Origin of the sequence: Comamonas sp. 4034 (genome assembly GCF_050434545.1) — a bacterium.
Lineage (GTDB): Bacteria > Pseudomonadota > Gammaproteobacteria > Burkholderiales > Burkholderiaceae_C > Comamonas > Comamonas odontotermitis.
Window position 1 is genome coordinate 1 of sequence record NZ_JBNDIT010000015.1, and the last position, 56690, is coordinate 56690.

Annotated in this window: 54 protein-coding genes (1 of these 54 running past the window's edge); 36 read left to right on the forward strand and 18 right to left on the reverse strand. The window is 61.4% G+C overall.

The window, feature by feature from the left end:
• Window positions 1–88: 88 nt before the first annotated feature.
• Window positions 89–1039 (reverse strand): LysR family transcriptional regulator, encoded by a 951-nt coding sequence (locus ABIE32_RS15705; protein WP_224149304.1) that lies wholly within the window; start codon window positions 1037–1039, stop codon window positions 89–91.
• A gap of 144 nt (window positions 1040–1183) precedes the next feature.
• Between ABIE32_RS15705 and ABIE32_RS15710 the strand changes: the two genes are divergently transcribed.
• From ABIE32_RS15710 to ABIE32_RS15785, 16 genes are all read left to right on the forward strand, one after another.
• Entirely contained in the window at window positions 1184–2371 is a 1188-nt protein-coding gene (locus tag ABIE32_RS15710; RefSeq protein ID WP_429017528.1) for a muconate/chloromuconate family cycloisomerase, read from the forward strand.
• Window positions 2372–2422: 51 nt separating this feature from the next.
• Complete coding sequence (gene catA / locus ABIE32_RS15715) at window positions 2423–3358, forward strand: catechol 1,2-dioxygenase (RefSeq protein WP_224149302.1); 936 nt, start codon at window positions 2423–2425, stop codon at window positions 3356–3358.
• Window positions 3359–3436: 78 nt separating this feature from the next.
• Window positions 3437–4798, forward strand: a complete 1362-nt coding sequence (locus ABIE32_RS15720) for a Rieske 2Fe-2S domain-containing protein (RefSeq protein ID WP_429017530.1) — start codon at window positions 3437–3439, stop codon at window positions 4796–4798.
• On the forward strand, window positions 4795–5295 hold the full coding sequence (benB, locus tag ABIE32_RS15725) for a benzoate 1,2-dioxygenase small subunit (RefSeq protein WP_429017531.1): 501 nt from the start codon (window positions 4795–4797) through the stop codon (window positions 5293–5295). The genes ABIE32_RS15720 and benB overlap by 4 nt, the downstream gene beginning before the upstream one ends.
• 18 nt (window positions 5296–5313) lie before the next feature.
• On the forward strand, window positions 5314–6333 hold the full coding sequence (gene benC, locus ABIE32_RS15730) for a benzoate 1,2-dioxygenase electron transfer component BenC (RefSeq protein WP_429017533.1): 1020 nt from the start codon (window positions 5314–5316) through the stop codon (window positions 6331–6333).
• A 14-nt stretch (window positions 6334–6347) separates the two neighbouring features.
• Entirely contained in the window at window positions 6348–7121 is a 774-nt protein-coding gene (gene benD, locus ABIE32_RS15735) for a benzoate diol dehydrogenase BenD (protein WP_429017671.1), read from the forward strand.
• A gap of 68 nt (window positions 7122–7189) precedes the next feature.
• The gene (locus tag ABIE32_RS15740) at window positions 7190–7606 is read left to right on the forward strand and encodes a RidA family protein (protein ID WP_429017535.1); all 417 of its coding nucleotides are present in this window, start codon (window positions 7190–7192) and stop codon (window positions 7604–7606) included.
• 40 nt (window positions 7607–7646) lie between these two features.
• Window positions 7647–8996, forward strand: a complete 1350-nt coding sequence (locus tag ABIE32_RS15745; protein ID WP_429017537.1) for an MFS transporter — start codon at window positions 7647–7649, stop codon at window positions 8994–8996.
• Window positions 8997–9026: 30 nt separating this feature from the next.
• A complete protein-coding gene (locus ABIE32_RS15750; protein WP_429017539.1) occupies window positions 9027–9728 on the forward strand; it encodes a 3-oxoacid CoA-transferase subunit A in 702 nt (233 codons plus the stop codon).
• A gap of 20 nt (window positions 9729–9748) precedes the next feature.
• Window positions 9749–10414 carry a 3-oxoacid CoA-transferase subunit B gene (locus tag ABIE32_RS15755; RefSeq protein ID WP_429017541.1) on the forward strand — a complete coding sequence of 222 codons (666 nt, stop codon included), beginning with the start codon at window positions 9749–9751 and terminating at the stop codon, window positions 10412–10414.
• Window positions 10414–10542 (forward strand): hypothetical protein, encoded by a 129-nt coding sequence (locus tag ABIE32_RS15760; RefSeq protein ID WP_429017543.1) that lies wholly within the window; start codon window positions 10414–10416, stop codon window positions 10540–10542. Before ABIE32_RS15755 ends, ABIE32_RS15760 begins: the two co-directional genes overlap by 1 nt.
• Window positions 10539–11342, forward strand: a complete 804-nt coding sequence (gene pcaD / locus ABIE32_RS15765; protein WP_429017544.1) for a 3-oxoadipate enol-lactonase — start codon at window positions 10539–10541, stop codon at window positions 11340–11342. The genes ABIE32_RS15760 and pcaD overlap by 4 nt, the downstream gene beginning before the upstream one ends.
• An 18-nt stretch (window positions 11343–11360) precedes the next feature.
• Complete coding sequence (gene catC, locus ABIE32_RS15770; RefSeq protein ID WP_224149292.1) at window positions 11361–11639, forward strand: muconolactone Delta-isomerase; 279 nt, start codon at window positions 11361–11363, stop codon at window positions 11637–11639.
• 20 nt (window positions 11640–11659) lie between these two features.
• Entirely contained in the window at window positions 11660–12640 is a 981-nt protein-coding gene (locus ABIE32_RS15775) for a Bug family tripartite tricarboxylate transporter substrate binding protein (protein WP_224149291.1), read from the forward strand.
• Window positions 12641–12655: 15 nt separating this feature from the next.
• The gene (locus tag ABIE32_RS15780; protein ID WP_429017547.1) at window positions 12656–14002 is read left to right on the forward strand and encodes an MFS transporter; all 1347 of its coding nucleotides are present in this window, start codon (window positions 12656–12658) and stop codon (window positions 14000–14002) included.
• A 43-nt stretch (window positions 14003–14045) separates the two neighbouring features.
• Complete coding sequence (locus tag ABIE32_RS15785) at window positions 14046–15212, forward strand: benzoate/H(+) symporter BenE family transporter (RefSeq protein WP_429017548.1); 1167 nt, start codon at window positions 14046–14048, stop codon at window positions 15210–15212.
• 141 nt (window positions 15213–15353) lie between these two features.
• Here ABIE32_RS15785 and ABIE32_RS15790 read toward each other — a convergent pair whose 3' ends face one another.
• The 3 genes from ABIE32_RS15790 to ABIE32_RS15800 all read right to left on the reverse strand — a co-directional run bounded on the left by ABIE32_RS15790 (window position 15354) and on the right by ABIE32_RS15800 (window position 17089).
• Window positions 15354–15782, reverse strand: coding sequence for a low affinity iron permease family protein (locus ABIE32_RS15790; RefSeq protein WP_429017550.1), 429 nt, complete (start codon window positions 15780–15782; stop codon window positions 15354–15356).
• A gap of 60 nt (window positions 15783–15842) precedes the next feature.
• Window positions 15843–16268: a plasmid stabilization protein gene (locus ABIE32_RS15795; RefSeq protein ID WP_429017551.1), complete on the reverse strand. Its 426-nt coding sequence runs from the start codon at window positions 16266–16268 to the stop codon at window positions 15843–15845.
• A 239-nt stretch (window positions 16269–16507) separates the two neighbouring features.
• Complete coding sequence (locus ABIE32_RS15800) at window positions 16508–17089, reverse strand: hypothetical protein (RefSeq protein WP_429017553.1); 582 nt, start codon at window positions 17087–17089, stop codon at window positions 16508–16510.
• A gap of 192 nt (window positions 17090–17281) precedes the next feature.
• Between ABIE32_RS15800 and ABIE32_RS15805 the strand changes: the two genes are divergently transcribed.
• A complete protein-coding gene (locus tag ABIE32_RS15805) occupies window positions 17282–18292 on the forward strand; it encodes an SDR family oxidoreductase (protein WP_429017555.1) in 1011 nt (336 codons plus the stop codon).
• 101 nt (window positions 18293–18393) lie between these two features.
• Here ABIE32_RS15805 and ABIE32_RS15810 read toward each other — a convergent pair whose 3' ends face one another.
• From ABIE32_RS15810 to ABIE32_RS15825, 4 genes are all read right to left on the reverse strand, one after another.
• On the reverse strand, window positions 18394–18603 hold the full coding sequence (locus ABIE32_RS15810; protein WP_224149284.1) for a CsbD family protein: 210 nt from the start codon (window positions 18601–18603) through the stop codon (window positions 18394–18396).
• Between the two features lie 458 nt (window positions 18604–19061).
• A complete protein-coding gene (locus ABIE32_RS15815) occupies window positions 19062–21434 on the reverse strand; it encodes a DNA polymerase II (protein ID WP_429017556.1) in 2373 nt (790 codons plus the stop codon).
• Between the two features lie 160 nt (window positions 21435–21594).
• Window positions 21595–21714 carry an IPTL-CTERM sorting domain-containing protein gene (locus ABIE32_RS15820; RefSeq protein WP_429017558.1) on the reverse strand — a complete coding sequence of 40 codons (120 nt, stop codon included), beginning with the start codon at window positions 21712–21714 and terminating at the stop codon, window positions 21595–21597.
• Window positions 21715–22410: 696 nt separating this feature from the next.
• Complete coding sequence (locus tag ABIE32_RS15825) at window positions 22411–23355, reverse strand: LysR family transcriptional regulator (RefSeq protein ID WP_429017560.1); 945 nt, start codon at window positions 23353–23355, stop codon at window positions 22411–22413.
• 124 nt (window positions 23356–23479) lie between these two features.
• On the opposite strand from ABIE32_RS15825, the gene ABIE32_RS15830 reads away from it, so the two are divergent.
• The 14 genes from ABIE32_RS15830 (at window position 23480) to ABIE32_RS15895 (ending at window position 40376) form a co-directional block, all read left to right on the forward strand.
• On the forward strand, window positions 23480–24454 hold the full coding sequence (locus ABIE32_RS15830; RefSeq protein ID WP_429017562.1) for a Bug family tripartite tricarboxylate transporter substrate binding protein: 975 nt from the start codon (window positions 23480–23482) through the stop codon (window positions 24452–24454).
• 25 nt (window positions 24455–24479) lie between these two features.
• Window positions 24480–25916: an N-acyl-D-amino-acid deacylase family protein gene (locus ABIE32_RS15835; RefSeq protein ID WP_429017564.1), complete on the forward strand. Its 1437-nt coding sequence runs from the start codon at window positions 24480–24482 to the stop codon at window positions 25914–25916.
• 15 nt (window positions 25917–25931) lie between these two features.
• Window positions 25932–26864, forward strand: coding sequence for an N-carbamoyl-D-amino-acid hydrolase (locus ABIE32_RS15840; RefSeq protein ID WP_429017566.1), 933 nt, complete (start codon window positions 25932–25934; stop codon window positions 26862–26864).
• A gap of 196 nt (window positions 26865–27060) precedes the next feature.
• Window positions 27061–28143, forward strand: coding sequence for an asparaginase (locus tag ABIE32_RS15845; RefSeq protein WP_429017568.1), 1083 nt, complete (start codon window positions 27061–27063; stop codon window positions 28141–28143).
• 138 nt (window positions 28144–28281) lie between these two features.
• Window positions 28282–29259, forward strand: a complete 978-nt coding sequence (locus ABIE32_RS15850) for a YncE family protein (protein ID WP_377779998.1) — start codon at window positions 28282–28284, stop codon at window positions 29257–29259.
• A 57-nt stretch (window positions 29260–29316) separates the two neighbouring features.
• Window positions 29317–30081, forward strand: a complete 765-nt coding sequence (locus tag ABIE32_RS15855) for a polysaccharide deacetylase family protein (RefSeq protein ID WP_377779997.1) — start codon at window positions 29317–29319, stop codon at window positions 30079–30081.
• Window positions 30082–30151: 70 nt separating this feature from the next.
• Window positions 30152–31210: a sterol desaturase family protein gene (locus tag ABIE32_RS15860; RefSeq protein WP_429017571.1), complete on the forward strand. Its 1059-nt coding sequence runs from the start codon at window positions 30152–30154 to the stop codon at window positions 31208–31210.
• Between the two features lie 114 nt (window positions 31211–31324).
• Window positions 31325–32218: an EI24 domain-containing protein gene (locus ABIE32_RS15865; protein ID WP_429017573.1), complete on the forward strand. Its 894-nt coding sequence runs from the start codon at window positions 31325–31327 to the stop codon at window positions 32216–32218.
• Window positions 32219–32545: 327 nt separating this feature from the next.
• Window positions 32546–33961 carry a type I glutamate--ammonia ligase gene (glnA, locus tag ABIE32_RS15870; protein WP_224149274.1) on the forward strand — a complete coding sequence of 472 codons (1416 nt, stop codon included), beginning with the start codon at window positions 32546–32548 and terminating at the stop codon, window positions 33959–33961.
• 379 nt (window positions 33962–34340) lie between these two features.
• A complete protein-coding gene (locus ABIE32_RS15875; RefSeq protein WP_224149273.1) occupies window positions 34341–34835 on the forward strand; it encodes a hypothetical protein in 495 nt (164 codons plus the stop codon).
• 27 nt (window positions 34836–34862) lie between these two features.
• Window positions 34863–35945, forward strand: a complete 1083-nt coding sequence (gene glnL, locus ABIE32_RS15880; RefSeq protein ID WP_224149272.1) for a nitrogen regulation protein NR(II) — start codon at window positions 34863–34865, stop codon at window positions 35943–35945.
• A gap of 67 nt (window positions 35946–36012) precedes the next feature.
• Complete coding sequence (gene ntrC, locus ABIE32_RS15885) at window positions 36013–37575, forward strand: nitrogen regulation protein NR(I) (RefSeq protein WP_429017575.1); 1563 nt, start codon at window positions 36013–36015, stop codon at window positions 37573–37575.
• Window positions 37576–37733: 158 nt separating this feature from the next.
• Entirely contained in the window at window positions 37734–38660 is a 927-nt protein-coding gene (locus tag ABIE32_RS15890; protein ID WP_429017577.1) for a hypothetical protein, read from the forward strand.
• Window positions 38661–39047: 387 nt separating this feature from the next.
• Window positions 39048–40376: a dicarboxylate/amino acid:cation symporter gene (locus tag ABIE32_RS15895; protein WP_429017578.1), complete on the forward strand. Its 1329-nt coding sequence runs from the start codon at window positions 39048–39050 to the stop codon at window positions 40374–40376.
• Between the two features lie 206 nt (window positions 40377–40582).
• On the opposite strand, the gene xth is transcribed toward ABIE32_RS15895, so the two are convergent.
• Window positions 40583–41359 carry an exodeoxyribonuclease III gene (gene xth / locus ABIE32_RS15900; protein WP_429017580.1) on the reverse strand — a complete coding sequence of 259 codons (777 nt, stop codon included), beginning with the start codon at window positions 41357–41359 and terminating at the stop codon, window positions 40583–40585.
• 613 nt (window positions 41360–41972) lie between these two features.
• Here xth and ABIE32_RS15905 point away from each other — a divergent pair.
• Window positions 41973–42686, forward strand: a complete 714-nt coding sequence (locus ABIE32_RS15905; RefSeq protein ID WP_429017582.1) for a nitroreductase — start codon at window positions 41973–41975, stop codon at window positions 42684–42686.
• Here the strand turns inward: ABIE32_RS15905 and ABIE32_RS15910 are convergent.
• From ABIE32_RS15910 to ABIE32_RS15935, 6 genes are all read right to left on the reverse strand, one after another.
• Window positions 42669–43085, reverse strand: coding sequence for a hypothetical protein (locus ABIE32_RS15910; RefSeq protein ID WP_429017584.1), 417 nt, complete (start codon window positions 43083–43085; stop codon window positions 42669–42671). The two genes, ABIE32_RS15905 and ABIE32_RS15910, sit on opposite strands and share 18 nt — an antisense overlap.
• A gap of 22 nt (window positions 43086–43107) precedes the next feature.
• Window positions 43108–44286, reverse strand: coding sequence for an acetyl-CoA C-acyltransferase (locus ABIE32_RS15915; RefSeq protein ID WP_429017585.1), 1179 nt, complete (start codon window positions 44284–44286; stop codon window positions 43108–43110).
• A gap of 89 nt (window positions 44287–44375) precedes the next feature.
• Entirely contained in the window at window positions 44376–45917 is a 1542-nt protein-coding gene (locus tag ABIE32_RS15920; protein ID WP_429017587.1) for an AMP-binding protein, read from the reverse strand.
• A gap of 8 nt (window positions 45918–45925) precedes the next feature.
• Window positions 45926–46537 (reverse strand): biotin transporter BioY, encoded by a 612-nt coding sequence (locus ABIE32_RS15925; RefSeq protein ID WP_429017588.1) that lies wholly within the window; start codon window positions 46535–46537, stop codon window positions 45926–45928.
• A gap of 35 nt (window positions 46538–46572) precedes the next feature.
• Complete coding sequence (locus ABIE32_RS15930; protein ID WP_184710039.1) at window positions 46573–47166, reverse strand: energy-coupling factor transporter transmembrane component T; 594 nt, start codon at window positions 47164–47166, stop codon at window positions 46573–46575.
• 5 nt (window positions 47167–47171) lie between these two features.
• A complete protein-coding gene (locus ABIE32_RS15935; protein WP_429017590.1) occupies window positions 47172–47954 on the reverse strand; it encodes an energy-coupling factor ABC transporter ATP-binding protein in 783 nt (260 codons plus the stop codon).
• A 538-nt stretch (window positions 47955–48492) separates the two neighbouring features.
• Between ABIE32_RS15935 and ABIE32_RS15940 the strand changes: the two genes are divergently transcribed.
• The 4 genes from ABIE32_RS15940 (at window position 48493) to ABIE32_RS15955 (ending at window position 54646) form a co-directional block, all read left to right on the forward strand.
• Entirely contained in the window at window positions 48493–48663 is a 171-nt protein-coding gene (locus ABIE32_RS15940) for a hypothetical protein (RefSeq protein WP_224149264.1), read from the forward strand.
• Between the two features lie 248 nt (window positions 48664–48911).
• Entirely contained in the window at window positions 48912–49541 is a 630-nt protein-coding gene (locus ABIE32_RS15945; RefSeq protein ID WP_224149263.1) for a hypothetical protein, read from the forward strand.
• A gap of 236 nt (window positions 49542–49777) precedes the next feature.
• Window positions 49778–50608, forward strand: a complete 831-nt coding sequence (locus ABIE32_RS15950; RefSeq protein ID WP_224149262.1) for a MetQ/NlpA family ABC transporter substrate-binding protein — start codon at window positions 49778–49780, stop codon at window positions 50606–50608.
• A gap of 192 nt (window positions 50609–50800) precedes the next feature.
• Complete coding sequence (locus ABIE32_RS15955) at window positions 50801–54646, forward strand: ExeM/NucH family extracellular endonuclease (protein ID WP_429017592.1); 3846 nt, start codon at window positions 50801–50803, stop codon at window positions 54644–54646.
• A gap of 53 nt (window positions 54647–54699) precedes the next feature.
• Here the strand turns inward: ABIE32_RS15955 and ABIE32_RS15960 are convergent, their stop codons facing one another.
• The 3 genes in view from ABIE32_RS15960 to ABIE32_RS15970 are tightly spaced (at most 52 nt apart) and all read right to left on the reverse strand, a layout consistent with a single transcriptional unit that may run on beyond the window.
• On the reverse strand, window positions 54700–55914 hold the full coding sequence (locus tag ABIE32_RS15960) for a protein kinase domain-containing protein (RefSeq protein WP_429017594.1): 1215 nt from the start codon (window positions 55912–55914) through the stop codon (window positions 54700–54702).
• Between the two features lie 52 nt (window positions 55915–55966).
• The gene (locus ABIE32_RS15965; RefSeq protein ID WP_429017596.1) at window positions 55967–56332 is read right to left on the reverse strand and encodes a copper-binding protein; all 366 of its coding nucleotides are present in this window, start codon (window positions 56330–56332) and stop codon (window positions 55967–55969) included.
• 29 nt (window positions 56333–56361) lie between these two features.
• Window positions 56362–56690: the 3' portion of a DUF411 domain-containing protein gene (locus tag ABIE32_RS15970; protein WP_429017597.1), read on the reverse strand. 178 nt of this gene lie beyond the right edge of the window; 329 of the gene's 507 nt are visible here — the last part of the coding sequence; the start codon falls outside the window, past its right edge — the gene reads right to left on this strand; its stop codon occupies window positions 56362–56364.

The following is a 56690-nucleotide window of genomic DNA, read 5'->3' on the forward strand; positions in this document are numbered from 1 at the left end:
TGCGAATCTGCCTGGGCGGCGCCAGTTGGGAAGAACTGAATGAATCTCTGGCAATTCTGGCAGCATTGCTCAAGTGACGGGCTTGATGCTATGCGCGCGGCCTTGCCTTTGCATCTGCAGCCGGGAATGCGTTGGTCTCGAAATCCAGCCAGGGCGGATTCTGGGCATACATCTCGGCAATCAACTGTTTGATCGCAGCGATATACCAGGAATCATCGTTGAACCGGTGGCTGAGGATGATGGGCGAGGTGGCTCGCTCGTCATCGATCAGACGGTAGACCAGGTCGGAGCGCAGCCGCGCCGCTGCCGGCATGATGCACACGCCCATCTCTGCGGCCACCAGGCCCAGCGCAGCCTGCAACTCGCGCACTTCGTGGACTTCGACGGGCTGGATGCCCTGGTCATGCAACAGGCCGAGCACGTGGTCGGCAAAGCTCGGGCGCGGGTCCTTGGGGTAGACGATCAGGCGCTGGTCTGCCAATGCCTGCAGGGTGATGCGGCCACCATCGGCTGCCAGCGGCGATCCCGGTGCGATTGCGAGGGCCAGCTTTTCCTCGCGCAGCACGGTGCGCGCCACCGAGCTGTCGTTGGTCCGGATGCGGCCGAAGCCCAGATCGATGCGGCCGGATTTGAGCTCCTGGATCTGCTGAATGGACCCCATGTCGACCAGGTGGACATCGGTGTCCGGGTAGCGCTTGCGGAACATGCGCACCAGCATGGGGAGTCCGCCATACAACGTGGACGCCACATACGCAATCGAGATCGATTGTCGCTGGCTGCGTCCCACCTGCCGGGCGGCGTTTTTCATCTGATCCACCCGGTGCAGCACCTGTAGTGCCTGCTCGTAGAACAGCCGTCCCGCTTCGGTCAGGCGCACCGGGCGGCTGTTGCGCTGGACGAGTTGCACACCCAGTTCATCCTCCAACTGCTGGATCTGGCGGCTGAGTGGCGGCTGCGCGATATGCATCTGTTCCGCCGCGCGGGTGAAATTACGGGTGGTCGCTACGGCCACGAAATAGCGAATCTGGCGCAAATCCATACGGGAAAACCATATTCAGATGGGATTGAGAGATTTTAAATGATTGTTTTTAAATGGGTAATTGATTAACTATACCTTTGAGGTATTGATTGAGATCAATTTGGTCTTGGATTGCAGCGGGGGTGCCGTCGTTAAATACGAGCCATGCAAAACACACACAGCCCTCAGCACCCAACGTTGCTTTCTGCAGGCACGGTTGTCGTGGATCAGATCGAGACCCTGCTGGTCGATCTGCCGACCATTCGCCCGCACAAACTGTCGGTGGCGACGATGAACGGCCAGACTTTGATGCTGGTGCGCGTGCGCTGTTCGGACGGCACCGTGGGTATTGGCGAAGGCACCACCATTGGAGGCTTGGCCTACGGCGCCGAGTCGCCAGAGGGCATGAAGCTGGCCATTGACACTTATTTCGCGCCGCAGATACGGGGCGCGGATGCCAACCGCGTGTCGGCGCTGATGGCCCGCCTGGGCAAGACCATCCGCGACAACCGTTTTGCCAAGTGCGCCGTCGAGACGGCCCTGTTTGACGCTTTGGGCCAACGCAAGGGATTGCCCGTCTCCGAGCTGCTGGGCGGTAGGCTGCGCGAGCGCCTGCCCGTGGCATGGACATTGGCTTCCGGCGATACGGGGCGCGACATCGAGGAAGCGCAGCGCATGCTGGAGACGCGCCGCCACCAGATCTTCAAGCTCAAGATCGGCCTCAAGCCAGTGCGTGACGATGTGGCGCACGTGGCAGCCGTCAAGAAGGCGCTGGGTGACAAAGCATCGGTGCGGGTGGATGTGAACATGGCATGGAGTGAGCTGGACGCACACCGCGGACTGGCAGGGCTGGTGGATGCTGGCTGCGAGCTGGCCGAGCAGCCGGTGGCCAGCGCTGAGGTGCTCGCGCGCCTCAAGGGCCGCTATCCGATTGCCATCATGGCCGATGAATCACTGACCGGCCCTGCTTCGGCCTTTACGTTGGCACGAGCGGCGGGCGCGGACGTCTTTGCCATCAAGACGGAGCAGTCCGGCGGATTGCAGGCCGCACAACAGGTAGCCGCCATTGCCGATGCAGCGGGTATCGGGCTCTATGGAGGAACCATGCTGGAAGGCGGGGTAGGCACCATTGCGTCGGCCCATGCGTTCTCCACATTCCGCGAGCTGCAATGGGGCACCGAGCTGTTTGGCTCGCTGCTGCTCACCGAAGACATCCTGACCACGCCTCTCGAATACAAGGATTTCCATCTGACAGTGCCGGCTGCGCCGGGGCTGGGCGTCACGCTGGACGAAGACCGGATACAGCATTTCCGTCGTGATCGCCCCCGCATATCCGTTGGCGCTGCGGCCTGACCTGATTTCTTCCCACCTTTTCCACGAAGCATCCATAAAAAGGAGACTGCGATGAGCGTTCAAATTTTCAACACCTCGCAAGTGCAGGACTTTCTGCGCCTGGCCAGCGGCCTGACCAATGACGGCGGCAACCCACGCGCCAAACAGGTCATCCACCGCATCCTGTCCGACCTGTTCAAGGCCATCGAAGACCTGGACATCACATCGGACGAATACTGGGCCGGGGTGGCTTACCTGAATCAGCTGGGCTCCCGTGGGGAGGCTGGCCTGCTGTCTCCCGGTCTGGGCCTGGACCGCTACTTCGACATGCGGATGGACGCAGAGGACGAGGCGCTGGGAGTGAAGAACGGTACGCCGCGAACCATCGAAGGCCCGCTGTATGTGGCGGGTGCGCCAGTGGCGCAGGGCTTTGCACGACTGGATGACGGCAGCGACACAGCCGGTCACACGCTCATCATGCACGGCACCATCTACGGCGCGGATGGCAAGCCGGTTCCCGGTGCGCAGGTCGAGGTATGGCACGCCAACACAAAGGGCTTTTACTCCCATTTCGATCCGACTGGCGAGCAAAAGCCATTCAACATGCGTCGCACCATCATTGCCGATGCGCAAGGCCGCTACAAGTTCCAGAGCATCGTGCCCGTGGGGTACGGCTGTCCGCCCGATGGGCCCACGCAGGCACTGCTCGATCAACTGGGCCGGCACGGCAACCGTCCCGCGCACATCCACTTGTTTGTCACGGCCAACGGCCACCGCAAGCTGACCACGCAGATCAACATCGATGGCGATCCGCTGGTGTTCGATGACTTTGCCTACGCGACCCGTGAAGGCCTGGTGCCCCCGCTGGTGGAGCGCAGCGATGCGGCGAGCATCCAGGCCAACGGTTTGAGTGGCCCGTTCGCGGAGATCGAATTCGACCTGACGCTCAGCGCCCTGGTCGACGGTGTCGACAACCAGATCGTCGACCGTCCGCGCCTGGCGGCCTGAACCTCCCCTGTTTCCCTGTTAGAGCCAGACCGTGGCCGAGCGCCACGGGGGATGGCTGCACCCCAACGAAACCCTACCATGAACACGACTGCTGCTGACAAATACGACGCTGTCGAGACGCTGCTGGAAACGGCGGTGCAAGACGACAAGGAGACCGGTGTCTTTCGCTGCCGCCGCGACATATTCACCAATCCCGAGCTGTTCGAACTGGAGATGAAGTACCTTTTCGAATCGAACTGGGTCTATCTGGCACACGAAAGCCAGATTCCAGACAACAACGACTACTACACCACCACGATCGGTCGCCAGCCCATCATTGTCACCCGCGACAAGCAGGGCGAACTGCATGCGGTGATCAATGCCTGCGCGCACAAGGGCGCCATGCTGTGTCGCCGCAAACATGGCAACAAGGGCAGCTTTACCTGCCCATTCCATGGCTGGACCTTCAACAACAGCGGCAAGCTGCTCAAGGTCAAGGACGAGAAAACAACCGAATACCCAGTCTCCTTCAACCAGAACGGTTCGCACGATCTGACCAAGGTAGCGCGGTTCCAGAGTTACCGTGGTTTTCTGTTCGGCAGCCTGAACCCCAACGTGCAGCCACTGGAGGACTACCTGGGCGAGACGAAAGTCATCATCGACCAGATTGTGGACCAGGCGCCCCATGGTCTGGAGGTGCTGCGTGGCAACTCCAGCTACATCTATGACGGCAACTGGAAGATGCAGATGGAGAACGGCTGCGATGGCTACCACGTCAGCTCGGTGCATTGGAACTATGCGGCCACCATGGGCCGCCGCCACGAGGAGGGCACCAAGGCCACTGATGCCAACAACTGGAGCAAATCGGTGGCCGGCGTCTATGGCTTCGAGAATGGCCATATCCTGCTGTGGACCAATACCTTGAATCCCGAGGTGCGTCCGATCTGGAACCAGCGCGAGCAACTCGCCCAGCGCGTCGGCCAGGAGCGCGCGGACATCATCGTCAGCCAGACCCGCAACCTGTGCCTCTACCCCAATGTATTCCTGATGGACCAGTTCGGCACGCAGATCCGTGTTGCCAGGCCGCTGAGCGTGAACCAGACCGAGATCAGCATCTTCTGTTTCGGCCCCAAGGGCGAAAGCGCCGAAGACCGCGCCATCCGCATCCGCCAGTACGAGGACTTCTTCAATGTCTCCGGCATGGGGACGGCGGATGATCTGGAGGAGTTCCGAGCCTGCCAGGCTGGGTATGCCGGCACGGCCGTGCGCTGGAACGACATGAGCCGTGGCGAGCCGCTGTGGATCGACGGACCCGACGAAAACGCAAGAAAAATGGGCATGAATCCCTTGCTCAGCGGAGAGCGTAGCGAAGACGAAGGCCTGTTCGTGTGTCAGCACAGCTACTGGGCCAGGACGATGCGCCAGGCTTTGAAGCAGGAACGGGAAGGAGTTCAGCCATGAACGCTGCTGCCTCCATGGAATACAACGCCATCTGCGCCTTTCTCTATCGCGAGGCGCGCCATCTGGATGACCGCGAATGGGAGCCCTGGCTGGCGCTGTACGCCCCCGATGCCGAGTACTGGATGCCCGCCTGGGACGATGACGACCGGCTCACCGATGATCCGCAAAGCCAGATCTCGCTGATCTACTACCCCAACCGCAACGGCCTGGAAGACCGGGTCTTCCGCATCAAGACAGAGCGCTCCAGCGCCTCCATGCCCGAGCCACGCACCAACCACATGATTACCAATGTGGAGGTATTGGCCGAGCACAGCGATACGGTGGATGTGCGCTACAACTTTCATACCTTGAGCCACCGCTACAAGCTGACCGATCACTTCTTCGGCACCGTGTTCGTCACGTTGCGCAAGGCGGATGGCGGCTTTCTGATTGGGCGCAAGAAGATTGTTCTGAAGAACGACTACATCCGTCAGGTCATCGATGTCTATCACATCTGACCACCAGGGAGATCGACAATGAACAGCTATCGCATTGCACTGAATTTTGAAGACGGGGTGACCCGTTTCGTGGATTGCAGTGCCAACGAAAAGGTGCTGGATGCGGCCTTCCGCCATCGCATCAACCTGCCCATGGACTGCTCCGACGGTGTCTGTGGCACCTGCAAATGCAAGGCCGAAAGCGGCGCTTACGACCTGGGAGACGACTACATTGAGGACGCGCTGACGGGGGACGAAGCCGCCGAGGGCCTGGTGCTGACCTGCCAGATGGTACCCAGGTCGGACTGCGTGATCTCCGTGCCCGTGCCATCCAGCGCTTGCAAGACGGGTACCGCTGCCTTCCAGGCGACTGTGGCACAGGTAGGGCCCTTTGGCGATGCAGCCTATGAACTGGTGCTGGATGTCGCCGATACGGCGCCAGTGTTCCTCCCGGGCCAGTATGTGAACATCGGTGTGCCGGGCAGTGGCCAGCACCGGTCCTATTCATTCAGTTCGATGCCCGGCGCGCAGCACATGAGCTTCATGATCAAACAGGTGCCAGACGGCCTGATGAGCACCTGGCTGGGCACAGCACAGTCTGGGCAGATGCTGGAGATGACCGGGCCGCTGGGCAGTTTTTATCTGCGCTCGGTGACACGCCCGCTGTTGTTCTTGGCTGGCGGCACAGGGCTGGCGCCGTTTCTGTCCATGCTGGAGGTGCTGGCCATGCACGGCACGAGTCAACCCGTGCATCTGGTCTATGGCGTGACCCGTGACCAAGACCTGGTGATGGTCGATCGGCTAGAGGCGTATGCTGCCCGCATCTCTGGCTTCACGTTCAGCACCTGCGTCGCCGATCCGCAGACCACGCATCCGCGCCAGGGCTATGTGACCCAGCACCTGGCACCCGAGGTGCTGCACAGCGGCAACGTCGATGTCTACCTGTGCGGCCCGCCGCCCATGGTGGAGGCGGTGCAAAAGCACTTCAAGGCAGAAGGCATTGCGCCCGCAAGCTTCCACTACGAGAAGTTCACACCCAACCAGACGGTGGCGTCATGAGTGCAAATACGAACATGAACCAGCGGTTTTCCGGCAAGGTGATGGTGGTCACTGGCGCTGCTCAGGGCATCGGACGCGGAGTAGCGCTACGCGCCGTGGCCGAAGGCGGCAAGGTGCTGTTTGTCGACCGCGCCGATTTCATCACCGATGTGGCGGCCGAGGCGGGCAGCCCACACGCTGTGGGCTTTGTCGCCGATCTCGAAACCTATGAAGGCGCCGACGCTGCGATGGCGTTTGCGGTGAAGACGTTTGGCGGAATCGACATTCTGATCAACGGCGTGGGCGGAGCCATCCGCATGCGGCCCTATGCGGATTTCGAGCCCACACAGATCGATGCGGAAATTCGCCGCTCGCTGATGCCCACGCTGTATGCCTGCCATGCCGTGCTGCCGCATCTGCTGGAGCGCGGCGGCGGCACCATCGTCAACGTTTCATCGAACGCCACGCGCGGCATTCGCCGCGTGCCGTACTCGGCGGCCAAGGGCGGTGTCAATGCCTTGACGCAGGCGCTGGCGATGGAGTATGCGCAGCAGCACGTCCGTGTCGTTGCAACCGCGCCGGGCGGAACCAAAGCGCCGCCCAGACGGGTACCTCGCAACGCGGAGGGCGACAGCGCGCAAGAGCAGGTATGGATGGGTGAAGCGGTTCAGCAGGTCACCGAATCGAGCTTTTTCAAGCGCTACGGCAGTCTGGACGACCAGGTCGGGCCGATTCTGTTCCTGGCATCGGATGAAGCTGCCTACATCACGGGCGCCGTGCTGCCGGTAGCAGGTGGTGACAACGGCTGACCGGCAGCTTCCGCACCTTCCATTCCCACCCTGAAAACCGGCGCTCGCTCGCCGGGCAAGGAGATTCCATGTGTGATCGCAAAGCCGTTATTCCGCCGGGAATGGAGGCGGTATATGAAAAGATCGGCTACGCCCCCGCCTTGAAAGTGGGCAATACCGTCTATGTGTCGGGCCAGATCGGGCGAGATTCGTCGATGCAACTGGTTGAGGCCCGTGAGGCCCAGATCGCGCAGGCGTTCGACAACCTGCGGCTCGTACTGGAGGCGGCGGGTGCGTCGCTTGCAGATGTGGTCGACCTGACGAGCTTTCATACGGACATGCGCGACCTGCCCTTGTTCATGCAGGTGCGCAACCGCTACTTCAAAACGCATCCGCTGCCGGCGTGGACGGCAGTTGGTGCGCACATGCTTGGCGGTGCGCCGGGCTACATCGTGGAAATCAAGGCCGTGGCGGTGCTGCCAGCTGGCCAGACCAAACCAGGCTGAAAGACTCAGTCCTGACACAGAAAAACAGCAGGAGACCGACATGAAGACAATTGAAGTCAACCAGATCATTGACAACGCCCGCTTCACCCGATTTCACTGGATGGTGACGCTCCTGTGCGCCTTGTTGCTGGTGTTTGACGGGTATGACCTGTTCATCTATGGCGCAGTGCTGCCGGTGTTGATGAAGGAATGGGGGCTGACCCCGGTGGAGGCTGGCGCGCTGGGTAGCTATGCGCTGTTCGGCATGATGTTTGGCGCTTTCGTATTCGGCCCACTGGCGGACCGCATTGGCCGCAAGAAGGGCGTGGCCATCAGCTTCGTGCTCTTCAGCGTCTCGACCTTTCTGAGTGGCTTTGCCTCGACACCCACCGAGTTTGGCATTTTTCGCTTCATCGCGGGCCTGGGCTGCGGCGGCCTGATGCCCAATGCCGTGGCGCTGGTAAATGAGTATGCGCCCAAGCGCGCTCGTAGCACCTTGGTGGCCATCATGTTCAGCGGCTACTCGCTGGGCGGCGTGCTGTGCGCCGGCCTGGGTATCTACATGCTGCCGCGCTTTGGCTGGCAGTCCATGTTCTGGGCCGCTGCCGTACCGTTGGTGCTGCTGCCCGTCATTCTGTGGAAGTTGCCGGAGTCGGTCGGCTTTCTGCTGCGCCAGGGTCAGCAGGTCAAGGCGCGCCAGATGCTGGGCCAGGTGGCGCCTCTCGTGCAACTGGGTGCCGATGTGCATCTGGTACAGGCCGATGCGAAGGGCGCGAGCGTGCCCATGCTTGATCTGTTCCAGCAGGGCCGTGCGATGGGTACCTTCATGATCTGGCTGTCCTTCTTCTGCTGCCTGCTGATGGTGTATGCGCTGGGCTCCTGGCTGCCCAAGCTGATGGCTGGTGCCGGCTACAGCCTGGGATCGAGCCTGTCATTTCTGCTGATGCTGAACTTCGGCGGGGTGGTCGGTGCGATTGCCGGTGGCTGGCTGGGCGATCGCTTCAGTCTGCCCAAGGTCGTGGTGGCCTTCTTCACACTGGGAACGGTGTCAATCGCACTGCTGGGCCTCAACAGCCCGATGCCCGTGCTGTACCTGCTGATCGCCATAGCGGGCGCCACCACCATCGGCACGCAGATCCTGCTGTACGCCAATACAGCGCAGTTCTATCCGCTGGCCATTCGCTCCACGGGGCTGGGATGGGCTTCGGGCATTGGCCGCACGGGCGCCATCGTTGGTCCGCTGCTGGGTGGCTGGCTGATGGCAGCGGCCCTGCCGCTGAAGCTGAATTTCCTGGTGTTTGCCGTGCCCGGCCTCGTGGCGGCGCTGGCCATCGGCTGCTTCATTCTCTGGTACAGCGGCAAGGCCGAACTGCCCAGCGTCTCAGGAGCTGTAGCCCGCCCCGTTGTCTGATCCGGCGGTACCGCGCAGAGAGGAGTTTGCATGATCGATAAAACAGTACGCACCGTAGCCGATGCCTTACACGGTGTGAAAGACGGCGCCACGGTACTTGTGGGGGGCTTTGGCACGGCAGGCATTCCCGTCGAACTGATCGAAGGCTTGATCGAGCAGGGCGCCAAGGACCTGACCCTGGTCAACAACAACGCGGGCAATGGCGACCAGGGTTTGGCGGCCTTGCTCAAGGCTGGACGGGTGCGCAAGATCATTTGCAGTTTTCCGCGCCAGGCCGATTCCTGGGTGTTCGATGCGCTTTACCGCAGCGGCCGCATCGAGCTGGAACTGGTGCCACAGGGCAACTTGGCCGAACGGTTGCGGGCGGCAGGAGCCGGTATTGGCGGCTTCTTCTGCCCCACAGGCTATGGAACCGAGCTGGCCAAGGGCAAGGAAACACGCCAGATCGAAGGCCGCTGGTATGTCTTTGAGCAGCCTATTCATGGCGACGTGGCGCTGGTCCAGGCCGAGCGTGGCGACCGTTGGGGCAACCTGACCTACCGCAAGGCTGCGCGCAACTTTGGCCCTGTCATGGCCACCGCCGCGCGCTCCACCATCGCCAGCGTCTTTGAATTGACGGAGCTGGGCGCGCTGGACCCCGAGGCCATTGTCACCCCCGGCATCCACGTGCAGCGAGTGGTGCAGGTACCGCGCGTGAAGACGGAAGCCGGTGGCTTCAAGGCAAGAGGCTGAAATCCAGCAAGGAGCATGGAATGACAACGAACTACCAGCGCCGAACCAAGGATGAAATGGCAAGGCGGATTGCGCAGGACATCCACGACGGCGCCTATGTGAACCTGGGCATCGGTATGCCCACCCTGGTAGCCAACCATCTGCCCGCCGGGGTGGAAGTGGTGCTGCACAGCGAAAACGGCATTCTGGGCATGGGGGCCGCGCCGCCCGAGGGGCAGGAGGACTATGACCTCATCAATGCCGGCAAGCAGCCAGTGACTCTGCTGCCCGGGGGGGCCTTCTTCCACCATGCTGACAGCTTTGCCATGATGCGTGGTGGCCATCTGGATATTTGCGTGCTGGGCGCATTCCAGGTGTCGGCCACCGGTGATCTGGCCAACTGGAGCACGGGCGAGCCCGGTGCCATTCCCGCTGTTGGCGGCGCCATGGATCTGGCTGTCGGAGCCCGGCAGACCTGGGTGATGATGGATCTGCTCACCAAGAAGGGCGAGAGCAAGCTGGTGAGGCAGTGCAGCTATCCGCTGACGGGCCTTGCCTGCGTCAAGCGCATCTATACCGATCTGGCGACATTGGCTTGCACGAGCGCAGGCCTGCAATGGATCGACGGGGTGCCCGGTCTCAGCCGCGAGGCATTGGAAGGCATTGTGGGCTTGCCGATCGCCGCCGCAGCAAAGGAGGGCTTCTGATGAGCACCGTATTCATTTGCGATGCCATCCGCACAACGTCGGGTTGGTATGACCTGCGCGCCATATGCATCGGTGTGGGCCCGAACATTGCCTTGATCGTTGAACCCGTTTGCGTGGAGAAACCATGAGCCAAGCAGCTTTCCAACTGACCACCCAGCGTGGCGACTTCCGGGTTGCCATCGATGGCGATCCTGCTGCGCCAGCGCTGATTCTGAGCAACTCCCTGGGTACCACCCTGGAGATGTGGGCGCCGCAGGTAGCGGCATTGTCCGGGCGTCACCGGCTGATCCGCTATGACACACGCGGCCATGGAGGCAGTCCGGTCACGCCAGGGCCATACAGTTTTGACGACCTGGGCCAGGACGCGCTGGCGGTTCTCGATGCGCTGCAGGTCGAGCAGGCTGCTTTTTGCGGCATCTCGATGGGCGGCCACACGGGGCTGTGGCTGGGCGTGCATGCGGGCCAGCGCTTTGATGCCATCGCTGTCTGCAATAGCGCCGCAAAGATAGGTAACGAACAGGCTTGGCGCGAACGCGCCGCCATGGTGCGCATCGGCGGTGCCGCGGGTATGCAAGAGCTCGCCAATTCCGCACCGGGTCGCTGGTTTACCGAAGGCTTCGTGAGTGCCAACCCTGAAGTTGTGCGACGCGCGCAGCACGGTATTGCACGCATCGACCCCGAAGGCTATGCCGCCTGCTGCGAGGCGTTGGCAACCTCGGATCTGCGTGCCAGCCTCGGGAAGATTCTCACACCCACGCTGTTGCTGGCAGGCGAAAACGACCCGGTTACCACCGTGGCTGACGCGCAAGCCATGCAAGCCGGAATTCCCGGCGCGCAATTCGCCACGGTGCTCGCATCCCATCTCTCGAATCTGGAGGCCCCCCAGGCCTTCAATCAAGCCGTGCTGGACTTTCTCGCCAGCACCTGATCACTCAAAGGAAAACCCATGCTGTATCTGGTTCACATGATCGTCGACATTCCTGCCACCCTGCCGTCCGAAGAGGCTGCGCGCATCAAGGCCGAGGAGAAGGCCTATTCGCAAGCGCTGCAGCACTCGGGCAAATGGCCGCATCTGTGGCGCGTGGTGGGCGAGTACGCCAACTACAGCGTGTTCGACGTAGCAAGCAACGACGAACTGCACGACACACTGAGCCAGCTGCCGCTGTTCCCGTTCATGAAAATCACGGTGACGCCGCTGGCCAAGCACCCTTCTTCCATCCGGTAGACCGAATGCGGAGGATCGCCATGAACCTGAACCGACGAATGCTTTCGCTGTTTGCTGCAGCTCTTGTTTTGCCCGGCGTGGCTATCGCCCAGACCGAAGCGAACTGGCCCAGCAGGCCCATCAAGTGGGTGGTGCCCTTTCCACCTGGTGGCGCGATGGATGCCATTGCCCGCACCCTGGGTGACCAGGCCGCGCGGGAGCTGGGCCAGCCATTCGTGATCGAGAACAGGCCCGGTGCCGGCGGCAACATCGGTGCAGACTATGTAGCCAAGCAGCCGGGCGATGGCTACACCATCATGATCACGTCCATAGGCATGGCGACCAACCCGGCGCTATACACCAAGCTGAGCTATGACCCGGTGAAGGATTTCGCCCCCATCAGCCTGCTGGCCGTGGTGCCCAATGTGCTGGTGGTAAATGCGGCCAAGAGCGCCGACAAGTCCGTCAAGGACGTGCTGGCCCATGCCCGGCGCGAGCCTGGCAAGCTCACCTATGCCTCTGCCGGCAACGGCACCTCGATCCACCTGGCAGGAGAAATGTTTGCAGCGCTGGCCGGTGTGCAATTGCTGCACGTCCCCTACAAGGGCAGCGGCCCGGCGGTCACTGACATGCTCGGTGGCCAGGTCGATCTGATGTTTGACAGCATCACTTCGGCGCGGCCGCATATCCAGTCAGGCAAGCTGCGCGCCCTGGGCGTGACCACGGCCAGGCGCTCATCCGCGCTGCCCGACGTGCCCACCATCGCCGAGGCGGGCGTGCCCGGTTATGAGGTGTCGCCCTGGTTTGCGGTGTTTGCGCCTGCGGGCACGCCCGCCACCGTGTTGGCCAGGCTCAATCAGGTGCTCAACAGTGCGATGAAGCAGCCGGACACCCTGAAGAAGCTCGCCGGAGTGGGTGCAGAGCCTATCGGCTCCACGCCGCAGGAGCTAGCCTCGCACCTGAATCAGGAGCTGGACCGCTGGAGCCGGCTTGTCAAGGAACGCAACATCCGTCTGGATTGAGCGGGAGACTGGACAATGAACTCCGCTGCCGAACACGCGATTCCGTCATTGATCGATAACGAACGGCTGGGCGCCTTCCAATGGCGGGTGCTTGCACTGTGCTTTGTCATTGCGCTGTTCGATGGTTTCGATACGCAGGCCATTGCCTTCACTGGGCCGGCCATTCTGGCTGCCTTCCATTTGCCTGCAGGTTCGCTGGCCCCCATCCTCACGGCCGGCATCATCGGCATGACCATCGGTGCCATGACGCTGGGTATGGTGGGGGACCGCATCGGGCGTCGCCCGACCATCATGCTGAGCCTGGTGATCTTTGGCTGCGCAACGCTTGCCACGGCCTGGTCCACCGACACCAGCCATATCCTGGTGCTGCGCTTCATCGCGGGGCTGGGCATGGGAGGCTGCACGCCCGTGCTGCTGGCGCTGGCGGCCGAGTATGGGCCGGCCCGCCACCGTGGTGCCATCATGACCGGCGTGTTGCTGGGCCTGCCTGCCGGTGCGATGCTGGGCGGGCTGCTTGCTGCGCGCATGCTGCCGCTGATTGGCTGGGAAGGCATCTTCATCGTTGGGGGAGCGGTGCCTCTGGCGATGCTGGTAGTCATCGCACTGATGCTGCCGGAGTCGCTGTATTTCCGCGCCGCGCAAGGGGATGCCGACGGGCAGCGCTATATCGCCAAAGTGCTGTCAAAGATTCTCAGCCGCCCGTTGCCTGCGGGCGTGCATTTCACGGTGCCCGAATCTGCAGTGGAGAGGGCCAGCGTGCGTGCGCTGTTCACCGACGGCAATGCCGGGAAAACCGTCGCGATCTGGGCCATCTACCTGCTCAACTGGGTGGCCTGGTTCATGCTGCTGTCGTGGCTGCCAACGGTGCTCAAGGCGGCGGGTCTGCCTGCGGCAGATGCGCCAATGGGGACGGTGATTGTCAATGCGGTGTTCATCATCTGCGCCATACCGCTGTCATTTCTGTTGCCACGCGTTGACACGCGTCGCTTGCTGATCCTGATGTTCGCCGTTGGCATTGCGGTGGCGTTGGGTCTGAGTGTCGCGGGGCAGAACTGGGCGCTGGTGTTTGTGCTTGCTGGGGCCGCAGGCTTTGGCATTGGGGGCCAGCAGATTGCGCTGAACTATCTGATCGTGGGCTCCTACCCCACGGCATTGCGTGCCACGGCAACGGGCTGGTCCATCGGTATGGGCCGTGCTGGCGCCATTGTGGGGTCTGCGATAGGCGGCGGTTTTCTGGCCTGGGGCGGTCCGTCAGGATTTTTTCTGGCGTTGGCGGTACCTTTGGTGTGGGCAGGCATAGCGGTTCTGAGCCTGAGGCTGCACTCTGCCACTGCCGAGTCAGCGCCGCTGGCTGCACATTGATGTTGGGAAGCCAAGCGCCGGACATGGGGGGAGGTGTGGATTTATGAACTTCAAGGACTGGTCCCTCAGCGCCTGGGTGGCGGGATTTCTGGCGGTACTGATTTCGTACTGTGGGCCACTGGTGATCTTCATTCAGGCCGCGCAGGCCGGTCATATGCCGCCGCAGGCGCTGAGCTCGTGGATCTGGGCCATCTCGATGGGGGCAGGTCTCAGTGGCCTGCTGCTGAGCTGGTGGCTGCGCATACCCGTCATCACGGCGTGGTCCGCGCTCGGTACAGCGTTGCTGCTGAGCCTGTTTCCGCATATCTCCATGCCAGAGGTCGTGGGAGCCTATCTGAGCGCGGCGGCGCTGGTTGTCGTGATCGGCCTGAGCGGGTACTTCGAGAAAATCGTCCACCTCATTCCCAAGGGCATTGCAGCGGGCATGATGGCCGGCATTCTTTTCCAATTCGGGGTGCAGGCTTTCCGTGCCAGCATGGATTTGCCCGCCGTGGTACTGGTCATGTTGGTTGCGTATCTGGCCGGGCGGCGATTCTGGCCGCGCTATACCGTGGTGCTGGTGGCGGTGCTCGGTCTTGTGGTCGCGGCCATCACGGGCAAGACCAATCTGCAGGCCCTGGAGCTGGTACTGGCCGAGCCGGTATTCGTCGCACCCGTGTTCAATCTCGGCACCTTTCTGAGCTTTACCGTGCCTTTGCTGCTGGTGAGCCTGACGGGACAGTACCTCCCGGGGATGGCCGTGCTGCGCCTGGCCGGCTACCACGTCCCGTCACGGGCAGCGGTCACAGGTACGGGGCTGGCATCGCTGCTGGTGGCGTGCTTTGGCGGCATCAGCATCGTGCTGGCATCAATCACTGCTGCGCTGTGCACGGGCAAGGATGCACACCCCGACTCGGACAAGCGCTATGTCGCTGGCATGGCCAATGGTGTTTTCTATCTCCTGGGCGCCACATTCGCAGGCACCATCGTGCTGGTGTTCAGCGCCTTTCCTCCTGCACTGATCGCCGCGCTGGCGGGCCTGGCGCTGATCGGTGCGATTGCCTCCAACATCGGCTTGCTGGCGCAGGAGTCCGTCATCGAGCCAGCGGTCGTCACCTTCCTGGCCACGGCATCGGGGATGACGCTGTTCGGATTGGGCGCAGCCTTCTGGGGCGTGGTGTTCGGCATGGCGTCGCATGGCCTGTTGCATCTGCGTCGCTCGGCTGCCTAGGAGCCTGGGAAAAGGAGTTGCTCGATGACCATTCATGGCGCGCCTGAACCAGGAGCAACAAAGTGGTCACAGGCATCGTGCATATCGGCATGCATCGGCCCGATGAGCCATGTCAGTGCGTATTTTTCCTTTGCAATGGCTTCAGGTTTGTCTGGCTTTCTTCGCCAGTTCGTCAAACTCTTTGCGCAATTCATCCAGTTCCGTTTCATCCAGTTCTTCGAGGGAAAGCATGCGATTGCGTGCGGGCTCGATTGCTCGAATGAGTTCATCCAGCTTGATCTGGATCGCTTCCGTGTCGCTGTTCTGCGTGGATTGGATCAGGAACACCATCAGGAATGTGATGATGGTGGTGCCGGTGTTGATGACCAACTGCCATGTATCGTTGAAATGAAAGATCGGCCCTGACAGGGCCCAGAGCACGATGACTGCACATGCAATGGCAAAACTGGCTGGTCGCCCGCTCAGTCTGGCGACTCTTCTGGCAAGCTGGCTGAATACGGAATGTCTTTGCATGGTCAAGCCTTTCGAAGCGCACTGCGCCGCATGCGTTCCTGGTGGCCCGACTCGCATGGGGAGGGCAGGGGCGCGGGGAGAATGACGGTCTGGAAAATCAGGCGACGGCCTCCGCATTCATTCGTGCTTTGCTGCCTCGGCGTTGCGTTTTCTCGTGGCAGCTGCTTTTTTTGCGGAAGCTGAGCGCTCATCCGCGGTGCGGCTCGCGGATGCCTTGCCTCCCAGACGTCCGCCTTTGCGCCACGCGGAGTGATCCACGGAATGTCCACGGCCCGAACCGGATTTCTTGCCGCCTCCCGTCTCCTTGTTCACAGTGGCCCAAGCCCGCCCTTCTGCCTCCTTTTTGCTGACACCACGGCTTTCGTAGCTCTCCTCGATATGCTCGGCTTGGCGCTTTTGCTTGTCGGTATAGGAAGATTTGTCACCTCTTGGCACGATAGACTCCTTGGGGAAATGGCGTGCAGGGATCGCAACGCAACTGCCTGAAAATGGGCTGCCCCGGTGTGCGCCGTAGGACCAAGGGCTCTGGTCACCTTCATCCATGAATGGTCGAAGGACGGCAGTCAGGCAACCGTGTTGTCGGTAAGAAAAGCCGCGCAGGCCTGCCTCTGCAGCTGCTGCTACGGATGAGGTCCTGCATTCCTTCACCCGGTTTGGCGGTCTTGCATCGGTGGGCGGTTCACTTCCACACATGCTGGCGCGGCGCATGATGAAAGCCCTGGATTGCCTGAATGCAGAACAGGTTGCGTGTCGCACAGCATGTGGCGATGCTCAGCGGTACGTTACTGAGCGAATCGGGTCTTGGCATCGTTCACGCAGGCATCTTTCGAGGCTGCGGGCAGCGTATCGCAACGCTCCTTGGCAGCTTTGTACTCCGCGTCACGGGTGGCCTGGGCTGCATCCTTGCGAGCCTCGGAGACATTGGCTGCTTTGTCTTGAGGAGTCATGTTCGACGGCGCTTCCTGCGCACGCTTGACCTTGGCATCCTCCCTGGCCTTCACGTGTGCGGCCTGCGCGTCCTTCTTGCACACATCCTTGGCATTGCCGCTTTGGTCATCACAGCGCTCCTTGGCGATTTCATAGGCTGCGTCCGCGCGGGCAAGACGTGCCTTGTAGTGCGTGGAGTCACTGGGCTTTTCCTTGGCGTCGAGGTCTGCCTTGGCGATGTTCTCGTTGCCCTTCGCTTCTTTCTCGCAGATGTCCTTGGCGTTACCGCTCAGGGTTTTGCATTGGGCCATTGCAGATTTGTAAGCCGCTTCAATGCTCTTTTTCTCTGCTTTCAATTCGTCGCTGGTCAATGCAAATCCAGAGGCAGCATACAGCGAAATGGCAAGCGCACTGGTGATTTTCAAATAACTATTCATTGCATATCTCCTGATGATGAATTTCCATGATAGGGCCATTAATATGTGCTGAATGCCATCCAAGGAGAATACGAACCGTAGGTGTGATCCTATGCCGTTTACATCATGTTGATATTTTGAGAAGAGAGGTGAATAAGCCCTACGTGTATACGCTGTTGTCAGCGATATGGTGATGTTTTTATAGACAAGGAAATGACCATGTCCAACCCCATCGATAAATTCAATGAAAAGGCTGAAGCTGCTGTAAAAAGACAATCTGAAATCCAGAAGCAACAGCGGCTCAATGACAATCTTGCAAAGGCCTCAGAAGAAAATATGGATGAAAAGGCTGCGCCAGGGCCCGGGCATGCCGAGCCTGAGCCTCCGATGCCGGAGCAAACGCTGAAAAAGCCTGGCTTGCAAAAGGATATGGTATTGCAGCCAGAAAGCCTTGCTCAAGATTATGTTGGCAGTGCCAAACTCGAAGGCAAGGTTGCCATCATCACTGGTGGAGATTCTGGGATTGGCCGTGCGGTAGCCATTCTGTTTGCCCGTGAAGGAGCAAATATAGCGATTGGGTATCTCAACGAACACCACGATGCGGCAGAGACCTGCCGTCTGGTGGAGGCGGAGGGGGCGCAGTGCCTTGCCGTCTCTGGCGACGTGCAAGATCCGGCATTGTGTGAAGATCTGGTGGCCAGGGCGCTGGAGGAGTTCGGGTCGGTCAACGTGCTGGTGAACAATGCTGCCTTTCAGGAGCATGCGGCGGATATCGAAGACATCACCGAAGAGCGTCTTGAGGAGACATTCAAGACCAACATCTTTGGCTATTTCCATATGGCCAAGGCGGTACTGCCGTATTTGAGTGAGGGGGATTGCATCATCAATACCGGCTCGGTCACGGGTTTGCGCGGCAGTCGCAACCTGATTGATTACTCCGCCACCAAGGGCGCCATCCATGCATTCACCAAGGCGCTTGCGAGCAATCTGGCGGCGCGAGGAATTCGCGTCAACGCGGTTGCGCCGGGCCCGGTCTGGACTCCGCTCAATCCTGCCGACAAGGCGGCGAAGGATGTTCGCAAGTTTGGCGAGGATACCGACATGCGCCGTCCCGCGCAGCCCGAGGAGATATCTCCGGCCTATGTATTCCTGGCAGCGCCAGTATGCTCCAGCTACATCACAGGTATTGTTTTGCCGATTACAGGAACCGTTGGGGAGGCATGAATTTTATGAAAAAGAAAGGACTCATTTTTGAGTCCTTTTTTATAATGCGTTATTTCAAATATGGAAATACTGTCTTTGAAATATCAGGTGCTGAAATATATTTACCAGTAATATTTATTGCTGGTTTCCCAGGCTTTTACCTGCTCTTCCGCCTTGTCTCTGGCAATACCCTCTCGCTCCTGAATCCTTCCTACCAGTTGTTCGCGCTGACCGTTGATGACATCCAAGTCATCGTCGGTCAGTTTTCCCCATTGTTCTTTGACTTTTCCCTTGAATTGTTTCCAATTGCCCTTAATGGTGTCTTCATTCATGGTGTTAACTCCTGCGGTTTATAAAAAATGGTGAAATATTCTGAGAATAAAATCTCAAATGATTCACTGCCGATGGAGTATTCATGTTAGAGCAAGATAAATCCCGTGCCTGTAGGTTTTCGTGAAGCATTGCCATGCGAGTTTCCCTACGCATCACGCATTGAGAGCCGCTCATGCAACTGAGCCAATCGTCGATTTTCGATTCAGCCGCGGTCTGCTCTTGGCCGACACCCGGGGTTGATTGCAGCTGCAATTGCAGGCGTCAGAAGTGCTGCTGGGGTCAGCATTGAATGCCGCGATGCGGGGGAGCAGCCCCCGAAGTGGGCATTGGCAATGAGCGGGGGGACTGGGGCGCAATGGCACCGCATCCAGCGGTTCTGGGGCATGGTGATTTGGCGTACTGACAGAAGGCCGACATTCGAATTTGCCTGCCGGTATCGCCGATCCCGTGGCGCGCCCTAGAACAATTCCTGCTGGGAAGATGTCAGCGTGTTGAAGTCTTCTCCGAGGGGAAGAAGAATCGAGTCGGCAATGGGCTGAAGCTGTTTCGTCAGATAGTGCTCGTAGTCAATGGCAGATTGGCGACTCTCCAGCGGCTCTGGACCATTTTTGGTGATGACGTAGCGAATCCAGCCTCCGCTCTGGTACTGCAAGGGGCGCTCCATGCGCGCGTTGTACGCATCCGCAATGCGGGCGGCCCGCACCTGGGGTGGCACGTTCGCCACGTAGGCATCCAGGCGGTGCCGCAGGCGCTTGCGGTAGATGAGTTGGTCATCCATCTTGCCCGCCAGCGTGGATTGCGCATACTCGATCACGAATGATCGGTAAGGTACGCCTTGAAAGACGCGCGAGAGCAGGCCTTCCTGAAACTGCCGTGCAAGAGGCGTCCAGTCGCTGCGCGCCATCTCCAGGCCTCGGTAGACCATTGCCTCGTTGCCAGCCGCGTCGACGCTCAGGCCTGCGTAGCGCTTTTTGCTGCCGATGTCCGAGCCACGGATGGTGGGCATGAAGAATTTCTTGTAATGCGTGTCGAACTCGATTTCAAGAAAACTCTCGAGGTCCTGCTCCTGCCGCAAGCTCTGCGCCCACCACGCATTGATGTCCTGGGCCAATTCGGCTGCGACCACATGCGCCTCTTCATTGGAGTGGGCGCGCCCTAGCCAGATGAAGATGGAATCCGTGTCTCCGTAGATGACTTCGTACCCGCGCTTTTCTACCAGGTCACGGGTAGCCTTGACCATCTCGTGGCCGCGCAGGGTGATCGAGGAGATCAGGTCCGGGTTGAAGAACCGGCACTCCGATGCACCCAGCACCCCGGCGAAAGAATTCATCACCAGCTTGATGGCCTGGGACAGGGGCTCGTTCCTGGCGCGCTTGGCTTCGTCACGGGCACGCCACAGCGTGGTCACGATTTCCGGCAGGCAGTGCTTCTCTCGCGAAAAGCGCGTGCCCTTGGGGCCTTTGATGAGCCGTTCGGGGTTGCTGGCATGCTGGCCCTCGGCCAATCCGACAGGGTCCACAAGAAAGGTTCGAATGATCGAAGGGTAGAGGCTCTTGTAGTCCAGAACCACGACGGAGTCGTAGAAGCCGGGCCTGGAATCCAGTACATAGCCACCGGGGGAAGATTTCCCCTGGATGTCGCCCACGCTGGGCGCCACATATCCCAGGCGGTGCATGCGGGGCAGGTAGTGGTGGCTGAACGCGGCGATGGAGCCGCCAAAGTGGTCGAGCTGCAGGCCCGTCGTGTGGGCGCGCTCCATGGCAAACTGCAGCAGCTTTGTCTTTTCGAAGATGCGCAGGACTAGCTCGCAGTCCCGGATGTTGTAGATGGCGAGCGCGGGTTTGTCGTCCTGGTAGCGCCGCTCGATCTCCGCCATCTTGTCGTACTCGTCGCCGATGTCCTTGCCCTCGCCCAGAAGTTCACGTGACACGTTCTCAAGGCTGAAAGAGGAAAAGCTCCAGACGGCAGCCCGGAGCGCTTCGATGCCATCGATCACCGCCCGGCCGGGCATGGGCGCGAAAAGATAGCCTTGCTTGCCAGGATGGGTGCGCCAGGCAATAGGCCTGCGCTCGCGGCCCAGCAGAAGAGGTGTCGCACAGTCGTCTGCGGTCTTCTGCAGCACATGCAGGTCGAACTGGATGACGTTCCATCCAATGATCACGTCCGGGTCATTGCGTTCGAACCACGCGTTGATCGCTTCGATCATCGCTTTGCGCGTTGCGCAGTAGACCAGCGCAAAGCCTGGCGGCTGCATGGACTCGAAAGGTGCCTCGCCCAGCATGAACACCACGCGCTCTGCCATTCCGTCCAGTGCAATGGAGTAGAGGTCCTGGTGCTGGCTTGTCTCGATATCCAGTGACACCACCTTCAGTGCAGGCCGGAAATCGGGCGCGGGCTGCAGCCTGCAGTCCACCAGTGCCGAGTTCTCGAGCTGCCCACCTTCCAGCTGGACGCCTGCGGTGATGAACCGCTCCATCAAGTAGCGCTCGTGTGGGCGAACGTCTGCTTCGAGAAGGGAGATGCCCACCTGCTGGAGGGCGCGTGCAAGCCGTCCCAACTGGCGAAAATGCTTTGCATAGATCCCCAGCACGGGCTCTTGGTGAAAACTCTTCAGATCCAGCGCCCGCAACTCCACATCGGGCATGGTCAGCAGCTGTGTCTGCACCGCTCCCTGGTGCCGGGCCTCGACGAAAGCCACTGAGGTCTGGGCCTTCAAGAGCACCTTCAAGGGGCCGGAATCGGTCGCCAGCCAGTACTCGATCTCGGTACCCGCGGGCGTATCTCGCCAATTGCGGGTCAGGATGAATCCTTGGCGTTTGGAGGATGGCACGGCAGATGACGCAAAGCAATGGTTGGACAGATATGGTCGCAATTGTCCGCCATGGAGAGCGTCTGAACGCTCGGACTGACCGAAAGAGTGACGCACTTGTGCAAAACCAGGAAAGAAGCCATTCGAAGATGGTTTCATAGGCATCACATTTCACTCAGGCCTACTGTTTGCGGCCTCGCGCCATGCCCACCATTGCAAGCAGGAGCGACAGCGAAGCCACGCCCAGGCCGCTCAGGGATGGCACCGGTGTTGGCAGGTTGGGATTGAGGACTGCCTGCATCGTTTCAGAGTAGGCGCACGGGCCAGTGATGACGAGATCCACTGTGGAAGACGAGCCAGGACTCTGGACAGTTCCGTTGTAGGTTGGAGAACCGTTCGCAGGCAAGGTGTCCGGCTTGTGGAGTGGTGGCGTTGACGGTGGGGGGCGCCCTCCACAAGAAGCCCTTCGGCTGCCAAGCCGAGTTGTACTGCTGCATGTTCAAGCAGAAGAGCCTATTTCAAGCAGAAGAGCCTATTGCCCAGGTACTGGTGGCAACGGGTATCGCCTGAGAGGCCTTGAATCGGCGATAGGGGCAGGGGCCAGTACAAAAAGCTTGATCAGCGATCCAAGAACAGGCATGGCTTCCGGGTGCTTTGCTTTCATTGTGATAGCGCACTCGTGGTGGCTCGTCTCTTGCCAGCGTCCATTGACTCTGATGTGCCATCGCCAGTAACGCGTGATGGGCATGTGCTTCTTCTTAGATGACTGTATATTTATACAGTATATGAAGGAGGTCGCGCAACCTGGCAATCGTAGATTGGCGATGAAGACGAGGCGCCAGGCCACGTCAGGCAGGGCCACGCCAGGCACTACCAGGCTGGATCCGCAACGCCCCTTGATCAGGAGGTTTCACAGGGTTCAAGCCGACAAAGTAAACCTCCGCGTACGCATGACGACCTTCTATGCGCAAGAAATAGACAGGGTTCGTCTACCTGGCTATGGGCAGCCGGCGGTCATCTGACGGATGACTGCATGCAAGGCGTCGATGAAATGCTGGGCTGCGGCCGAGCATGGCTGCCGCGCCGATGTGATGGCCCAGATGTCCGTGTGGACGGCGCTGGTCAGTGGGAGGGTTACACAGTCGTGGGTTGACATCTGCGAGACGCAGGAGGCGTCCACAATTGCTGCGCCCAGGCCCATCTGAACGCAGCTGAGGGCGATGGCTGGCGAGCGAACCTGAATGCTTGCCGAGGTATCATCCATTGCCAGGTCCAGGACACAAAGGCGTCCCAGTGGCGTGTCTGGTGGGTAGCCGATCCAGACGGTATCGCAAAGCTGCAAGGGATCAATGGCTGTCTGGCTGGCCAGCGGATGCCCGATGGGGAGCACGCAGAGCAGATGCTGCCTGCCAAGAAGGCGGGATTTCAACCCGGGGTGGCTGGATTCCACCAAGGAGATGCCGACGTCGGCCTGTCCCGATAGCAGGTAGTCGGGCAATTCGTCATAGGTGGCGGTGCGGAAATCGATGCGCAGGTGCGGGCTGTACCGCATCAATTGCTTCAGGGCCTGCGGAATCAACGTATTGGCGAACGTGGCGCTGCAGGCCAGGTGCAAGGTGTCCATTCCTCCTTGTCCGATGCGCTGCGCCAAGGTGTTGAGCCGGTCGAGGCCTCGGTATACGTCGCGCGCCTCTTCGTGCAGGCGCAGCGCTTCAGGCGTGGGCTGCAGCCTGCGGCCCAGGCGTTCAAACAGGGGGTAACCGAGCCGGGATTCACAGTGTGCCAGAGCGCGGCTCAGCGCCGGTTGAGACACATGCAGCGCCAGGGCTGCACCGCTGATGGTGCCGGTTGTCATGATGGCGTGGAATACCTCCAGTTGCCGCATGTTCAGTGCGCGGGGGCGGGATGGCTGTGCGGTGGTTTCCGGTGGAATGTCTCGCATCTTGGTGTTTACCCCTGGTGTAGATAACTTTGTTTGTGAATGCACGAACATTTTTCAATTTGGGAGAGTGGGTGTCGTCCCTTACGCTGCAAGCAATATTCAGACCCATGAAGGATTGCCAGCCATGAATCGTCGCCACCTGTCCCGTCTCGCATTATTGTTGCCTGTCGTGCTGCTCGCTGGCGCGGCGGCCGCCCAGGGCACTGCCGGCCAGCCCATCACCTTCGTGGTGCCATCTGCCGCAGGCGGATCGCCCGACGTGCTGAGCCGCATTGTCACCAACCAGTGGGCCCAGAACATCCATCGCACCGTGGTGGTGGAGAACAAGCCCGGTGCTGCAGGCAATATCGGCATTGTGCAGGTGGTCAGGGGGAATGACCTCACCGTCGGTTACGGCAACATCAATACCTTGGCCGTCAATCGCTCCTTGTTCTCCACCTTGCCCTATGACGTGGACAAGGATCTGGTGCCGGTCTCGCACCTGTTCAATCTGTACAACGTGCTGATCGTGCCTGCAGGCTCCAGCGTCCACTCCGTCAAGGATCTGATGGCCGAGGCGCGCAAGAGCCCTGGCAAGCTTTCCTACGGGGCGTCTGGTGTGGGTACCACTGGACACATGAGCGGTGAGCTGCTCAACCATCTTGAAAAGCTCGACACCCTGTTCGTTCCCTACCAGGGAGGCCCCGCCGCACTGCAGGACCTGATGGGTGGGCGGTTGAACTACATGTTCGTCAACAGCTCCGAGGCAGTGCCGCTCATCAAGGCTGGCAAGGTGCGGGCACTGGCCGTCACCCGGCTGGGCAAACGCATTGAACAGCTGCCTGAGGTACCCACAATGGATGAGGCAGGGGTCAAAGGGTATGAAATCGTCTCGTGGGGAGGGGTTGTGGGCAATCGCAAGATGACGCCCGAGCAGGCCAAGGTGTTGGCTGCCGACTTGGACAAGGTGCTGAAGGCTCCCAATGTACGGGAAAGTCTGAACGGCCTCGGAGCCCAGCCCGTGGGCGGGACACCGGATGATTTCAGGCAATTGATTGCACGAGAAACCAAAAAATGGGCTGAGATCATTCAGTCCAGCAAGATCGAAAAGCTCAACTGATCAGTACCGGAAAGCGAAGGCGACAGTGCTGATATTCAAGAATGCCCTGGTAGTGGATGGCTCCGGTCAAAGCGCTTTTGCTGGCGACGTGGCTCTGGACGGTGAGCGGATTGTGGCGGTGGGAGTCGTGCCTGTGCAACCAGACGACACGGTGGTCGACCTGCAAGGCAAGGTCATTGCGCCGGGGTTCATCGATTCCCACACCCATGACGACGGCTATCTGCTGGCGCACCGCGACATGACACCCAAGGTCTCGCAGGGCATTACCAGCGTGGTCACCGGCAATTGCGGCATCAGTCTGGCGCCCCTGGTGCACCCGAACGTACCGCAGCCGCTGGATCTGCTCGGCCCGCCAGAGCTGTTCCGTTTCGAGCGCTTTGGAGACTGGCTGCAGGCGCTCAAAGCGCAACCCGCCGCAGTCAATGTGATTGCTCTGGTAGGCCATACGACTTTGCGCGTCGGCGTCATGGCCGATCATCAGCGGGAGGCCACGCACGCAGAGCGTGCGCAGATGCGCGCTTTGCTGACGGAAGCCATGGACGAGGGGGCATTCGGCATCTCCACAGGGACGTTCTACCCACCTGCGCGTCATGCTTCCACCCAGGAGTTGCTGGATGTCTGTCAGCCGCTGAAAGGGCGGGGGGCTGTATATGCGACGCATCTGCGCGACGAGGCGGACGACATTGTTCCTGCCATGCAGGAAGCGTTGACCGTGGGGCGCGAGGCAGATTGCAGGGTGGTCTTTTCCCACCACAAGCTGGCTGGAGAGCGCAACCATGGCCGTTCGGCAGAAACGCTGGCAATGATCCAGCAAGCCAGTGCCACGCAGCCGGTCTGTGTGGATTGCCATCCCTATCCAGCCACCTCCACCATGTTGCGGCTGGATCGCGTGCGCCTGGCCAGTCGCACGATGATCACCTGGTCCGCGGCGTGCCCGGAGGCCAAGGGACGGGATTTTTCCGACCTGCAGCGGCAGTGGGGCCTGGACGACGAAGAAACACTGGCGCGTCTGTCACCCGCTGGAGCCATCTACTTTTTGATGGACCAGGGCGATGTGGATCGCATCTTCCAGTTTCCGCTCACCATGGTGGGGTCCGATGGCCTGCCGTTCGATCCGCATCCACATCCGCGCCAGTGGGGAACCTTTACGCGGGTGCTGCGGCGCATGGTGCGCGAGTGCGGGCTTTTGTCGCTGGAGGAGGCCATCCACCGGATGACGGGCCTGGCCTGCGAGCAATACGGCCTGGATCGCCGTGGGCGGCTGGAGCCGGGCTGGTTTGCCGATCTGGTGGTGTTCGATCCGCAACGGGTGTCCGACCGCGCAACCTTCGAGCAGCCCATGCAGGTGAGCCAGGGCGTGGAGCAGGTCTGGGTCAATGGTCGCCAGGTATGGAATGGGCACCAGGCCACCGGTGCGCTGCCCGGTCAGGTTCTGCGCCGGCGGGAACCAAAGCTTCAATGAAAAGGAATGAATGATATGTCGAACAGAAAGCTGGGCCTGGCGGTCGCACAGATGGGGCCTGTACACCTGACAGACAGCCGAAGCGCAGTGGTTCTGCGGCTGGTGGCCATGTTGCAGGAGGCCAAGGCGCGCGGGGCAGAGATGGTGGTGTTTCCCGAACTGGCGCTCACGACTTTCTTCCCGCGCTACTGGATGGACGAATCCGAGGCGCAGGCGCGGTTCTTCGAAGCGCAGATGCCCAACCCCGAAGTGCAGCCGCTGTTTGATGAGGCGCGCAAGCTGGGCGTGGGCTTTTACCTGGGTTATGCCGAGCTGGCGGAGGATGGTCGGCCTTACAACACCTGTATCTTGGTCAATCGCAATGGCGAGATCGCAGGCAGGTACCGCAAGATCCACCTGCCGGGCCACGCCGACCTCAAGAGCGATGTCCCTTTTCAGCACCTCGAGAAGAAGTACTTCGATGTGGGCAATCTGGGTTTCAGGGTGTTTGAATCGGAGGCCGTGAAGTATGGCATGTGCCTGTGCAACGACCGCCGCTGGCCTGAAACCTACCGGGTCCTTGCGCTGCAGAGTGCCGAGGTGGTCATGCTGGGCTATAACACGCCCTCGCTCAACATTCACTGGAACGAGCCGGTGCATCTGCGCACCTCTACCCACCTGATCTCGCTGCAGGCCAATGCCTACCAGAACGGGGTCTGGGTGGCTGCAGCAGGCAAATGCGGTTCCGAAGACGGGCACCACATGATCGGCAGTTCCGTCATCGTGGCACCGACAGGAGAGATTGTGGCCCGCACGCTGACGGAAGAGGACGAAGTGATCTGTGTCAGCGCCGATCTCTCGCTGGGCGAGCATTTCCGCCAGCACGTCTTCAATTTTGCCAAACATCGCCGGCCGGAGCACTACCGCCTGATCGTGGATCGGGTGGGGGCAGGGGAGCCGCTGCCCTGAGCGCTTGAAACCTCAACCTCGATACCTTGTGCTGCGCTGGTTTGAAGGTGGGTCGGTTGGCCAGTCTGTGTTGGAGCATCCAGAGACTGTTTCACTCAAGCCGTCCGATGGCACAGCGCATCAACCTGCATGGCACACCACCAGGAAAGCACATATCTGTCCCCATTTTTCAACAGCCCCACGGAAGCTCTTCATCATGAATCTCAAGAAATTCGCAGCCTGCGTGCTGAGCGCCACTGCACTCGCTGTGAGTGCAGCGCCAGCTTTGGCACAAACCCCTGGCAAAGCCAATGTTGCCATTCTGGCCACGGGTGGCACCATCGCCAGCCGCGGTGCTGACAGCCTGGCGCTGACCGATTATGGGCCGGGTGCAGGCATGAAACAGGTGGGAATTCAGGCGCTGGTGGCTGCAGTTCCGGAGATCGAGAAGTTCGCCAATATCTCCGGTGAGCAACTCTTCAACGTGGGCAGCTCCAAGATCAGCATTGCCAACTGGCTGGCGCTGGCCAGGCGCACGAATGAACTCCTGGCGACCAAGGATGTGGACGGCGTGGTGATCACCCACGGCACCGACACCTTGGAGGAGACAGCGTATTTCCTGAATCTGGTGGTCAAGACCAGCAAACCGGTGGTTCTGGTCGGCTCCATGCGTCCCAGCACCGGCATCAGTGCTGACGGACCATTGAATCTGGTCAATGCCGTGGCGCTGGCTGCAAGCCCTGCGGCCAAGGACAAGGGCGTTCTGGTGAGCATGAACGACACGATCAGCAGCGCCTTCGGGGTAATGAAGACCAATACCACCAATGCGGCCACGTTCAAGAGCCCGGATGGGGGAGAACTGGGCTACATGCAGAACTCCGAGCCTTTCTTCATCTCCAGCCCGCTCAAGCGGCATACCTCCCACAGCGAGTTCGACGTCAGCCAGCTCGAGAGCTTGCCGCGCGTCGATATCAACTACACGACCCTGGGTTCGGACGGCACTTTGGTCGATGCGGCAGTGGCGGCCGGTGCACGTGGCATCGTCAATGCAGGAACAGGGCACGCCAATATGCCGGTCGCCACGATGAACAGCTTGGTAGCAGCCCAGAAAAAAGGCGTTGCAGTCGTTACCGGCTCGCGTGTGACGACCGGCATCGTGACGCCAACCGGAGAGTTCAGGAAAGCGGGCTTTGTCGCTTCGATGATGCACTCGCCGCAAAAGGCCCGCATTCTCCTGATGCTGGCCCTCACCCGGACGAACGATCCCAAGGAGCTGCAGCGAATCTTTGACGAATATTAAGGTGCACTTGCATTGCGCGCGCTGAGAACGGGCGCTCCTGCCCGAAGTCGACGAATATTTACATTGCCGCCATTCGGGTACTGTGGGTAACCGCCTTGCGGGCGGCTACACTCGCTGCGTTACTTGTTCGGATTGCTTGTGAAGCCCTTTAATCTCGCCCGCTCCCTGCTGGTGGCCGCTTCGGCAGCGGCAGCGCTGGCCGCCCAGGCGGCAAACCCCATTCTGGTGCTCAATTCGCTGGATGCCAATATCAGCGTCGTTGATCCTGCGACCTGGAAAGAGGTCAAGCGCATTCCTACAGGCAAGGAGCCGCACCACCTGTACCTCACCCCCGACAGCAAATCCGTCATCGTGGCGAATGCCACGGGTGACTCGCTGACCTTTGTCGACCCCAAGACTGCAGATGTGCAGCGTGTGATCCAGGGCATCTCCGATCCCTACCATCTGCGCTTCTCGCCCGACATGAAGTGGTTTGTCACCGCGGCCAACCGCTTGAACCATATCGATATCTACAGCTGGAACGGCACCGACCCGAAGCTGGTCAAGCGCATTTCCACCGGCAAGACGCCCAGCCACCTGTGGATCGACAGCAAGAGCACGACGATCTACTCCACCATGCAGGACAGTGATGAGCTGGTCGCCATCGATATCGCCAGCCAGACATTGAAGTGGCGCATCAAGACCGGCCCCATGCCGGCCGATCTGTACGGCAGCCCCGACAACAAGTTCGTGTTTGTGGCGCTCACCGGTGGCGAGGGTGTGCAGGTGTTCGACGTGGCAGGTGCACAGCCCAAACTGGTCAACTCCATCAAGACGGACAAGGGCGCGCACGCCTTCCGTGCCACGGGTGACGGCCGCCATCTGTTTGTCAGCAACCGCGTGGCCAACACCATCAGCAAGCTCGACATGCAAAGCCAGACCGTGGTGGACAAGTACCCGGGCCCCAGCGGTCCCGATTGCATGGATGTGACGCCTGATGGGCGCTATATCTATCTGAGCTCCCGCTGGGCGGGCAAGATGAGCGTGATCGACACCAAGGAACGCAAGGTGGTGAACCAGGTCAAGGTTGGCAAGTCGCCGCACGGCATCTGGACCTTGGACCATGCTCCGCGCTGATACGGGCCGCGCATGCGTCTGAGCACTCTATTTTTGATAGCTGCTGGCGCTCTGCCTATGGGCGTAGGAGCGAAAAATCATGCAAACTCGGCAGCCAGTTGCAGCAAACCCGTCTATCTGACGCTGGATACCGGCCACATGGGAGTGGCCGACAGGATTGCCGAGGTGCTGCAGCAGGAAGATGTGAAAGTCACCTTTTTTGCCGCCAACGAGCGCACCAAGGAGGGTGACGGAAGCCTGGGCGAGCACTGGGCCCCCTGGTGGAAGGCGCGCGCAGCCGAAGGCCATGCCTTTGCCTCGCATACCTGGGACCATGTGTACTGGCGTGCCGATGGGAAGACGGAGCAGGGCGCTGTGCGCAGCTTTACGGTGCGCCCATCGCAGGGGCCTCTTGCGGGCAAGACTGCGGTGATGACCGTGCCCCAATACTGTGCCGAAATCAAGAAATCCGAAGACCGCCTGCAGCAGATCACCGGTACCAAGCCACTGCCGCTGTTTCGCGCGCCTGGCGGCAAGACCTCGCCCGCGTTGATTGCTGCGGCGCAAAGCTGCGGTTACGCCCACGTAGGCTGGTCGCCCGCCGGTTTTCTGGGCGATGAATTGCCCAGCGACAAATATCCCAATGCCATGCTGCTGGACAAGGCGCTCAGAAACATCCGCTCCGGCGACATTCTTCTGGCGCATCTGGGCATCTGGGACCGCAAGGATCCTTGGGCGCCTGCCGTGCTGCAGCCGCTGATCCAGGGCCTCAAGGCACAGGGCTTCTGCTTTGCCACCCTGCGCGATCACCCCCAGTACCGTGAATGGATTCGCAGCCATTGACGGCCTTGATCAGCGGTTTTTTGGCACACTGAATGGGCTTGCCGCGCGCAGGCACAGGTAATTTCTAGCTATGGAATTCTTCAGCTCTCTTTTTGACAATGCCCAGCAATGGGTGTTTGAACAGGTGTTCCAGCCGCTCCTGTTCAATATGGGCCTGGCCAACTTTCTGGAAGATGGCTACACCGCCGCTGGCTGGTTTCTGGTGGGCTGCCTGCAGATTGTCATCATGGTGCTGGTGATTGCGCCGCTGCAGCGCTGGCGCCCGGTGGAGGCGGTGACCGACAAGCACGCCATCCGCATCGATATTCTCTACACGCTGATCCACCGCCTGGGGCTGTTCCGCCTGGCGCTCTTTTTTTCCATCGACCCCCTGTGGGATTGGCTGGTAGGCAGCCTGCGCATGCAAGGGTTTGAGACCTGGCATGTGGACGCACTCTGGCCGGGCGTGACCGATGTGGCCTGGGTCAGCCTCTTGATCTATCTGGTGATTTTCGACTTTGTAGCCTACTGGATCCACCGTGGCCAGCACAGCTTCGTCTGGTGGTGGAAGCTGCATGCACTGCACCATTCGCAGCGCCAGATGACGATGTGGAGCGACAACCGCAACCACCTGCTGGACGATATCCTGACCGACAGCATTCTGGTGCTGGTCGCCGTGCTGATCGGTGTGGCCCCGAGCCAGTTTGTGGCCATCGTCGCCATCACCCAGTTGAGCGAGAGCCTGCAGCATGCCAATCTGCGTGTATGGTTTGGCAGGTTGGGCGAGCGGCTGTGGATCAGCCCACGCTTTCACCGCCGCCACCATGCGATTGGCATCGGGCATGAGTCGCCAGCCAAGGGTTTGGAGGGAAATACGTCTGCAGCGCAAGACAGTCAAGCGCATAATGCTATAAAAAAAGAAGCGGGCAACACTGCAAAAGCCCGCCCGCGCCTGGGAGGCTGCAACTTCGGTGTGTTGCTGCCCTGGTGGGACATGCTGTTTGGCACGGCCAATTTTGAGCTGCGCTACGACCCGACCGGCATCCGCGACCAGGTGCAGCCCAACAGGCAAGGCCAGTTGCGCGACTACGGCAGCGGTTTCTGGAGCCAGCAGTGGCGCGGGGTGCTCCGGCTGCTGAACAAGGCCTGATACTTGTCCTGGTGCTTACAGGCGCGCCTGGGGGCTGTGGGGCGCTGAATCGACAGGGCTTGCCGTTGCCGGTTAGCATGATCATCGGTTTTTAATGCATAAGGAACCCCTCCCATGTCCCAAGGCTCCAGCCTGATGCTTGATTCTTTCTGGCGCGCTGCAGCGTACTGCTTTCGCCCCAAGGTGATTGCGCTGTCGCTGGTGCCGCTGGTCGTGATGCTGCTGGTGCTGGGCGGCTGGAGCTACTTCTACTGGACGGCCAGCGTGGCAGCGGTGCAGCACTGGGTGGAGACCATCGGCTGGCTGCGCACCATGTTCAGCTGGTTTGGCGGCAGCGGCACCGAAGGCTTTGCCGCTGGCGTGGCGCCATTTGTGGTGCTGGTGCTGATGACCCCGATGGCGGCCGTGCTGGCACTGCTCATCATCGCCTTGCTGATGACACCGGCGCTGGTGCGCATGGTGACGGAGCAGCGTTTTGCCACGCTGGCCAAGAAGCACGGTACAGGCCTCGTGGCCAGTGTAGTGTGGGCCTTGGGGACATCAGCCGTAGCCGTGGTTGCCTTTGTGGTCACGATGCCGTTGTGGCTGATTCCTTCCCTTGTGCTGGTGGTGCCGCCCGTCATCTGGGGCTGGCTGACCTACCGGGTCATGAGTGTCGACGCACTGGCTGAGCACGCGAGCAAGCCCGAGCGCGATGCGCTGCTGCAGCGCCATCGCTGGCCGCTCCTGCTGATGGGCGTGATCAGCGGCTATATCGGCATTGCGCCCAGCATCGTCTGGGCCTCGGGCATCGTCTTCACCATCGGCTTTGTGGTGCTGGTGCCGCTGGCGGTATGGATCTACGCCATCACCTTCGCATTCTCTTCGCTGTGGTTCATCCATTTCGGGCTGGCTGCCCTGCAGGCCTTGCGTGCAGAGCAGGGCGAGATGCCGGTGGCGGAAGCGCAATGGGGCGATGACAAGGCCTTGGAGGGCGCGCTTCCTGCAGACGAGCAGCCAGAGAAGTGACCAAATCGGTGCGCGGTAGAATATAAATTGCACCAATTTGGTGCAATTTAGCGTCAAAACTGTGCATCGTGCCGAGGCTTGTGCGTGGACGGCAAATTGCACCGAGGTGGTGCGATAGCAGGGTGGGGGCCGGCCAGGGGTTGTACAAATTCCCCTGCAACGGCTGTCCCAAGCTGGCAAAGCGCGGTACAGTCACGCTCGGTACGGTGGCAGGCCGGGCCGGTTAGTTGCCGGCAACATGGACCGGGCAGATGTCATAAAACTGGCACGTAATCTGCTTTAGTCTTGCCACAGTCTTTTTATTGATGTTTTTCTTTGGAGCTATAGATGGCCAAGAGCGTTGCAGATGTGATGAGCATGTTGGACGAGAACGAGGTCAAGTTCGTTGACCTGCGTTTCACCGATACCCGTGGCAAGGAGCAACACGTCACGGTGCCGATCTCGCACTTTGACGAAGACAAGTTCGCCTCGGGCCACGCTTTCGACGGCTCTTCGGTTGCCGGCTGGAAGGGTATCGAAGCCTCGGACATGCTGCTGATGCCCGATCCGAACACCGCCAACATCGATCCATTCTTTGACGAAACCACACTGTTCCTGCAGTGCGACGTGATCGAGCCAGGCGACGGCAAGGCCTATGACCGCGATCCCCGCTCCATCGCCAAGCGCGCCGAAGCCTACCTGAAGGCCTCTGGCCTGGGCGACACGGCCTACTTCGGTCCCGAGCCAGAATTCTTCATCTTTGATGGCGTGCGTTGGAGCACCGAACCCAACAACCCGTTCTACGACATCGAAGAATACGAAGCCCCCTGGAACAGCGGCACCAAGTTCGACTCCGGCAACCGTGGTCACCGTCCACGCGTCAAGGGCGGCTACTTCCCCGTTCCTCCTGTCGACAGCACGCAGGACATGCGCGCGGAAATGTCCCTGCTGCTCGAATCGCTGGGCATCCCCGTCGAAGTTTTCCACCACGAAGTGGCAGGCGCCGGCCAGAACGAGCTGGGCACCCGTTTCTCGACCCTGGTTGAGCGCGCTGACTGGACGCAGGTGCAAAAGTACGTGATCTGGAACGTGGCTGACACGTACGGCAAGACGGCAACCTTCATGCCCAAGCCTTACGCTGGCGACAATGGCTCCGGCATGCACGTACACCAGTCCGTCTGGAAGGACGGCAAGAACCTGTTTGCTGGCGACGGCTACGCGGGTCTGTCGGATTTCGCGCTGTATTACATCGGCGGCATCATCAAGCACGCCCGTGCCTTGAACGCCATCACCAACCCTGGCACCAACAGCTACAAGCGCCTGGTGCCTGGTTACGAGGCTCCGGTGAAGCTGGCGTACTCGGCCAAGAACCGCTCGGCATCGATCCGCATTCCTTACGTGAGCAACCCCAAGGGCCGCCGCGTGGAGGCACGCTTCCCCGATCCGCTGATGAACCCATACCTGGGCTTTGCTGCACTGCTGATGGCTGGCCTCGACGGCGTGGAAAACAAGATCCACCCAGGCGAAGCAGCTACCAAGGACCTGTACCACCTGCCACCTGAAGAAGACAAGCTGGTGCCTACCGTGTGCCACAGCCTGGATCAGGCGCTGGAAGCCCTGGATGCAGACCGCGCCTTCCTGACCAAGGGTGGCGTGTTCAGCGACAGCATGCTTGACGCCTACATCGAGCTGAAGATGAGCGAGGTGACCCGCTTCCGCCAGGCGGTGCACCCTGTCGAGTTCGACATGTACTATTCGCTGTAAAGCACCAAGGAGCAAGGGCGGCATTGTTGCTGTCCTGCTGCAAAACGGCCTGTATTGCACAGGCCGTTTTTTTCTGCCCCGTTTTGATATAAAGTTGATAGCAAAACTATGGCATGGGCCGTGCGATGTGTGGTCAAGGTGCTGCGAATCTGTAACAGTAGGAACTGTTATTCATGGTCAGCCTCTGTTTGTCTATACACTGCCTGTGCACGCCGCAGCAGTTGCCCGCGTTATGAAACGTGATTGCAGCTGGTATTTGTTTGCTGTTGCAATGGGGTGCTGGAATCTTTGATGTACAGATTGGCGTGATACTTGCCACTGTGGAGTGAATGGGCGAATCGAGGTTATGCATATCAAGTGGTTGTTTTTGGCGGTTGCAATGGCGGGTGCACAGGGCGCTGTGGCGCAGGATCGCATCTATCGCTGTGGCAATGAGTACACCAATGACGCGGCCAAGGCGCGCCAGCGGGGGTGTGCCCAGATCGAGGCTGCCAATGTGACCATCGTGCAGGGAACGCGCCCGCAAGGTGGCGCAGGGGCGGCCAGCCCGGCGCCCGCGCCGTCTGCAGCCGCGCCACGTCCGGCCCGCGCGCCGGCAGCCGCAACGCCTGCGCCACGTTCCACCTCGGCAGAGGGCCGCGCGCGCGATTCCGATGCGCGACTGATCCTGGAGACCGAACTGAAGAAGGCCGAGACGCGCAAGGCGGATCTGGCCCGTGAGTACAACAATGGCGAGCCGCAAAAAAATGCGCTGGAGATGCGCAACCCGGCCTTCTACAACAAGCGTGTGGAAGACCTGAAGGCGGAGATAACCCGCATGGACAGCGATATCGCCGGTATTCAAAGAGAGCTGCAGCGTCTGCCTGCACCTTGATCCCACTTTCTTCCTGCTGCCCAACCCATGCCTGACCTGACCGCAGCCGACCGCGAATGGCGCGAGTGGCAAGCGCTGGAGCACATCGCAACCCTGGTGGCGGTCATTCGGCTCGATGGCGCTGCCGTGCGTGTCAACGCCGCACTGGAAAATGCGCTGGGCGTATCGCGCAAAAGCATTCTGGGCCACGAGCTGGGTGTTTTCTTTCAGGACGACGAGCTCCTGCACAAGGCGCTGGTGGATGCGCGGGCGCAGCGCTTTTCGTCCTTGAGGTTCGAGGCGCAGTTGCGCCGCAGCCTGCAGGACGCCTTTCCGGTGCATGTGAACCTGTCATGGTGGCAGGAAGATGCCGAGATTCTGGTGGAGCTGTGGCCTTTGGAGCAGCAGGTGCGCCAGGATCGCGAAGAGCGCGTGCGTGAGCAGGCTCTGGCCAATAAAGAGCTGATCCGCAACCTTGCGCACGAGATCAAGAACCCGCTGGGCGGCATTCGAGGCGCTGCGCAGTTGCTGGACATGGAGCTGCCGGACCGCCAGCTCAAAGAATACACCGACGTCATCATCCACGAGGCCGACCGCCTGCAGGCCCTGGTGGATCGGTTGCTCGCTCCGCACCGCCATCCGCACACGGTGGGCGATGTGAACATCCATGAGGTGTGTGAGCGCGTGTGCCAGTTGGTGCTGCTGGAATATCCGAACGGCCTCAAGATCGAGCGCGATTACGATATCTCGCTGCCCGAGATCCGAGGCGACCGTGAGCAGCTCATCCAGGCGCTGCTCAACATTGTGCAGAATGCCGCGCAGGTGCTGGAGCCGCAGATGGCACAGGGAACGGCGCGCATCATTCTGCGCACGCGCATTGCGCGCCAGCTCACCTTGGGCCGCAAGCGCCACAAGTTGGCATTGGAATTGCATGTCATCGACAATGGTCCTGGTATCGAGCCGGACATCAAGGAGCGGATCTTCTACCCCTTGGTGACCGGACGCGATGGCGGCACGGGCCTGGGCTTGCCGCTGGCACAGACCTTTGTACAAAGGCACGAAGGTCTGATTGAATGCGAGAGCGAGCCTGGGCGCACGGATTTTCGCATCATGCTGCCGTTGACGGATTAGCTTGCATGGCGCAGCCCGGCCAGGACCACGATTCATGGTTTGTAGATTTGGAAGGGCGATAGCGACAATGAAACCCATCTGGATAGTGGACGACGACCCTTCGATCCGGTTCGTACTCGAGAAGGCGCTGGCGCGCGAGCAACTGCCCACGCGCAGCTTTGTGCATCCGCAGGAGGTATTGGAGGCGCTCGCCTCGAACGAGGATCCATCGCAGGCACCGTCCGTGCTGGTCAGCGACATCCGCATGCCGGGCGGCAACGGCTTGCTGCTGCTGGAGCAGTTGCATGCAGCCCAGCCCGAGTTGCCAGTCATCATCATGACGGCGTACTCCGACCTCGACAGCGCGGTGTCAGCCTTTCAGCGCGGTGCTTTCGAGTACCTGCCCAAGCCATTTGACGTGCCCAAGGCGGTGGAGCTGATCCAGCGTGCCGTGCAGCAAAGCCAGAGCCAGATGCCGGACCCGGCTCAGTCTGCGGGCAGCGGCGAGATGCTGGGCCAGGCGCCCGCCATGCAGGACGTCTTTCGTGCCATCGGGCGCCTGTCTCAGAGCAATGTGACCGTGATGGTGACCGGCGAATCCGGATCGGGCAAGGAGCTGGTGGCGCGCGCGCTGCACAAGCACTCTCCGGTGGCGGGCGGGCCGTTTGTGGCCATCAATACCGCAGCCATTCCCAAGGACCTGCTCGAATCCGAATTGTTCGGCCATGAGCGCGGCGCCTTCACCGGCGCGCAGACGCAGCGCAGGGGGCGCTTTGAGCAGGCCGAGGGCGGAACGCTGTTTCTCGACGAAATCGGCGATATGCCGTTCGATCTGCAGACCCGCCTGCTGCGTGTGCTCTCCGACGGGCATTTCTACCGGGTGGGCGGCCATGTGCCGGTCAAATCGCATGTGCGGGTGATTGCCGCCACGCACCAGAACCTGGAAGAGCGCGTTCAAAAGGGCGTGTTCCGCGAAGACCTGTTTCACCGCCTGAACGTGATCCGTCTGCGGCTGCCGCCGCTGCGCGAACGCAAGGAAGACATTCCGATGCTGGCTCGCCATTTTCTGGCGGCCAGTGCCCGCCAACTGGGGGTGGAGCCCAAGCAGCTGTCCGAAGGCGCGCTGGCACGGCTGGCGCAATTCGGGTTTCCGGGCAATGTGCGGCAGCTCGAGAACATCTGCCACTGGATCACCGTGATGGCGCCAGCCCAGCGTGTGTCCGAGCAGGATTTGCCACCCGAAGTGCTGCAAAGCACGGCTGGGCCTGGCATATCCGCTGCACCGGTACCGCAGACCCTGATGCCAGATACGCCTATTGCGCTTGCTCCACAATTGCCAGTAGCTATTAATTCAGTAGCAAATGGCAATGCTGTACCGTTTGCAGAAGCACCTCGCCCCTCCATTGCGGCTACCTCAGGTTCCGCACCACCATGGGAATCCGATCTGGCGCGGGAGGCCGATGCGCTGCTGCAGTCGGGCAGCACCGAAGTGTGGGACATTCTCAGCCGCCGGTTTGAATCCCAACTGATCCGATCAGCGCTGGCTGCCACGCACGGCAAACGCATCGAAGCCGCGCAGCGCCTGGGCATTGGCCGCAATACCATCACGCGCAAGATCCAGGAACTGGGTCTCGCAGCAGGCGACGAGTAGGCGGCTTGGTGGTTTGAAGCACAGCCCGCAGCATGCGGGCTGTATTGCCTTTAGGCCTACTGTGGTGAACGATGAAGCCAGCGAAGGCAGCGGGCCGTGGGCGGCTCTCGTTGGAGCATGTCACAATGGGCTGAAACAGCTTTCCTACGTGTACAAGCATGCAAAAAATGTCTTCGGTGTTCACGGCCCAGGCCTACCGCAACTCGCCGGAGCGGGTAGGGCGCCAGCGCTCAGCCATGCTCAATACTGTGCGGCTGGCGGTATCCACAGCCAATGGCATGGCCCATGTGGCGGGCGACGTGGTGCACAGCCTGCTGGCCGGAGGTCTGCCGCCCAAGGCCAAGGGGCAGTGGGGCAATCCCGCGCGGGAAGAGGCCTACTGGCGCAGCCACTACCAGGGCATGGATTTTTACGTGGTGGGCCAGCCGTTTGAGACATACCGCCTCGCGCTGTCGCTTGGCTGGTTTGCCGCGCAGCGCAATCCGCAGGGCTTTGACGAAGTAGCACCGCAACTGGAAGTGCAGTGGCAGCACGTGCGCGGCAGCAGCACGCTCACCTGGCCACAGGCGCGCGAAATTGCCTGCGCCGCGTATGAGCACGCGCTGCAAGGCATTCGCGGCGAGGAGCTCTCGGCCGCGCAAGTACAGCATGCGCTGCGGGTGCTGCAGACTGGTCTGAAGGATTGCGAGGAATGCCTGGTGGCAGGCAGCGAGCAGGCCCGTGCCATTGCGCTGCGCACCTATCTGTATGCACTGGCCGAGCAGTTTCGTGCGCTGAACTGGCAATTGCAGGATGTGCTGCTGGCCTTGCCCGAAAGCGGCTCGCTGGTGGAGCGTCCCGGCCAGAGCGCAGCCGGTCGCCTGCATCGGCGCTGGACGGATTTCAAGCAGCGCGCCAACATGGTGACCGACCGCGACCTCATCGCCGAATGCAGCCTGTGCCTGGTGCTGGCTGCGGAGCGCTACCAGCGTGTGCTGGAATCTGCCCTGCCATTGGAATTGCGCCCGCTGCTGCAGGGCCAGGCCCAGCAATTGCGCCGCTATATCGATGAGTTGCAGCACATGCAGGATGCACGGGCCCGCTGATTTTATTGCTATTGAATTTGAAGGTTATGCGCCTACCAGCTGGTCGCTTGCAGCCATTTTTACCTGATTATTTTCGGTAGAGCGCATGCGCATTCCGGCAGGCAAGATACCTGCTGGGCGCACGGGAATTCGGCCCCCCTGCGCCGTGGGAGGCAGGAGGTTGCGATTACAATCGCACCCGCAGAATATTGCATTCCTGCTGTCAAAAGCGGGCTCATGGTTTCCCTCCTGCTGGCGCCCTGCATGCGCCTTGGCGCGCCAGACTGCGCGGTATCGGAGAGGAATGTGCACATCCGGATCACGAGAACAACAACCGCCGATGTGCATCAAGAGCCCCGCTAGGAGCGTTGATGGCACCAACAACCGCTCTGATTGAAGGTAATCGTTATGGCTCTAACGGGCAAAAAGGGCATGTCGTCGGCCCTGGTCATTCTGGCCGCCATGGTGCTGGGTATCGTGGTGGGCTATATCGTCCATGCCAGCGTGTCGGACCCGGCCGAGGTCAAGGAAGTCGCCGGCTATATCTCCCTGGTCTCCGATATCTTTCTGCGCCTGATCAAGATGCTGATCGGGCCGCTGGTGTTCTCCACCCTGGTCGTGGGCATTGCGCACATGGGCGATGCCGCTTCGGTTGGCCGGGTGTTCTTCAAGGCCATGCTGTGGTTTCTGACGGCATCGCTCGTGTCGCTGTTGCTGGGCATGGTGCTGGCCAATGTGCTGCAACCGGGCCACAACCTGGGATTGCCGCTGCCGGATGTGAGCGCGGCCACCAACCTGGCCACGGGCAAGTTCACGCTGCGTGAGTTCATCAACCACACGGTGCCCAAATCCTTTGCCGAAGCCATGTCGAACAACGAGATCCTGCAGATCGTGGTGTTCTCGATGTTCTTTGGCGTGGCGATGGCGGCGCTGGGCGACAAGGCCAGGACCTTGCTCGCGGCGATTGACGAGTTGTCGCACGTCATGCTCAAGATCACCGGCTATGTGATGAAGCTCGCGCCTCTGGCGGTGCTGTCGGCCATGGCGTCGACCGTGGCGGTCAACGGCCTGGGCATTCTGCTGAAATTTGCGGTCTTCATGGGCGAGTTCTATCTGGGGCTGTTCATTCTGTGGTCGATTCTGGTGCTGGCGGGCCTCGCCTTCCTTGGCAAGCGCGTGTTCAAGCTGTTGGCACTCATCAAGGAGGCCTTTATGGTGTCGTTTGCCACCGCGAGTTCGGAGGCTGCATACCCCAAGATTCTTGATGCGCTCGACCGTTTTGGCGTCAAACGCAAGATTTCGAGCTTTGTCATGCCCATGGGCTACTCGTTCAACCTGGACGGCTCGATGATGTACTGCACCTTTGCAACGCTGTTCATCGCACAGGCCTACGGCATCGAGCTGTCGCTGGTTACCCAGGTGACCATGCTGCTCGTGCTGATGCTTACCTCCAAGGGGATTGCTGGCGTGCCGCGCGCGTCGCTGGTGGTGATTGCTGCCACCCTGGGCCACTTCAATATTCCGGAAGCAGGTTTGCTTCTGATCCTGGGCGTGGACACTTTCCTTGACATGGGCCGCTCGGCCACCAATGCGGTTGGCAATTCGCTGGCATCGGCCGTGGTCGCCAAATGGGAAGGCGAATTGCTGTCGGAGGCAGATGCCGAGGCGCTGGCGCGCAAGCTCGATGAGGAAGCTGCGCTGGCCATGCACGCGGTGCAGGAGCCTGAAAAGGCTTGATGCAGGCCGAGGCAACCTGGCTGCTGGCAGAGATTGATCAAGCCATAGAACAAACGGGCGCGCAGTTCATGCAGCGCCCGTTTTCATTGTCGGCCTGTTTTTCCAGGGAGCCTGCGCCGCCGTTCAGGCAGTGCTGAAAAACCGCAGTTTGCAGCGTTGGCGCCATCAAGCGCCTGCGGAAGGCGTCTCCATGGCTTTGGTCTTGATTAACCCAGGGTGATCACCACCGGTGCGTGGTCGCTCGGCTGCTTGTTCTTGCGCGGCACGCGGTCGATCATGCAGGCGCTCACGCTGCCCTTGAGCGCCTCGCTCACGAGAATGTGGTCAATGCGCAGACCACGGTTCTTCTGGAAGCCCAGCATGCGGTAGTCCCACCAGCTGTAGCTTTTTTCGGGCTGCTCGAACATGCGGTAGGCATCGGTCAGTCCCAGGGCCAGCAGGCCCTGGAAGTGGTTGCGTTCTTCGGTCGTGTGGTGGATGGTTTCGCGCAGGCCATCGGGGTCGTAGCTATCGCGGTCTTCCGGGGCCACATTGAAGTCCCCGACCAGCACGAGGCGCGGGTGTGCGGCCAGTTCGGCCTTGATATAGGCCTCCAGCCCGCCCAGCCAGCGCATCTTGTAGGCAAATTTCTCCGATCCTGGCTCCTGGCCATTGACGAAATAGCAGTTGATCACGCGGATGTCGCCTGCGGGGCTGGAGATGGTGCCTGCAATGACGCGCGCTTGCTCGTCCTCAAAGTGCGGGTTGGCGCGCACCACATCGGCAATGGCACTTCGGGCCAGCAGGGCCACGCCGTTATAGGTCTTCTGGCCGAAGCTCACCGCCTGGTAGCCGGCAGTCGCAAAGGCATCGTGCGGAAACTTGTCATCGGTGAGCTTGAGCTCCTGCAGCCCCAGCACATCGACCGGATTGGCTGCCAGCCAGTCCAGCACCTGCGGCAGGCGGACGGAGAGGGAGTTGACGTTCCAGGTGGCAATTTGCATATCTCAGAAATTCCGTTTCATCCATTTCCATGGCGAGGCCATGGATGGGCAACGCACAGCGCATTGCAATGGGCCAAGTGTAGAGCACGCGCGCCGGGTGGGTGACGCAAAGGCTGTTGCTGGCAGGGTAACGGCGCAGGCGCGCTCCTGATGGCAAAAAAAAGCCACCGCAAGGGTGGCTGAACGACGCTCAGTAAGCGCTGGCGCCGAAGGAGAAGGGGAGCTACTCGCTGCATCCGGTGCATGGGGCGCACCAGCATCCGCTTTCGCTCAAAAAAATTTCATCCGGACAGCATGCACATGGGGGCAGGGGTACAAGGCCGGGGCAGACAGGTTGCAACGCGAACATGACACGGGTATTTCGGATGTCAGAAGCGGTATGTGTCGAAGAACTGATGGTTTTTTATATGGATTGCCGCGTGCCTTTGGTGCGGTTGTTGATACTGTATGGAAAATCAGTATAGCAAAAAATACTGTATGAATGAACAGTTTCATTGGAGATGGGTCAGATGTTGCCATTTCCTGACTTCCGTAGGGTCAAGGATCGGCGCGGAAAGCCAGGCCGTTGAAAAGGATCGCCGGCCCATCACTGTCTACAATGGCGCCCACTGCCATGAAACAGCCTGATTTCCTTTCTTTTGCTTCCGCAGAGGGTGTTGCCTCGCAAGCCGCCATGTTGCGCCGCTCGGTGCGCGCCTTCACTCCGCAGCCGGTGGCCGATGCTGTGCTGCACGCCGTGTTGCAGGAGGCCCGCCGTGCGCCCAGTGGCGCCAACCTGCAGCCTGGCTATTTCTGGCAGGTATGCGGCGATCTACGCGAACAACTGTCTGGCCGCCTGCAGCAGGCCTATCAGGCGGGTGCGCAGGAGGCGGAAGACTACGGCTATTTCCCCAACCCGCTGCCCATGTCGCTGCGCAAGCGCCAGGTGGCTGCCGCACAGGCCCTGTATGGCGCGCTGGGTGTGGAGCGGGGGGATGCCGCTGGTCGCACCGCGCAGTTTGGCCGCAACTTTCAGTTCTTCCAGGCGCCGGTGGCGCTCATCATTACCATCGACAGCGGTTTTGGCCCGGGCGGCTACATGGACCTGGGCATGGCGATCTACGGGCTGATGCTGGCTGCCCAGTCGCGCGGCCTGGCGACCTGCGCCATTGGCGCGATGGCCTCGTACCCGGGCCTGATACGCGAGGTGCTGCAACTGCCGACATCGCAAACGGTGGTGTGCGGCATGGCCATGGGGTATGAAGACACCGATGCGCCAGTGAACCAGACGGTGACTGCGCGGGCAGCCCTTGGCGAGTACTTTCAGCGCTTAGGGGGCGGTTGCTGAATCACCACTGGCTGCGCGCTTTTTCCAGTGCAGTTGAATGCCTGCCAGGTGTGTCGCCATTTGCGTGGGCGCGTATGACGCGGGGTAGATTACTTCCAGCGTTTGGTTGGCGGTCCAGTTGAGGCCTACTTCGGTAGTGGTGGGATCGCCGATGCGTGTGCTGTAGCCGCGTTTCCCTCCATTGGTGTAGAGGGATAGGCGCAGCTCCGGGTCTGCCTGGCTGTCGCATTGTTGCCAGGAAATCTCTGCCCACTGGCTGTTGTCGGGCGCATTGGCTTTGGCCATTGCAGACTGCGTGCAGGTCAGGGGACGCCCGAAATGGGCATAGGCCATCACCGCAGTGTTCAGCACCCCGATCGCTGCAAATAGATACAGCAATGTGTTCAGTATGTATTTCATACGGTCGACATTCATCAATGCATCAGAGCAACTGCTGCACCAGGCTTGCGCTCCCCAGTCCGCCAGCACCTGCTATTGCTGCCAATCCCAGCCCTCCGGGTGGTGCCTGCTCCAGCTCCGCCAGCACCCGCACCAAGGCAACGGTGGCCGACGCGCCAATCGGATGTCCGCGCGCGATACCGCTGCCGTGTCGGTTCAGCACATCTGCGCCCGCACCTTCTGACTGCAGCAGAGCCTGCCACTGCAGGCCTTGCACGGCAAAGGCGTCGTGCAGCTCGATGGCTGCCAGCTCCGCCCAGTGGCATTGGTGGGCCTGCAACAGGCCGCAGGCTGCCTCTGCGGCCAGCACCAGGGGCATGGCAGGCGTGCCGCCCACCGATTGATGGCCCAACCACCGGGCGCGGGGCCTTGTGTGGAGGCGCGAGCAGGCGGCTTCGCTCATCAGCAGCACCAGTGCCGCGCCATCGGCCTTGGGCGAGATCGCAACAGCACTGACGGCGTGCTCTGCGCGTGTGGCGGTGTCCACATCGGCATCAGTGTGGGCGATGGCGGGCAGGCGAGCCAGCTGCCTTGCTCCCAACCTGCGCGCAAAGGCATCTTGCGCTACACCCTGGATGGGCACGATCTCTGCGGCCAACACGTGCGCGGCTTGCAGCGCACGGGCGTGGCTGGCGGCGGCGTAGGCATCCTGTGCGGCGCGGGTGTGGCCCTGGCTTGCCGCATAGCGGGCGGCGGCCAGCAGCAGGTCTGGATCGTCATGCGGATGCGGCGCAAAAGCGGGGCGCTCGTAGGGCACGGGCATATCACCGGCATGCAAAGGGCGCGTGGCGCGAATGGGCGCGCGGCTCCAGGCTTCTGCGCCGCCTGCAACCACCACATCGGCCTGGCCGCTGGCAATCAGGCTGGCGGCAAGCGCTACCGCATCCAGCCCCGCACAACACTGGGTGTCGACCGTGTAGGCAGCGCAGGTCTGGGGCAGGCCCGCAGCCAGGGCCAGCATGCGTGCCGGGTTGCCGCCAGCGCCAAGCGCATTGCCCAGTACCACCGTCTGCACCTGGCTGGCGGGCACACCTGCCTTGGCCAGCAGCGCATGCAGCACAGGCGCGCCGATCTCATGCGCATGCAGGGCTTTGAAGGCGCCACCCACCGGAACCACGGCGCTGCGGGCGTAGCTGGCAATGTAGACGGGGTGTGCAGGCATTTTGGAAGGAAACGGCCGCTAGCGCTTTATAAGAGGACGCTGACAGCTTTCATTTTGATAGCGCCTTTCGCAGCGCGACAGGGGCTACTTTAACGTGTCGCCGTGTCTGCTGTTGCAACCACGGATGCCATGGGTGGATCCATGCTGCTTTGCAGCAGTGTTGCAATCGCCGTGTGGTCGGTCTTGCCGCTGGCAGTTTGCGGCCATGGCGCAGCGGGTGCGACCGCGAACCAGCCCAGCCAGCGGCGCGGGCATTTGTAGGCTTCGAGCCGGCTGCGGCACCAGGCGGAGAGTTCTGCGGCCAGTGTGGCGTCGAGCGTATCCAGCGCCGGCTGTACCTGCCGTGGCGCGCCGCTCGCAGATGGCGCGGGCGCTGCATCCTTGAGTTGCAACGCCACCCATACCTGTTTGCCACGCAGTGCGTCGTCAACGCCGTGCACTGATGCGGCGGCGATGCGCGGGTGCTCGCACAGCAGGTTTTCCACTTCCTCGGGGAACAGGTTCTTGCCCTGGGTGACGATCATGCGCTTTTCGCGGCCTACCAGGGTGAGCTGGCCACTCGCGTCCAGGCTCCCCATGTCGCGCACGCTCAACCACTCGCCATCCTGCAGCGCGGCGGTGGCATCATGGCTGTCGCCCACGTAATCCATGAAGAGCATCGGGCTCTTGATCCAGATCTGGCCGATCTGGCCTCCGGCCAAGGCGGCACCTGTTTCGTTGCGGATCTGCAGTTGCACATTGCTGAAGGCCCGGCCCACCACCTGCGGTGGGGCTGCCGCATCGGCATCCATCCAGGCGATGAAGCTGGCTTCGGATGCTCCGTAGAACTCCACAATCCGCACATTGGGAAACAGCGCCTGCAGCGCAGGGGTGTGCTGACGCATCCAACGTGCGCCGCTGATCAGGATGAGTTGCAGCGACGCGATGGGCGCCAACGCGCGGCGCTCGGCCAGTTGCAGCATCACCAGCAACTGGCTGGGCACGGCAACGAGGCAGGGCGTGGCATTGCACTGCAGGCTGTGCAGGCACTGGCTGGCCGAGAAGCGCGGCTGCAATTGAACGCCGCCGCCCGTCCACAGCCCCAGAAGCGCGCCAAACAGAAAGAGCGAATGCGACAGGTTGCCCGGCGCCATTACGGGGCCTTGCGCTGCCGTGCCGAATGTATCCACGCAGACGCGAAAGCTCTCGGCCCATGACTGGTGGTGCCGCCGGAACCCCTTGGGCTTTCCGGTGCTGCCCGACGTGAAGCCAATATAAAAAGGATAGCGGTCTGCGCTCTCTGTGTCTGCGCAGGCCGGCGTCTGGCTTGCCAGGTCGCCAATCCATTGCGCTGCGGTGGCGCGCTGGGCAGCAGGCCAGGCGGCATCGCCCAGTGCAGCGCAGCGGCCGCTGGCATTGGTGGCCAGAAAATCGGTGATGAGCGCGATGGGGGACTGCGCGGCATCCAGCAGCCGTGTGCTGGGTGCGGCGCTGGCGTTCAACTGATCGGCACCCGCCTGCACTGCGGCACGCAATTGGGCAAAGCGGATGCGCTGTGTGCCGTCGTCAATGGCTACGGCGTCGGGCTGCACCTGCGCCCAGTGCGCCAGCGGGCCGTGGACGAGGCGCTGCCAATTCTGCAGGGGGAGCACCGGCTGGCTCACAGCGCCCGGCCGCCAAAGCGCCAGTCGGGCAGGCCACGGGCCACGGTGTGCACGATGACGGCCACCAGCACGCACTTGATGAGATCGCCCGGCACGAACACCAGGGTGCCAATGATCGCCTGCAACAGGCTCAGCTTGGCCAGCAGCATCAGGCCCACCACGCCAAACACGTGGACCACCAGCACACCGCCCACCACCGAGGCTGCAAATGCGGCCAGTGCGAGGCGCTTGGGCGAAGCAGGGCCGGTGCCTGCGGGCCGCGACAGCGCACGCATGACCAGACCCGTCACGATGGCAGCAAACGGCCACGACACCAGATAACCGGCAGAGGGTAGAAAGAACACACCCATGCCGCCGCGTCCGCCCGACAGTAGCGGCAAGCCCAGCGCTACGGCCAGCAGGAACAGCGCCATCGCCTGAAAGCCCATGCTGGCGCCCAGCATGCAGCCGGCCAGCATCACGCCCATGGTCTGTGCGGTGATCGGCACGCCCAAAGGCAGATCGATCTTGGGAATCATGCCGAATGCGGCCATCAGCGCGGCAAACAGTGCCACCAGGGCAATGCGCTGGGCGCGGGATTCGCGGTGGGAGGTGGAGGTCATGGTCATGAACAGGCTTTCATCAATCAAATCGGGGAGCGGCGTCACAGCTTGAGCCGTATCGCCAGCGCATCGGCCACCTTGCGGGCGGTGACCAGCATGTGGATGGCCAGTGGCGCAAACAGGCGCAGGCCTCCGGCGCGGCCGGTGCGCACGCGGTAGGCATCTGCCAGGCGCTGCCACTGCACAAAAAACTGTTCGGCAAACCGCATCATCAGGCCCAACTGCAACGCCAGCCGCTCCACGGGCACACCAAAGCGGGCCAGAGGGGCCAGCAGCCATTCGGCCACATCCAGCAGATCGCCAAAGCGCGTGGTCGCCGTCAGCATGGCACCCAGCATGGTGGCACTCATCAAGCGCAGGCCGCTGGCCAAGCCTACCAGCGGTTGACCAGTGGCGGCATGCAGCGCGCCTACCAGTACCGAGGCAACCAGCGCGGCCACGACCAGGCGCCGCGTGGGGCGCGAGGCGGCTCCCAGGCTCGCGTACAGCACCAGCACCACGGCAAAGGCAGCGGCCTGGCCGCGTATATCGACGACAAACAGCAGGCCCAGGCCACACAGGGCCAGTGCCAGCAGTTTGGCACCGGCTGGCACACGGTGCAGCCAGCTGGGAATGTCACTGTAGAGCGTACCCATGCCGGTCAGCCTTGTACCGCAACAGCGGCTTTGCTACTGTTTTCGAAGCTTTCTGCGCTCTCTGTCTGAGCGTTAGAGCGTGTTTTCACATCCAGCTCGTAGGCTGCGCACACGGCCTCGCCCGGGCCATCGCCGCGCACCAGGCCGCCAGCGAGCCACACCACACGCTCGAAGTGGCGCACATGGCTGAGCACATGGGTCGACACCACGATCTGTGCGGTTGTGCGGTCCAGATCGGCCGCCAGGCGCGCCTGGCCGGGCAGATCAAGGCTGGCAAAGGGCTCGTCAAGCAGCATTACCCGAGGCGCAGCCATCAGCATGGCCAGAAAACAGACCTGCTGGCGCTGGCCCTGGCTCAGGCTGCTGACGGCGCGTGGCGCCCATTCGGCCAGGCCCCGTTCGGCCAGAAATTGCCGGGCCCGCACCATGGCTGCCTTGCGCGCAATGCCCTGGTACTGCAGGCTCAGGCCCAGCTCTTCTTCCACTGTAGGGAAGATGATCTGGTCATCCGGGTTCTGAAACATCATGCCCACCAAGCCGGGCAGTTGTTCGCGGTGCTTTTGCACATCATGGCCTGCGATGTGTACCTGTCCCTGGCTTGCAATTTCAAGCCCGCACAGCAGGCGGAAGAGGCTGGTCTTGCCTGCGCCGTTGTCACCGATCAGGCCAACGCGCTGCTCGGTGAGCGACAGGCTGAGTCCGGCAAACACGGGCCGGGCGCCGCGCGTCAGGTGCACGTCTTGCAGGTGGATGCCCGTATCTGGCGGGGCGGGCGGAATGGCAGTCATGGCAAGGTGAAAAAAGCTGAAAGCAATAGCCTGGTTTGGCAGTTTTGGAACCCTTTGGAGCCTTGGCGTGTGCGGGGCGAATGCACTGCAGAAAGCGCTTTGCTTCACGGCAGACGTGCAACAGCGCCAAGCTTGTGGGGTTGCCGAGTATTGTCGCACCTGCGCCATCTTGCAAGCTGGCGGGTGCGTCCATCGACAATGAAATGCATGCCTGAAGATGGCTGCCAGATGCCAGTGAAATGCCAGAAGTTAGATGGATTTGCAAGGAAGCGGTGCGCATCCGGCGGGAAATTGCAGCCATCTTTCATGGCCAGCGTACTACCGAAGCTGCCCTGAGACGGAACGATTGCTTCTAAATTTATAGCTTGACGCGCTTGTTTTGTAAGGCGTTGCGTGTTTTTTTATCTCAATATGAGAAAAAACTCCCAAAAACTGCCAAATTGGCTATGGGGGCTTTGTCGATTTCGGCTGACACCACAAGGCGGGCTGCTGGGTTCCAATGATGGATAACACGCAACCTGTACGAAAGGAGGCCTCCATGTTGGAACATCCGCATTACCACTGGCAAGATTTCGCCACTTTCGTTGGATTGATCGTTGCAGTGGCCCTGGCTTTTTCGGTATTGGTCTGGCCCCACACCACGGCGCAGGCTGCCGACTCGTTCGCTCACATGCTCAAAGGCTTGCAGCTGGTGCTGCGGGGGAGGTAGATGCCGCTTGGGTACATCCAAGCCGCGTTTTGGCAATTTCTGGCCGCCTTCGGGCGGCCTTCTTTTTTGCGCGGACGGAATGCCGCTTGCAGCGTGTGCGCAACGCATCGCAAAAAATTGATGGGTAAAAAGATTCGCTTTTGCCTCGTCGATTCATAATTTCTATGGTTTGCCGTTGTGCTGCTGTGAGTGGCGGGCGGGCTTTCCTCCATATCCGGCTCGGCGAGAGCCAATTACTTGAGGTCTCTATGAAACGACTGAATCCACTGGGCGCTACCAGCGCGCTGTTGGCGGCGCTGCTGTTGGCAGGCTGCGCATCCGGCCCATCCAAAGAAGAACAGGCTGCAGCTGCCAAGGCTGAGGAAGCCAAGGCGGAAGATGCCAAGGCTGCAGAAGCGGCCAAGCCCGCGCCGGCGCCTGCAGTGCCTCAGGCTACGGCCCAGTTCGCCGATGCCAAGGCCAACAAGTTCGTGCAGCAGAGCTACGCCACTGCCAACGGCGAAGGCAACAGCAACTTCAGCGTGCAATTCCTCAAGGGTAATCGTGTGGTCTACAAGGCCAAGGCCGATGACGGCAAGCAGGTGCTCTACCGTGGTACCTGGAAGCGCACCGGCAACCAGATCGATGTGACCGCCAAGGACCCCAAGTCCGACGGCGCGGTGAACCTGAGCTACGAAGTGCGTCCCGAGCTGACCAGCCCCGCCGAACAGTACAAGGAATGCAAGAAGTTTGCGCCTGGTCTCTACCCGCTGAACGTGAACGGCAGCACCGACGAAGACCTGAGCTACAGCCTGTGGCCTGAGCACATGGTCAAAACCAATGCTGCCCCCTGCGAGCCGGAGCGTAAGCAAGGCGGCAAGAAGCGCAAGCACAAATAAGCAAAACGATAGCCCTGCATAGGGCCGGTACGGGAGCCAGCGCATGCGCTGGCTTTTTTTGTGGAAAAGCGAAGGCGACGATTCTTGATGAGCCAGCTTCGGAGGGTGTCAAAACCTTCATGCCCTGGCGGTATAAGAATGGGAGAAATTATTCGTTGGGATTGTGAAGAGCTGCGCAGATACTGTGCCCATTCCCAACCCATGACAAGGTGCGCAGCACCAGGAGCGTAGTAGACATGACGACCTTTTTCTCCACCCGCCGCTCGTTGATCGCCGCCGCTGTGCTGGCAGCGGCATCTGTGGGTCTGGCAGGCCCTGCGCTCGCGCAGGATGCCTCCAAGAAGCAGCTGGTGATCGGTGGCACGGCGGGCTCGAACATCGACCAGCTGCAGGCCGGCATCGTGCCGCTGTTGCAGAAAAAGGGATACAAGGTCAAGCTGGTGGAGTTCAATGACTATGTGCAGCCCAATCTGGCGCTGGCCGATGGCTCGCTGGACGCCAATTTCTTCCAGCACGAGGTGTATTTCAACCAGTTCAAGGGCGACCGCAAGCTCGATCTGACGGCGCTGGTGCAGGGCCCGATCGCGCCGATGGGGGTGTACAGCAAGCAGCGCAAGTCGCTGGCCGATCTGAAAGAGGGCGACAAGGTATCGCTGCCCAATGACCCGAGCAACCTCGCGCGCGGCCTGTTGCTGCTGCAGCAGGCGGGTCTGGTCAAGCTCAAGCCTGGCGTGAATCCGCTGCGCGTGTCGGAGCTCGATCTGGCCGAGAACCCCAAGAAGATCAAGCTGCTGCCGCTGGATGCGGCGCACCTGCCGCGCTCGCTCGATGACGCGCAGTTCGCCATCATCAATGGCAACTTTGCCATCTCCTCGGGCCTCAAGCTGCAGGATGCCGTGCTGCTGGAGAAGACGCCGGAGCATTATCTGAACATCGCCGCAGTCAAGACCAAGGACAAGGATGCACAGTGGGCCAAGGACCTGGCCGAGGCCTTCCGCTCCAACGAGTTCAAGACGGTGGTCGATACCAAGTTTGCCGGTTACGCCAAGCCTGCATTCCTGCAGTAAGTGGTAGCGCCCATGCGTGGCGCGAGACCCAGGGCCGCATTTGCGGCCCTTTTCTTTTGGGTGCGCATCTACCGAACCTTCGGTGCCACAAAACTGACTGCGAGCGGTCATCACGCGGTCATGTGATTTGCCAAGAATCGCCCCGATCTCACCCGGGGAGGGTGGGGCGTTCTTCGAGCAGATCACACACCCATGGCACTCCAACCAAATACACCATCTTCCTCACGCCTGCGTCTTCCATTTCCGTTGAATGCCTTATGCAGCGGCCTGGTGCTCAGCCTGGTTTCCGCCAGCGCATGGGCGGCGCCGGTATCGTTTGGCGGCAGCTACGCGCAGGATTTCAATACGCTCGCCAATACCGGCACTACTGCGCCCTGGGTCAATGACAGCACGCTGGCGGGCTGGTCGCTGTTCAACAAGGATGGTGCTGCCATCTCGCAGATTGCCGTGGGCAGCGGCGGCGGCACCGGTGGCAGTTTCTACAGCTTTGGGGCCGATGCGTCAGACCGTGCACTGGGTGTGCTGGCCTCCAGCGGTGCCTATTTCGGATCTCCGGGATCCGGCGCCATTGCGGGCTGGATTGCGCTGGCGCTGGTTAACAGCACCGGCGCGGCCGTCGATGCAGTGAACCTGCGCTTCAACGGTGAGCAATGGCGCAATGGCGGCAGCACGGCGGGGCAGGGCATGACCCTGGAGTGGGGCTTGGGCGACAGCTTTGGCTCTGTACAGACCTGGAACCCCGCAGGTGATCTGTTCGGCTGGTTAGCGCCGGTGACCGGCGGCACCGCTGGCGCCGTGGCGGGCAATACGCAGGGCGGTGGCGGAGGCCTGGTGCCCCTGGTGGGCGGCGATCTGCATGGCCTGGGCTGGGGCGCGGGCCAGACGCTGTGGCTGCGCTGGGTGCAGAAGCGCACGGCCAGCGGGTCAAGCAATGGGTTGGCCATTGATGACGTGGTGATCAAGACGGCCGGGCCGGACACTGCAGCGCCCACCTTGCAGTCCAGCGTGCCTGCCAGTAATGCCACCGGCGTCGCAACCACGACGAGCAGCTTCTCGTTGACCTTCTCCGAGGCAGTGCAGGCGGGTGATGGGCGCTTTGAACTGCTGCAGGGCGCCACCGTGCTCGCCACGATGTCTGTACAGGACGCAGCCAAGGTGGTGTTCGGCGGCCAGACCGTCACGCTCAACCCAGGCGTGGCGCTGACGCCGGACACCGCCTACCGCATCGTTGCCGTGGGTGCGCCGGTGCAGGATGCATCGGGCAATGCCTGGGTTACGGGCGATCTGGGCTTCACGACCGGAGCCGCGCCCACGGTCACCCGTATCCACGCCATCCAGGGCATTGGCGAGGTATCACCGCTGCTGGGCAAGCCCGTCACCATCAAAGGGGTGGTGACCGGCATTGCACCGGGGCTGAGCGGTTTCTATGTGCAGGAAGAAGAGGCCAATTACGACAGCGATGCCGGCACATCGGAAGGCATCTTTGTCTACTATGGCGGCCAGAACCCCGGTGTGGACGACAGCACGGTGGGCAAGCGTGTGCAGCTGAGTGGCACGGTAGACGAATACAACAAGCAGACGCAGCTCAAGAACCTGACATCCTTCCAGGTGCAGGGCGCAGGCGTGCTGCCGACGCCGATCTCCATCACGCTGCCGATCGCCGACATGGCAAGCTGGGAGCGTTACGAAGGCATGCTGGTGAAGGTGGCATCGGCCACCGCAGGCGGCAAGCTCGTGGTGTCGGACAACTACACGCTCGGCCGCTTTGGCGATGTGACCTTGTCGGCCGACAAGATCCTGCCGCAGTTCACTGACGAAAACGCTCCCAGCGTGAGCGGCTATGCGCAGTATGCCAACACCATGCAGCGCAGCCAGATCATTCTGGACGACCTGAGCAGCAAGCAGAATCCGGTGGTGGTGCGGGGCCGTGGCGGCAGCGATCTGTCTGCATCGAACACGTTGCGCGCGGGCGACGGGGTGGATGACGTCGTGGGCGTGCTCGACCAGTTCTACCAGGCATCGTCTCCGCCGGAAATCTACCAGACCAGCTACCGCGTGCAGCCGACGCAGAAGCTGAGCTTCACGGGCGCCGCACGCCCCACCGTGGCCGACCTGCAGGCGGCAGTGGGTGCGGCTGGGGTCAAGGTGGCATCGGCCAATGTGCTCAATTTCTTCAGCAAGGTGGGCGATACCAGCACCAATACCAAGGATGTGTTCACCACGCCGCTGGGCAACAGCATCGGTATTCGCGGCGCCAACAATACGGCAGAGCTGGAGAGGCAGGAGGCCAAGGTCGTTGCCAATCTGATTGGCTTGCAGGCCGATGTGTATGGCCTGATGGAGGTGCAGAACAACGGCTTTGGCAGCGACAGCGCGCTGGCACTGCTGGTGGACGCCATGAACGCGAACGCTGACAAGCCCGCTGGCGCCACTTACGATTATGTGAAGGCGCCTTTCAACCAAGGAGGCAGCGCGACGATTGCCGGAGCGGGCACGGATGCGATCACGGTGGCCATTGTCTACCGCAGCGACCGTGTTACGCCTGTGGGGGCGGCGGCGGTTCCCAACGTTGGCACCTACGACGCCTTCACGCCGGGCGTGGGCGGTGCGCGTGTGCCGATTGCACAGACCTTCTCGGTACCTACCGCGTCAGGTTCCGAGCAGCTTACTTTTGTGGTGAACCACTTCAAGTCGAAGGGTTCGCTGCTGGCTACGGGCGGTAACGAAGACAAGCTGGATGGCCAGGGCAACAACAACCCGGCGCGGGTCAAGACAGCCATGCAGCTCAAGGATTGGCTGGCGACGCAGCCCACCGGCTCGGACACCGACAAGGTGATTCTGGTGGGAGATTTCAACGCCTATGCCAAGGAAGACCCGGTCACCTATCTGGAGTCGAACGGCTTCACCAAGGTGACGCACGGCTATTCGTACTCCTTTGACGGGCTGTGGGGCTCGCTGGACCATATCTTCGTGAGCCCGACCCTGGTCTCCAAGGTGGGCAAGGCGGTGAAGTGGGCCATCAACGCCGAAGAACCGACGGTACTCGACTACAACACCGAGTATGGCAAGCCCGAGTCCTTCTACGCCGCAACGGCCTACCGCTCCAGCGACCACAACCCGATCGTGCTGGGCCTGAACCTGGATGCACTGCCAGTTAACCAGCCGCCGGTGATCAAGGGCGTTCCTGGCAGCGCGGTACTGATATCGGTGGGGCAGAGCGCACCGCTTGCTGCACTGAGCGTGGAAGACGCAGACAGCGAGCAGCTCACACTCACGCTGACCGCTACCAACGGAAGCGTGCAGGGCGTTGCTGATGCAGATGCGCAGCAGGCGGGAACCCAGCTCAAGGGCACTGCAGCGCAGATCAATGGTGAGCTGGCCAAGGCGCGCTTTGTGGCACAGGCACCGGGAGATGCCGGTGTGGGCCTGAGCCTGAGCGACGGCGTAAATATGGCAGTTACCGCACGCTATGCGTTCACTGTATCGGCTACCGGCAATCCTGATACCAGCTTTGCGCTCACGCCGGGCGCAGGCGGCAGCGTGACGGGGGCATTGCAGGGGGCCGGATGCAAGCTGGCGGCGCCTCCGCAGTATGTCAGCGCCCAAAGCCTGGGCATTACCCAACTGCCGAGCCCCGGTGCCACCTTGCCCGATGGCCTGATGGTGCTGAATGCCACCGGTTGCGAGCAGGGCGGCAAGCTCTCCGTCACCATGAACTACGCGCAGCCGCTGCCGCAGGGCGCGCAGCTGTGGAAATGGGGCCGTACATCCGACAGGCAGGAAAAGCACTGGCACCGTGTACCGTCGGAAGTGAACGGGCAGGTGGTGCGCTTTGAGCTGCAGGACGGCGGGCTGGGGGATGACGACCTGGTAGCCGATGGCAACATTGCAGACCCGACGGCGCTGGTGGTGCCGCAGGCGGCCACGGCAACGCCAGTGCCAACCCTCAGCGCATGGGGCTTGCTGGCGCTGGCACTCTCCTTCCTGCCATTCCTGCGCCACACGTCCACCGCGCATCGCGGAAAGACGCAGCGCTGAAGCAGCCAGAGGGCGGCGGGTACCACGGCGCGCAGTGGTGCGCGCCTGTGGCGTCAGGCGGTACGGGCCTGGACTTCGCTCTTGAGGATGTTCATGGCGCGCTGCTCCATGTGCAGCAACTGCTGCACCTGCGCTTGTGGCAAGCCATGTAGCAGCGCGGCAGCGCCCAGGTCACTCAGCACCGCATCGCCGGTTGCCGGATTCCACAACACATTGTGTGCGTACAGATCGCCATGCAGAATGCCGCGCGCATGCAGGTGGCCGACAGCGCCCTCGATGCTCTGCAGCAGGCGCTGCGCGATGGCCGGCGAAAAACGGGAGGCAGGGGCATACACGTCGCGCGTGCAACTGTCCATGCTGGGCGGGCCGGCCAGAGCCTGCAGACCTGGTGGCAGCAGTGGCAAGGCCATGGCCAGCTTGCCTTGCGGGTGGCCCGAAACCGGGGCGAGCGGCGTCAACAGGTGGGGGTGCAGGCCTGCGGACAGGCCGGCGGCCAGTTCGGACGCGGGTGTGCCATCGCTGGTCTGGCCTGCCTTGAAGACCTTGAGCGCCACATCCCCACCACCGATGCGAGAAGCACGGTAAATGTGCCCGCTGGCGCCTTCGCCCAGCAGCTCATGCGGCTCCAGGCTTTGGTGGGGAATGGCCGGTTGCACGGATTGCGCTGACCCGGAAAGCGCAAGCTGCTCATTTTTTTGAGTCAATGGGTTGCCTGCAATGGCCAGCCACGCCAGCGCCGGCAGTGCAAACACCACCTCCGGAATCTGTGCAAACGCATTGCCGGAGATGCGCAGCAGTTCCAGCTTGGTGCACTGCGCAAGGTTTGCGGGCAGACTCTGCAATTGGTTGCAGGCCAGCATGAGCTTTTGTAGGCGCGGGTGTTCGCCGAGCGTGCCCGGGAGGTGGCGAATCTGGTTGTCCGTGAGGATGAGCCAGCGCAAGGCTGGCGGCAGGCTTTCCGCTGGCACTTCGCGGATGCGGCAGGCCTTGAAGCCGATCATCTCCAGCTGCGGCATGCGGCCGAGCACAGGCGGTAGTTCGGTAAACGGGTTGTTGGACGCAAACAGGATGCGCAGGCGGGTAAAGCGCGTCAGATCGCCCGGTAGCGTGCTGAGCTGGTTGCCCGAGAGATCGAGCACCTCGAGGGTGTCTGCGAGCGCAAAAAGTTCGCGCGGAAACTCCCGCAGACCCGCAGACAGCTTGATCTGGCGCGTGCCGAGCAGGGCGCCGCTATGCAGTTGCTCGTGAAATGCTTGAAGGCTTTGCATGGCTGCACAGTGTAGGCGCTGGCAGCGCATGCGTTTGCAAAATTACGCAGACCTACTTGGCACGCTCGATACGGGTGATGGTCAGGGTGCCGCCGTCATCCTGCACATGAAAGCGCACCTTGTCGCCCGCATTGAACTGCGCGGCCTGCGCCGCGTCTTTCAGGGCGAAAACCATGGTCATGGCGGGCATTTCCAGGTTCTTGATGTCTTCGTGGCGAATGGTCAGCTTGCCCCCGCGTGCATCGACACGGGTGATTTCTCCAGCCGTCATTACAGCGTCGGCATTGGTGGCGGCAGTTGCCGGCGCTTTTTCGGTAGAGCCAGCAGGGCTGCCGTGGGCAGCGTGTTCCTGTGCCAGCGCGGGTGCCATAGCGCAGGCCAGTGCCAGTGCAGCGAGGGTGGTGGTGGTGCTTTTCATGAAATTCTCCAGATGGGTGATAACGGGGATCAGCTGCGGTAGCTGGTAAAAACCTTGGTCGAGACATCGCTGTTCATCAGGTTCTTGGTGACTAGCAGCACATCGAACGGATCCTTGCGGCCGCCGTACTCGGGGCCGTCCATGCCAGGGCTGCCCACAGGCATGCCGGGCACCGCGATGCCCAGTGCCTTGGGCTTTTGCTGCAGCAGCTTGTGCACGTCGGCCGGCGGCACATGGCCTTCAACCACATAGCCGCCCACCAATGCGGTGTGGCAGGAGCCCAGGCGCGCTGGAAGGCCCAGCTTGGTGCGCATGGCGCTGTTGCCGGTGTCATGCACGGTGACGGCAAAGCCTGCCT

Coding starts and splice junctions, on each gene's coding strand:
- ABIE32_RS15705 (WP_224149304.1), bottom strand. CDS start 1,039: ATGGATTTGCGCCAGATTCGCTATTTCGTGGCCGTAGCGACCACCCGT.
- ABIE32_RS15710 (WP_429017528.1), top strand. CDS start 1,184: ATGCAAAACACACACAGCCCTCAGCACCCAACGTTGCTTTCTGCAGGC.
- catA (WP_224149302.1), top strand. CDS start 2,423: ATGAGCGTTCAAATTTTCAACACCTCGCAAGTGCAGGACTTTCTGCGC.
- ABIE32_RS15720 (WP_429017530.1), top strand. CDS start 3,437: ATGAACACGACTGCTGCTGACAAATACGACGCTGTCGAGACGCTGCTG.
- benB (WP_429017531.1), top strand. CDS start 4,795: ATGAACGCTGCTGCCTCCATGGAATACAACGCCATCTGCGCCTTTCTC.
- benC (WP_429017533.1), top strand. CDS start 5,314: ATGAACAGCTATCGCATTGCACTGAATTTTGAAGACGGGGTGACCCGT.
- benD (WP_429017671.1), top strand. CDS start 6,348: ATGAACCAGCGGTTTTCCGGCAAGGTGATGGTGGTCACTGGCGCTGCT.
- ABIE32_RS15740 (WP_429017535.1), top strand. CDS start 7,190: ATGTGTGATCGCAAAGCCGTTATTCCGCCGGGAATGGAGGCGGTATAT.
- ABIE32_RS15745 (WP_429017537.1), top strand. CDS start 7,647: ATGAAGACAATTGAAGTCAACCAGATCATTGACAACGCCCGCTTCACC.
- ABIE32_RS15750 (WP_429017539.1), top strand. CDS start 9,027: ATGATCGATAAAACAGTACGCACCGTAGCCGATGCCTTACACGGTGTG.
- ABIE32_RS15755 (WP_429017541.1), top strand. CDS start 9,749: ATGACAACGAACTACCAGCGCCGAACCAAGGATGAAATGGCAAGGCGG.
- ABIE32_RS15760 (WP_429017543.1), top strand. CDS start 10,414: ATGAGCACCGTATTCATTTGCGATGCCATCCGCACAACGTCGGGTTGG.
- pcaD (WP_429017544.1), top strand. CDS start 10,539: ATGAGCCAAGCAGCTTTCCAACTGACCACCCAGCGTGGCGACTTCCGG.
- catC (WP_224149292.1), top strand. CDS start 11,361: ATGCTGTATCTGGTTCACATGATCGTCGACATTCCTGCCACCCTGCCG.
- ABIE32_RS15775 (WP_224149291.1), top strand. CDS start 11,660: ATGAACCTGAACCGACGAATGCTTTCGCTGTTTGCTGCAGCTCTTGTT.
- ABIE32_RS15780 (WP_429017547.1), top strand. CDS start 12,656: ATGAACTCCGCTGCCGAACACGCGATTCCGTCATTGATCGATAACGAA.
- ABIE32_RS15785 (WP_429017548.1), top strand. CDS start 14,046: ATGAACTTCAAGGACTGGTCCCTCAGCGCCTGGGTGGCGGGATTTCTG.
- ABIE32_RS15790 (WP_429017550.1), bottom strand. CDS start 15,782: ATGCGAGTCGGGCCACCAGGAACGCATGCGGCGCAGTGCGCTTCGAAA.
- ABIE32_RS15795 (WP_429017551.1), bottom strand. CDS start 16,268: ATGGATGAAGGTGACCAGAGCCCTTGGTCCTACGGCGCACACCGGGGC.
- ABIE32_RS15800 (WP_429017553.1), bottom strand. CDS start 17,089: ATGAATAGTTATTTGAAAATCACCAGTGCGCTTGCCATTTCGCTGTAT.
- ABIE32_RS15805 (WP_429017555.1), top strand. CDS start 17,282: ATGACCATGTCCAACCCCATCGATAAATTCAATGAAAAGGCTGAAGCT.
- ABIE32_RS15810 (WP_224149284.1), bottom strand. CDS start 18,603: ATGAATGAAGACACCATTAAGGGCAATTGGAAACAATTCAAGGGAAAA.
- ABIE32_RS15820 (WP_429017558.1), bottom strand. CDS start 21,714: ATGCAGGCAGTCCTCAATCCCAACCTGCCAACACCGGTGCCATCCCTG.
- ABIE32_RS15825 (WP_429017560.1), bottom strand. CDS start 23,355: ATGCGAGACATTCCACCGGAAACCACCGCACAGCCATCCCGCCCCCGC.
- ABIE32_RS15830 (WP_429017562.1), top strand. CDS start 23,480: ATGAATCGTCGCCACCTGTCCCGTCTCGCATTATTGTTGCCTGTCGTG.
- ABIE32_RS15840 (WP_429017566.1), top strand. CDS start 25,932: ATGTCGAACAGAAAGCTGGGCCTGGCGGTCGCACAGATGGGGCCTGTA.
- ABIE32_RS15845 (WP_429017568.1), top strand. CDS start 27,061: ATGAATCTCAAGAAATTCGCAGCCTGCGTGCTGAGCGCCACTGCACTC.
- ABIE32_RS15855 (WP_377779997.1), top strand. CDS start 29,317: ATGGGCGTAGGAGCGAAAAATCATGCAAACTCGGCAGCCAGTTGCAGC.
- ABIE32_RS15860 (WP_429017571.1), top strand. CDS start 30,152: ATGGAATTCTTCAGCTCTCTTTTTGACAATGCCCAGCAATGGGTGTTT.
- ABIE32_RS15865 (WP_429017573.1), top strand. CDS start 31,325: ATGTCCCAAGGCTCCAGCCTGATGCTTGATTCTTTCTGGCGCGCTGCA.
- glnA (WP_224149274.1), top strand. CDS start 32,546: ATGGCCAAGAGCGTTGCAGATGTGATGAGCATGTTGGACGAGAACGAG.
- ABIE32_RS15875 (WP_224149273.1), top strand. CDS start 34,341: ATGGCGGGTGCACAGGGCGCTGTGGCGCAGGATCGCATCTATCGCTGT.
- glnL (WP_224149272.1), top strand. CDS start 34,863: ATGCCTGACCTGACCGCAGCCGACCGCGAATGGCGCGAGTGGCAAGCG.
- ntrC (WP_429017575.1), top strand. CDS start 36,013: ATGAAACCCATCTGGATAGTGGACGACGACCCTTCGATCCGGTTCGTA.
- ABIE32_RS15890 (WP_429017577.1), top strand. CDS start 37,734: ATGCAAAAAATGTCTTCGGTGTTCACGGCCCAGGCCTACCGCAACTCG.
- ABIE32_RS15895 (WP_429017578.1), top strand. CDS start 39,048: ATGGCTCTAACGGGCAAAAAGGGCATGTCGTCGGCCCTGGTCATTCTG.
- xth (WP_429017580.1), bottom strand. CDS start 41,359: ATGCAAATTGCCACCTGGAACGTCAACTCCCTCTCCGTCCGCCTGCCG.
- ABIE32_RS15905 (WP_429017582.1), top strand. CDS start 41,973: ATGAAACAGCCTGATTTCCTTTCTTTTGCTTCCGCAGAGGGTGTTGCC.
- ABIE32_RS15910 (WP_429017584.1), bottom strand. CDS start 43,085: ATGAAATACATACTGAACACATTGCTGTATCTATTTGCAGCGATCGGG.
- ABIE32_RS15915 (WP_429017585.1), bottom strand. CDS start 44,286: ATGCCTGCACACCCCGTCTACATTGCCAGCTACGCCCGCAGCGCCGTG.
- ABIE32_RS15925 (WP_429017588.1), bottom strand. CDS start 46,537: ATGACCATGACCTCCACCTCCCACCGCGAATCCCGCGCCCAGCGCATT.
- ABIE32_RS15930 (WP_184710039.1), bottom strand. CDS start 47,166: ATGGGTACGCTCTACAGTGACATTCCCAGCTGGCTGCACCGTGTGCCA.
- ABIE32_RS15935 (WP_429017590.1), bottom strand. CDS start 47,954: ATGACTGCCATTCCGCCCGCCCCGCCAGATACGGGCATCCACCTGCAA.
- ABIE32_RS15940 (WP_224149264.1), top strand. CDS start 48,493: ATGTTGGAACATCCGCATTACCACTGGCAAGATTTCGCCACTTTCGTT.
- ABIE32_RS15945 (WP_224149263.1), top strand. CDS start 48,912: ATGAAACGACTGAATCCACTGGGCGCTACCAGCGCGCTGTTGGCGGCG.
- ABIE32_RS15950 (WP_224149262.1), top strand. CDS start 49,778: ATGACGACCTTTTTCTCCACCCGCCGCTCGTTGATCGCCGCCGCTGTG.
- ABIE32_RS15955 (WP_429017592.1), top strand. CDS start 50,801: ATGGCACTCCAACCAAATACACCATCTTCCTCACGCCTGCGTCTTCCA.
- ABIE32_RS15960 (WP_429017594.1), bottom strand. CDS start 55,914: ATGCAAAGCCTTCAAGCATTTCACGAGCAACTGCATAGCGGCGCCCTG.
- ABIE32_RS15965 (WP_429017596.1), bottom strand. CDS start 56,332: ATGAAAAGCACCACCACCACCCTCGCTGCACTGGCACTGGCCTGCGCT.